The sequence below is a fragment of the Natronoarchaeum philippinense genome (assembly GCF_900215575.1).
Taxonomy (GTDB): Archaea; Halobacteriota; Halobacteria; order Halobacteriales; family Natronoarchaeaceae; genus Natronoarchaeum; species Natronoarchaeum philippinense.
The window spans coordinates 321781-378430 of sequence record NZ_OBEJ01000002.1; the positions used below are offsets into that span (position 1 = coordinate 321781).

At 66.0% G+C, this 56650-nt stretch carries 51 protein-coding genes (2 of these 51 running past the window's edge); 29 read left to right on the forward strand and 22 right to left on the reverse strand.

The window, feature by feature from the left end:
- Window positions 1-780, reverse strand: the 5' portion of a protein-coding gene (locus CRO01_RS08455) for a hypothetical protein (protein WP_097008693.1). The gene continues 282 nt to the left of window position 1, outside the view; 780 of the gene's 1062 nt are visible here — the first part of the coding sequence; its start codon is at window positions 778-780; its stop codon lies beyond the left edge, outside the window.
- 273 nt (window positions 781-1053) lie between these two features.
- On the opposite strand from CRO01_RS08455, the gene CRO01_RS08460 reads away from it, so the two are divergent.
- The 4 genes from CRO01_RS08460 to CRO01_RS08475 all read left to right on the forward strand — a co-directional run bounded on the left by CRO01_RS08460 (window position 1054) and on the right by CRO01_RS08475 (window position 5150).
- Window positions 1054-2637: a hypothetical protein gene (locus tag CRO01_RS08460; protein ID WP_143824942.1), complete on the forward strand. Its 1584-nt coding sequence runs from the start codon at window positions 1054-1056 to the stop codon at window positions 2635-2637.
- Between the two features lie 85 nt (window positions 2638-2722).
- On the forward strand, window positions 2723-2968 hold the full coding sequence (locus CRO01_RS08465) for a glutaredoxin family protein (protein ID WP_097008695.1): 246 nt from the start codon (window positions 2723-2725) through the stop codon (window positions 2966-2968).
- A gap of 66 nt (window positions 2969-3034) precedes the next feature.
- Window positions 3035-4849, forward strand: coding sequence for a MutS-related protein (locus CRO01_RS08470; RefSeq protein WP_097008696.1), 1815 nt, complete (start codon window positions 3035-3037; stop codon window positions 4847-4849).
- Between the two features lie 106 nt (window positions 4850-4955).
- On the forward strand, window positions 4956-5150 hold the full coding sequence (locus tag CRO01_RS08475) for a cold-shock protein (RefSeq protein ID WP_097008697.1): 195 nt from the start codon (window positions 4956-4958) through the stop codon (window positions 5148-5150).
- A gap of 199 nt (window positions 5151-5349) precedes the next feature.
- On the opposite strand, the gene CRO01_RS08480 is transcribed toward CRO01_RS08475, so the two are convergent.
- The 5 genes from CRO01_RS08480 to mutS all read right to left on the reverse strand — a co-directional run bounded on the left by CRO01_RS08480 (window position 5350) and on the right by mutS (window position 13373).
- Complete coding sequence (locus CRO01_RS08480) at window positions 5350-5616, reverse strand: helix-turn-helix transcriptional regulator (protein ID WP_097008698.1); 267 nt, start codon at window positions 5614-5616, stop codon at window positions 5350-5352.
- Between the two features lie 120 nt (window positions 5617-5736).
- The gene (locus CRO01_RS08485; RefSeq protein ID WP_097008699.1) at window positions 5737-6852 is read right to left on the reverse strand and encodes a PGF-CTERM sorting domain-containing protein; all 1116 of its coding nucleotides are present in this window, start codon (window positions 6850-6852) and stop codon (window positions 5737-5739) included.
- Window positions 6853-7069: 217 nt separating this feature from the next.
- The gene (kdgK1, locus tag CRO01_RS08490) at window positions 7070-8023 is read right to left on the reverse strand and encodes a bifunctional 2-dehydro-3-deoxygluconokinase/2-dehydro-3-deoxygalactonokinase (protein WP_097008700.1); all 954 of its coding nucleotides are present in this window, start codon (window positions 8021-8023) and stop codon (window positions 7070-7072) included.
- 151 nt (window positions 8024-8174) lie between these two features.
- On the reverse strand, window positions 8175-10466 hold the full coding sequence (gene mutL, locus CRO01_RS08495; protein ID WP_097008701.1) for a DNA mismatch repair endonuclease MutL: 2292 nt from the start codon (window positions 10464-10466) through the stop codon (window positions 8175-8177).
- A 120-nt stretch (window positions 10467-10586) separates the two neighbouring features.
- Window positions 10587-13373 (reverse strand): DNA mismatch repair protein MutS, encoded by a 2787-nt coding sequence (gene mutS, locus CRO01_RS08500; RefSeq protein ID WP_097008702.1) that lies wholly within the window; start codon window positions 13371-13373, stop codon window positions 10587-10589.
- 235 nt (window positions 13374-13608) lie between these two features.
- Between mutS and CRO01_RS08505 the strand changes: the two genes are divergently transcribed.
- Window positions 13609-16827 carry a methyl-accepting chemotaxis protein gene (locus CRO01_RS08505; RefSeq protein ID WP_097008703.1) on the forward strand — a complete coding sequence of 1073 codons (3219 nt, stop codon included), beginning with the start codon at window positions 13609-13611 and terminating at the stop codon, window positions 16825-16827.
- A gap of 30 nt (window positions 16828-16857) precedes the next feature.
- On the opposite strand, the gene thiD is transcribed toward CRO01_RS08505, so the two are convergent.
- Complete coding sequence (gene thiD / locus CRO01_RS08510) at window positions 16858-18204, reverse strand: bifunctional hydroxymethylpyrimidine kinase/phosphomethylpyrimidine kinase (protein ID WP_097008704.1); 1347 nt, start codon at window positions 18202-18204, stop codon at window positions 16858-16860.
- Window positions 18205-18264: 60 nt separating this feature from the next.
- Window positions 18265-19293, reverse strand: coding sequence for an AIR synthase family protein (locus tag CRO01_RS08515; protein ID WP_097008705.1), 1029 nt, complete (start codon window positions 19291-19293; stop codon window positions 18265-18267).
- Window positions 19294-19445: 152 nt separating this feature from the next.
- Between CRO01_RS08515 and CRO01_RS08520 the strand changes: the two genes are divergently transcribed.
- Window positions 19446-20543 (forward strand): sulfite exporter TauE/SafE family protein, encoded by a 1098-nt coding sequence (locus tag CRO01_RS08520; protein WP_218839164.1) that lies wholly within the window; start codon window positions 19446-19448, stop codon window positions 20541-20543.
- Window positions 20544-20558: 15 nt separating this feature from the next.
- On the opposite strand, the gene CRO01_RS08525 is transcribed toward CRO01_RS08520, so the two are convergent.
- Together CRO01_RS08525 and CRO01_RS08530 are read right to left on the reverse strand one after the other, a co-directional pair.
- Window positions 20559-21191: a DsbA family oxidoreductase gene (locus tag CRO01_RS08525; protein ID WP_097008706.1), complete on the reverse strand. Its 633-nt coding sequence runs from the start codon at window positions 21189-21191 to the stop codon at window positions 20559-20561.
- Window positions 21192-21314: 123 nt separating this feature from the next.
- Window positions 21315-22157 carry a VOC family protein gene (locus tag CRO01_RS08530; protein ID WP_097008707.1) on the reverse strand — a complete coding sequence of 281 codons (843 nt, stop codon included), beginning with the start codon at window positions 22155-22157 and terminating at the stop codon, window positions 21315-21317.
- Between the two features lie 93 nt (window positions 22158-22250).
- Here CRO01_RS08530 and CRO01_RS08535 point away from each other — a divergent pair, with 93 nt between their 5' ends.
- Window positions 22251-22970, forward strand: a complete 720-nt coding sequence (locus CRO01_RS08535) for an NAD(P)-binding oxidoreductase (protein WP_097008708.1) — start codon at window positions 22251-22253, stop codon at window positions 22968-22970.
- A gap of 186 nt (window positions 22971-23156) precedes the next feature.
- On the opposite strand, the gene CRO01_RS08540 is transcribed toward CRO01_RS08535, so the two are convergent.
- On the reverse strand, window positions 23157-23747 hold the full coding sequence (locus CRO01_RS08540) for a 50S ribosomal protein L15e (RefSeq protein WP_097008709.1): 591 nt from the start codon (window positions 23745-23747) through the stop codon (window positions 23157-23159).
- A 319-nt stretch (window positions 23748-24066) separates the two neighbouring features.
- On the opposite strand from CRO01_RS08540, the gene CRO01_RS08545 reads away from it, so the two are divergent.
- Entirely contained in the window at window positions 24067-24258 is a 192-nt protein-coding gene (locus CRO01_RS08545) for a DUF1328 family protein (protein WP_097008710.1), read from the forward strand.
- 116 nt (window positions 24259-24374) lie between these two features.
- Entirely contained in the window at window positions 24375-25214 is an 840-nt protein-coding gene (locus CRO01_RS08550) for a class 1 fructose-bisphosphatase (protein ID WP_097008711.1), read from the forward strand.
- 52 nt (window positions 25215-25266) lie between these two features.
- Here the strand turns inward: CRO01_RS08550 and pfkB are convergent, their stop codons facing one another.
- Both pfkB and glpR read right to left on the reverse strand, forming a co-directional pair.
- On the reverse strand, window positions 25267-26178 hold the full coding sequence (gene pfkB, locus CRO01_RS08555) for a 1-phosphofructokinase (protein WP_097008712.1): 912 nt from the start codon (window positions 26176-26178) through the stop codon (window positions 25267-25269).
- Window positions 26179-26940 (reverse strand): HTH-type transcriptional regulator GlpR, encoded by a 762-nt coding sequence (glpR, locus tag CRO01_RS08560; RefSeq protein WP_097008713.1) that lies wholly within the window; start codon window positions 26938-26940, stop codon window positions 26179-26181.
- Between the two features lie 363 nt (window positions 26941-27303).
- Here glpR and CRO01_RS08565 point away from each other — a divergent pair, with 363 nt between their 5' ends.
- The 6 genes from CRO01_RS08565 (at window position 27304) to CRO01_RS08590 (ending at window position 32374) form a co-directional block, all read left to right on the forward strand.
- Window positions 27304-28452 carry a PTS fructose transporter subunit IIC gene (locus tag CRO01_RS08565; protein ID WP_097008714.1) on the forward strand — a complete coding sequence of 383 codons (1149 nt, stop codon included), beginning with the start codon at window positions 27304-27306 and terminating at the stop codon, window positions 28450-28452.
- Between the two features lie 55 nt (window positions 28453-28507).
- Window positions 28508-28975 (forward strand): PTS sugar transporter subunit IIA, encoded by a 468-nt coding sequence (locus tag CRO01_RS08570; RefSeq protein ID WP_097008715.1) that lies wholly within the window; start codon window positions 28508-28510, stop codon window positions 28973-28975.
- Window positions 28975-29235, forward strand: coding sequence for an HPr family phosphocarrier protein (locus tag CRO01_RS08575; protein ID WP_179747463.1), 261 nt, complete (start codon window positions 28975-28977; stop codon window positions 29233-29235). Before CRO01_RS08570 ends, CRO01_RS08575 begins: the two co-directional genes overlap by 1 nt.
- 1 nt (window position 29236) lies before the next feature.
- Window positions 29237-30925: a phosphoenolpyruvate--protein phosphotransferase gene (gene ptsP, locus CRO01_RS08580; RefSeq protein WP_097008717.1), complete on the forward strand. Its 1689-nt coding sequence runs from the start codon at window positions 29237-29239 to the stop codon at window positions 30923-30925.
- On the forward strand, window positions 30922-31422 hold the full coding sequence (locus tag CRO01_RS08585; RefSeq protein ID WP_097008718.1) for a PTS fructose transporter subunit IIB: 501 nt from the start codon (window positions 30922-30924) through the stop codon (window positions 31420-31422). The genes ptsP and CRO01_RS08585 overlap by 4 nt, the downstream gene beginning before the upstream one ends.
- Window positions 31423-31585: 163 nt before the next feature.
- Window positions 31586-32374, forward strand: coding sequence for a class I fructose-bisphosphate aldolase (locus CRO01_RS08590; protein WP_097008719.1), 789 nt, complete (start codon window positions 31586-31588; stop codon window positions 32372-32374).
- Between the two features lie 9 nt (window positions 32375-32383).
- On the opposite strand, the gene CRO01_RS08595 is transcribed toward CRO01_RS08590, so the two are convergent.
- The 3 genes from CRO01_RS08595 to CRO01_RS08605 form a co-directional block, all read right to left on the reverse strand.
- Window positions 32384-32749 (reverse strand): DUF7344 domain-containing protein, encoded by a 366-nt coding sequence (locus CRO01_RS08595; protein WP_097008720.1) that lies wholly within the window; start codon window positions 32747-32749, stop codon window positions 32384-32386.
- A gap of 255 nt (window positions 32750-33004) precedes the next feature.
- A complete protein-coding gene (locus CRO01_RS08600; RefSeq protein WP_097008721.1) occupies window positions 33005-33916 on the reverse strand; it encodes a serine/threonine-protein kinase RIO2 in 912 nt (303 codons plus the stop codon).
- Window positions 33917-34069: 153 nt separating this feature from the next.
- Complete coding sequence (locus CRO01_RS08605; protein WP_097008722.1) at window positions 34070-35308, reverse strand: RNA-guided endonuclease InsQ/TnpB family protein; 1239 nt, start codon at window positions 35306-35308, stop codon at window positions 34070-34072.
- A gap of 349 nt (window positions 35309-35657) precedes the next feature.
- On the opposite strand from CRO01_RS08605, the gene CRO01_RS08610 reads away from it, so the two are divergent.
- The 4 genes from CRO01_RS08610 to CRO01_RS08625 all read left to right on the forward strand — a co-directional run bounded on the left by CRO01_RS08610 (window position 35658) and on the right by CRO01_RS08625 (window position 41333).
- Window positions 35658-36131: an Lrp/AsnC family transcriptional regulator gene (locus tag CRO01_RS08610; protein ID WP_097008723.1), complete on the forward strand. Its 474-nt coding sequence runs from the start codon at window positions 35658-35660 to the stop codon at window positions 36129-36131.
- Between the two features lie 261 nt (window positions 36132-36392).
- Window positions 36393-37889 carry a proton-conducting transporter transmembrane domain-containing protein gene (locus CRO01_RS08615; RefSeq protein ID WP_097008724.1) on the forward strand — a complete coding sequence of 499 codons (1497 nt, stop codon included), beginning with the start codon at window positions 36393-36395 and terminating at the stop codon, window positions 37887-37889.
- Window positions 37879-40281 (forward strand): DUF2309 domain-containing protein, encoded by a 2403-nt coding sequence (locus CRO01_RS08620; protein ID WP_097008725.1) that lies wholly within the window; start codon window positions 37879-37881, stop codon window positions 40279-40281. The genes CRO01_RS08615 and CRO01_RS08620 overlap by 11 nt, the downstream gene beginning before the upstream one ends.
- Before the next feature lie 236 nt (window positions 40282-40517).
- Window positions 40518-41333, forward strand: coding sequence for a DUF7839 domain-containing protein (locus CRO01_RS08625; protein ID WP_097008726.1), 816 nt, complete (start codon window positions 40518-40520; stop codon window positions 41331-41333).
- A gap of 57 nt (window positions 41334-41390) precedes the next feature.
- Here CRO01_RS08625 and CRO01_RS08630 read toward each other — a convergent pair whose 3' ends face one another.
- The 3 genes from CRO01_RS08630 to CRO01_RS17160 form a co-directional block, all read right to left on the reverse strand.
- Window positions 41391-42356: a formylglycine-generating enzyme family protein gene (locus CRO01_RS08630; protein WP_245838527.1), complete on the reverse strand. Its 966-nt coding sequence runs from the start codon at window positions 42354-42356 to the stop codon at window positions 41391-41393.
- Window positions 42357-42495: 139 nt separating this feature from the next.
- Window positions 42496-43851 carry a sulfatase family protein gene (locus CRO01_RS08635; protein ID WP_097008727.1) on the reverse strand — a complete coding sequence of 452 codons (1356 nt, stop codon included), beginning with the start codon at window positions 43849-43851 and terminating at the stop codon, window positions 42496-42498.
- 1 nt (window position 43852) lies between these two features.
- The gene (locus CRO01_RS17160) at window positions 43853-44224 is read right to left on the reverse strand and encodes a hypothetical protein (protein ID WP_449289589.1); all 372 of its coding nucleotides are present in this window, start codon (window positions 44222-44224) and stop codon (window positions 43853-43855) included.
- Window positions 44225-44604: 380 nt separating this feature from the next.
- Between CRO01_RS17160 and CRO01_RS08645 the strand changes: the two genes are divergently transcribed.
- The 3 genes from CRO01_RS08645 to CRO01_RS08655 all read left to right on the forward strand — a co-directional run bounded on the left by CRO01_RS08645 (window position 44605) and on the right by CRO01_RS08655 (window position 48712).
- Window positions 44605-45471: an ArsR/SmtB family transcription factor gene (locus CRO01_RS08645; protein WP_097009165.1), complete on the forward strand. Its 867-nt coding sequence runs from the start codon at window positions 44605-44607 to the stop codon at window positions 45469-45471.
- Between the two features lie 252 nt (window positions 45472-45723).
- Complete coding sequence (locus CRO01_RS08650; protein WP_097008729.1) at window positions 45724-46146, forward strand: hypothetical protein; 423 nt, start codon at window positions 45724-45726, stop codon at window positions 46144-46146.
- A gap of 217 nt (window positions 46147-46363) precedes the next feature.
- Window positions 46364-48712 carry an alkaline phosphatase PhoX gene (locus CRO01_RS08655; protein ID WP_097008730.1) on the forward strand — a complete coding sequence of 783 codons (2349 nt, stop codon included), beginning with the start codon at window positions 46364-46366 and terminating at the stop codon, window positions 48710-48712.
- 67 nt (window positions 48713-48779) lie between these two features.
- On the opposite strand, the gene CRO01_RS08660 is transcribed toward CRO01_RS08655, so the two are convergent.
- Entirely contained in the window at window positions 48780-49223 is a 444-nt protein-coding gene (locus CRO01_RS08660) for a DUF2391 domain-containing protein (protein WP_097008731.1), read from the reverse strand.
- A gap of 97 nt (window positions 49224-49320) precedes the next feature.
- Between CRO01_RS08660 and CRO01_RS08665 the strand changes: the two genes are divergently transcribed.
- From CRO01_RS08665 to CRO01_RS08685, 5 genes are all read left to right on the forward strand, one after another.
- Complete coding sequence (locus CRO01_RS08665; protein WP_097008732.1) at window positions 49321-50139, forward strand: lipoate--protein ligase family protein; 819 nt, start codon at window positions 49321-49323, stop codon at window positions 50137-50139.
- A 106-nt stretch (window positions 50140-50245) separates the two neighbouring features.
- On the forward strand, window positions 50246-51082 hold the full coding sequence (locus CRO01_RS08670) for a deoxyribonuclease IV (RefSeq protein ID WP_097008733.1): 837 nt from the start codon (window positions 50246-50248) through the stop codon (window positions 51080-51082).
- A gap of 199 nt (window positions 51083-51281) precedes the next feature.
- A complete protein-coding gene (locus CRO01_RS08675; protein ID WP_097008734.1) occupies window positions 51282-52190 on the forward strand; it encodes a hypothetical protein in 909 nt (302 codons plus the stop codon).
- Window positions 52191-52277: 87 nt separating this feature from the next.
- Window positions 52278-53087 carry a class I SAM-dependent methyltransferase gene (locus CRO01_RS08680; RefSeq protein ID WP_097008735.1) on the forward strand — a complete coding sequence of 270 codons (810 nt, stop codon included), beginning with the start codon at window positions 52278-52280 and terminating at the stop codon, window positions 53085-53087.
- 74 nt (window positions 53088-53161) lie between these two features.
- Window positions 53162-54670, forward strand: a complete 1509-nt coding sequence (locus CRO01_RS08685) for a P-loop NTPase (protein ID WP_179747439.1) — start codon at window positions 53162-53164, stop codon at window positions 54668-54670.
- 9 nt (window positions 54671-54679) lie between these two features.
- Here CRO01_RS08685 and CRO01_RS08690 read toward each other — a convergent pair whose 3' ends face one another.
- On the reverse strand, window positions 54680-55324 hold the full coding sequence (locus CRO01_RS08690; protein ID WP_097008737.1) for a DUF7095 family protein: 645 nt from the start codon (window positions 55322-55324) through the stop codon (window positions 54680-54682).
- 131 nt (window positions 55325-55455) lie between these two features.
- Between CRO01_RS08690 and msrB the strand changes: the two genes are divergently transcribed.
- A complete protein-coding gene (gene msrB / locus CRO01_RS08695) occupies window positions 55456-55875 on the forward strand; it encodes a peptide-methionine (R)-S-oxide reductase MsrB (protein WP_097008738.1) in 420 nt (139 codons plus the stop codon).
- A gap of 64 nt (window positions 55876-55939) precedes the next feature.
- Here the strand turns inward: msrB and CRO01_RS08700 are convergent, their stop codons facing one another.
- Complete coding sequence (locus CRO01_RS08700) at window positions 55940-56374, reverse strand: bis(5'-nucleosyl)-tetraphosphatase (protein ID WP_097008739.1); 435 nt, start codon at window positions 56372-56374, stop codon at window positions 55940-55942.
- Between the two features lie 227 nt (window positions 56375-56601).
- Between CRO01_RS08700 and CRO01_RS08705 the strand changes: the two genes are divergently transcribed.
- A protein-coding gene (locus tag CRO01_RS08705; RefSeq protein WP_097008740.1) for an uS10/mL48 family ribosomal protein crosses the window boundary here: on the forward strand, window positions 56602-56650 show its beginning. It continues 281 nt past the right edge of the window; 49 of the gene's 330 nt are visible here — the first part of the coding sequence; its start codon is at window positions 56602-56604; its stop codon lies beyond the right edge, outside the window.

The window sequence follows — 56650 nt, forward strand, 5'->3', positions numbered from 1 at the left end:
CTCGTCGGCGTCGGTCGGGTTGTCGTCTGGTTGCCGACTGCCGGCTGTCGCCGACCGGCTGTCGGCGTCGTCGGCCGCGTCGGCATCCGATGCTGTGCCGACCAGTTCGCTCGGCGAGAGCATCTCTCGCTCGGCGGCGTCGACCCGCCGCTCGACTTTCTCTAGTGCCTCGCTGAAAAACTCCGTGGCGAGGTCGCCCGGCAGCGCCGACCCGCCGTACACATCGTCGACCAATTGTTGGCGGAGCTGTTCGGGCGTCGTTCCCTCGCGGGCCGCCAGCGCCGAGAGGGCGGCGTTCTCGCGCTCGGCGCGCGTTTCGGCGTCGGTCTCGGCCACGTACCGACGAACGACCAGCGGGAGCAAGCGCTGGGTCGCCTCGGTCGAGGACCAGTCGGTCGGGAACACGCTGTCGATCACGTCGACGAGTTCGGCCGACGGCTCGGTGACACCGCTGTCGGCCGCCTGCGTTTCGGCGTCGCCGGCGGCAGTCCGAGCTTCGGCGTCGCTGTCGGCCTGTTCGACCTCGGTAGATGAGGGCTGTCGTTCGACGCCACCGGACGGTGCTGCCTGAGTCGGAGCGACCCCGGCGTCGGCGCTTGCTGTCGACTGCCCGCGCTGGCGCTGCTCGGCGAGGTCACAGACGACGCTCAGACACTCTTGGACCGATGTGGGCTCGTAGCCGCGGTGCTCGCGGAAGATCGCCTCGACGCGGTCGTACAGCGCTCCCGGGAGCCGGGCCTCCACGTACTCGTCCCCTCCCGATGGCTCGTCCCGCTCCATGCTTTCCCGTTCTATATTCCACGCACAAATAAATTCCTGTCCTAATCAATTTACATTCCTAATTTCTGAAGACGTATAGAAAGTGCCGTTGTCTCTCTATTTTGTCATAAAATCGTATAATTGAAATGTCCGGTCGTCGAACACACCTCGTGGAAATCCATTCGTGATGTTACACGTTCGCCGTGCGGGCGGTGATTCACCGTGATCGACTCGTCCGCCCTCCGACGGTATCGCTTGATCGCCCTGACGGAGGTCCGACGGGGAACTCGCGCGATGCTGGAACGAAAGACCCAGCTCGTGTTGCTCGGCTTCGCCGGGCTCATGATGCTGCTTCCGCTGGGACTGTTCACGTTCTTCTCGTTCCAGCTCGGCGTTGACCTCCGGACGGGCGCGGACATTCCGGAGTTTATCGGAGCGCCGCAAGTACGCAGCGCCGTCGCGCTGGCGTGGCTCGCCGTCTCCGCGTTCGTCACCATGCGGACGGTCAACTATCGCGGCGACCCTGACGCCCCCGCCGGCTTGCTCACCACCGTGCCGGTGTTCGACGCCGTCGTCGGCTTCCTGCTCGCTGAGGCTGTCGTCGTCGGTGCGTGGGCCGCGCTGCCGATGCTCGTCTTCGCGGGAAGTCTCGCCGTCGGCGCCCACGCCGCCGCTCCCGTGCTCGCGCTTCCGGTCGTCGGTGCGGTCGTGCTCGCGTGGGCCGTTCCGGTCGGATTTCTCGTCGGCATCGTCGTCCGCCACGCGCTGTTGACGGTCGACCCGATCGCCAGCAACAGGACCGCACTCATCATCGTCGCCATGGTGGCGTACTTCGGGTTGCTGATGACCGACGCCTTCGGCGTGATCGTGTCGGCGATCTTCCCGTTTCTGGCGGCGCTCCCAGTCGGCTGGATCGGGGACCTGCTAGTGCTCGACCTCCCGAGGATCACCGCTGCGCCGGTCCGGATACTCGGCTCGGTTGCGATCACCGCAGTCGTCGTCCCCGTGCTGGTCACCGCGAGCGCACGCGTCGCCGAGGCCCACTGGCTCGCAGACGGCGTGATCGAGGGCGACGACGACTCGGATGCCGACACCGTGGTCGGTGACTCGGCCATCGATCGCATCGCCGACCTGCTACCGGACGGCGTCGGCCGTCCCACCCGGTCGGTCGTTCGGGCGGTCGTCGTCCGGGCTCGCCGGTCGCCAGTCCAGTTGCTGTATCTCATCTATCCGCTGTTCGCCGCGTTCCCGGTTGCACAGGACATCTACACGGCGGGATCGATTCCGGGATACTTGCCTTGGCTGCTGCCCGTCTTCGTGATCTGGGCGGCCGGCGCGGCGTTCACGCTGAACGTGCTCGGCGAGCAAGGCTCGACGATGCCGGTCGTCTTGAGTGCGCCCTCGGGCCCGCGACACGTCCTACTGGGCAACGTCGGCGCCGGCGTCCTCCTCGGGCTGGTTCCTGGGGCCGCCATCGCCGTTATCGTCGGGCTCCTCGGACCGACCGGCGTCCCGCAGGCGGTCGCGCTCGGCGTCCTGACCGCGGTCGGCGTCGTGGGCGCGAACATGATGGCGACGGGAATCGGCGTCGCATTCCCCCGCTTTGGCACGGTGCAGGTGATGAACAACCGCGAGGCGATCGCACCGAGCAAGTCCGCCTTCGCCATCTTCACGCTGCTGGTCCTCCCCTTCGGCCCGATCTGCTGGCTGCTCGTCTCGGCCGGCGGCCCGGGAGCGCTCGTCGACGCGCTCGGCCTCACGACGCCGGCGGTCGCCGTCCGCGCGGTCGCCGCCGCCGTCTTGCTCGCTTGGCTCGCCGTCGCGGCAGGGTCGATGCGGTACGCGCTCGACCGGATCGGAACGTACACTCTCGAATAGGGCCTGCGCGCCGGCGCCCCCGCTCGGTAGGGCGCCGTTCTCCGCCGTCGTGAACGATTAGTAGCTCACGGCCCAACCCAACGCTATGAGCGTCACGCTGTACCAGCTCGATGGCTGTCCGTTCTGCGAGAAAGTCGCCGACCGTCTCGACGAGGTCGGTGCGGAGTACGACACGATCTGGGTCGACGCGATGCACTCCGACCGCAACGAGGTAAAGCGCGTCTCTGGCCAGCGCGGCGTCCCGGTGCTGGTCGACGAGGACCGCGGCGTCACGATGCCCGAATCCGAGAACATCCTCTCGTTCGTCGATCGGACCTACGCCGAGTCGTAGGCCGGGACGCTCGCTGGCCGTTCCGGGACCACAGCACTCATAGCCCGCGGGTGGGACCCACACGCTATGCGACTGGAGGAGTACTGGGGTGTCGGCCCGAAGACGCGGGAGCGACTGACCGACGCGCTCGGCGTCGAAGCCGCCGTCGAGGCGATCGAGGGCGGCGATATCCGCGCTTTGGCGGATGCGGGCCTCTCCCGCGGCCGCGCCACGCGCATCCTGCGGCGAGCCAACGGCGGCGAGGGCATGGACGTGCTGGCGACCGGCGACGCCCGCGACGTGTACCGCGAACTGCTCGATCTGATTCAATCGCACGCCGTCACCCGGCAGGCCGCCGACCGGATTCGCGTGCTGACGCCGCTGCTCGACACCGCGGCGATGAACGAGCGCCTCGACGAGGTCGCGGCGGTCAGAGCCGTCTGGACCGCGCTCGGCGATGGCGACCGCGAGCGCGTGCTCGACGCGTTCGAGCGCTACGACGAGGCCGGCGGCGGCGAACGCCCGGCCGTCGGCGCCGCGCTCGCCCTGCTCGACGCCGGCGTCGTCGCCGAAAACGAACGTCCCGACTCGCCGTTCGCTCCCCTCGCCGAACTGGACCGGGACGCCGTCGCCGAGGCCGCCGACGCGCTGGGCGGACTGGACGACGGCCGCGTCGTCGAGGGCGTCGACGACGAACTCGACGACCTGCGCGAATCGCTCGCCGCGGCCGACCGGCTGGAGGCGAACGCGCTCGACGTCATCGAGCAACTGCGCGACGACGGCGTCCACGACAGCGACGAGTTCCGCGACGCCTTCCTCGAACACGTTCGCTCGGAAGCCGGCGTCACCGTCGACCGCGTCCGGGACGCCATGCCGGGCGACGCCGTCGACGCGACCGACTTCGCCGGGACGACGCTGCGCGCGCTCTCGAACGATCTCCGGGAGTCCGTCTCGACCCGCGAGGAACTGGTCGCCAGCGACCTCCGAGGCACGATCGCCGACGCCCGCGAAGATGTCGACGCCGCCGTCGCCGCGGTCGACGACATCGCGTTCTATCTCTCGCTGGCTCGTTTCGCCGAGGCCAACGACCTCGTCCGACCGAGCTACGTCGAGGGCGACCGGGACGCCGTCGCGGCCGTCGCGGCGCGCAACCTCTCCTTGCTCGCCGGCGAGGAGGATCGCGTCCAGCCCGTCACCTACGCCGTCGGCGAACACGACCTCGGCGAGGTCGATCCGGCCGCGGGGATGGACGGCCGCGAGACGCCGACGCCGCCCGACGAAGATCGTGTGGCGGTCGTCACCGGCGCGAACAGCGGCGGGAAGACGACGCTGTTGGAGACGCTCTGTCAGATCGTCCTGCTGGCCCAGATGGGACTCCCCGTCCCGGCCGAGCGCGCCGAGGTGTCGGTGTTCGACGCCGTCGTCTTCCATCGCCGGCACGCCAGCTTCAACGCCGGCGTCCTCGAATCGACGCTGCGCTCGATCGTGCCACCCGTCTCGGCGGGCGAGCGCACCCTGATGCTCGTCGACGAGTTCGAGGCGATCACCGAGCCGGGCAGCGCTGCAGACCTGCTTCACGGCCTCGTCACGCTGACGGTCGAGCGCGCCGCGCTGGGCGCGTTCGTCACCCACCTCGCCGACGACCTCGAACCCTTGCCCGACACCGCCCGCGTCGACGGCATCTTCGCCGAGGGGCTCTCGCCGGACCTCGATCTACTGGTGGACTACCAGCCCCGCTTTGGCACGGTCGGACGGTCGACGCCGGAGTTCATCGTCTCGCGGCTCGTGGCCGGCGCCGACGACCGTTCGGAGCGGGCCGCCTTCGAGACGCTCGCGGAAGCCGTCGGACAAGACGTAGTCCAGCGGACGCTGGCGGACGCGCGCTGGAGTCCCTCGGACTGAGCAGCGGCGTCTGTCCGAGCGCAACTTCGAGCGCCGTGTCACCGTCTCTCCCGGCAAAATCTGTTACGAAGGCCTTATCCCTGTGGTGTCCGTTCGATAGGTTGCAATGGCGAAAGGCGAAGTTGACTTCTTCAACGACACTGGCGGCTACGGTTTCATCTCGACGGACGACGCGGACGACGACGTGTTCTTCCACATGGAAGACGTTGGCGGCCCGGACCTCGAGGAAGGTACCGAGATCGAATTCGACATCGAACAGGCCCCCAAGGGCCCCCGGGCGACCAACGTCGAGCGCCTCTAAGGCGGTCTGACGCGGTTTACCCTACTACTATTCCAATTTTCGCGGACTGCTACCGACGATTAGCGACGCCGACTGCTGACCAGCGATGCCAATCGACGCGCAGTGTCGGCGCTGTTCGGCACGACGATCACAGTGTTGACAGACGCGTCGCTACGAAACGAACTGTCAGTAGAAACGGGACGGCGTCGAGTCGCGGAGGTTAGATCGCCGCCGCTTCGGCGTCGACCTCGGCCTCGGCGTCGGCGTTCTGCAGCGAGTAGATTTTCTGGCGAGCGTCGGCGAGATAGACGCGCTGGTCGATCAGCCCCTCCTCGTCGAGATCAGATAGCGCGTGCCGGACGGTGCGAGGCGACAGCATCGTCTCCTCTGCCAGCTCTTGTTGTGTCAGTTCTCCGTCGTGTTCCAGCACCTTGTACACGAGTTTGGCGCTCGGCGGACACTCCGACAGAACCTCTCGATCAGTCATGCGCTCTTTTTTATGCGGTGATCCATCAAAAGCCCCCTGCGGTCGTGTTCGGGTTACGCACGAGCGTCGTGGGACGCTGAGAAAGAAATCCGCTATCGTGGTGTCACCGACTCGCTACGTTTACGTCCGGCGCGCGAGGCCGACGGCTCCGAGCAGCGCGACCAGTGCCGGCAGGACGCCGAAGCCGGGCAGGCCGTCCGAACTATCGCTTCCGTCGCCGCCGCTCATCGTCACTTCGCGCTCCGAGAAGTGGTCGATGCCGACCAGCACCGTCGCGGACGCGCTGGTCTCGCTGACGACCATGTAGCGCGGCTCGTTACCGATCGCACCTTCGAGTTCCGAGTAGCTCTCGGCTTTGACGGCCGCGTTGCCGTCGACAGCGACATCCAGATCGTCGACGCTACCGATAGCCTCCTTCGAAACGGTCATCGCCACGATCTTGCCTTGGCTCTGGGCGCGGTCGACCGTCATCGTCACTTCGTTGGAGGCGCTCTGGCTGGCCTCGACGGTGGCCGCCTGATAGGCGACCGCGGAACTGGTGATTTCGCCGCCGCGCTCGGTCACGTACGCCTCGGCGGCCATCGTGCCGTTGGCAACGTACTCCTCGATCTGCTGGTCAGCGTCGCTCTGGGAGTCCGAATGGGTCCGCAAGACGAGCTTGGCGTCCCCGGACAGCGACGCCGCGACGTTGCCCGCGTCGTTGGTCGTCACTTCGCCGTCACCCGCGACGATGACGGACCCCGTGCTCCCGTTTTCGGTTTCGATCACCAGTTGGGAGTCGCTTTGCTGCTCGACGGTCGCGCCGTCGGGCACGTCTATCTGGACGTACTGGGATCCGTCACCCGCGTCGACGACGAGATGGCCGTGCTCGTTGTCGTGGGCGCGGACCGTGGACGATCCGCTGGTTTCGACGGTCACGGTCGCCGACGACTGCGCACCCAGCGATGTCGACGTGCCCTGTAAGCTCGTCACCGCCGAGAGACGAACGTCGGCGTCGACTCCGAGCCGACTCTCGTAGGCGCTCTGGGATTCGACGGAGACGTTCTCGGCGAACAGCTCGCCGTCGACCGCGTAGTCAGTGATCGCAGACCCGTTAGTTTGGAACGATACGTGGGCGCCGGTGTACGCCTCGGCACTCTGCGTGCTCGCGGCGGCGTTCGTCGACGCCGCTGCAGCCGGAAGCGCCGTGGCTGTCACCAACAACAGTGCCATCGTCACTGCGACGGCTCGTTTCATGCCGTCCGGTCCGTGCCCGTGTGTTCCGGATATATTTTCTGGCTTCGTGTGGACTCAGCTAGACGTTCGGGCGGATGTAGCGCTCATAGTTGCTCATCGGTGGCCATCTCTATACAGTGTGAATGACTCTCGACCCCGTCGTACTGGGGGTATCTGAGCGGTCGTGTAGCCAGCGCGACAAACACCAAAATAAACCGTGAGAGACTGTGCGTGGCGCTCAGCGCGACACGTCGTCGAACTCCTCGCCCATCACCGACTCGACCTCGCGCTTGGTGACCGTGGCAACGTCGCCCGAAATCGTGCGCTTGAGCGACGCCGTCGCCGCCGCGTAGTCCATCGCGCGCGGAACGTCGTCGCCCGCCAGTCGTCGGGCGAGGAAGGCGCCGACGAACGCGTCGCCGGTGCCGATCGGATCGAACGTGTCGGCCTCGTAGACGCCCTGCTCGTGGACCGTGTTGTCGTGGCAGGCCAGCGCGCCGTGCTCGCCGTGGGTGACGACCGCGGTCTGGAGATCGAACTTCGAGACGAGGTGGTGGGCCAACTGGCGCGCTTCGCCGTCCCAGTCGAGGATGCGCTCGGCGTCCTTGTGGGCGAAGATCAGCACGTCGACCGCCGGGAACAGCCGCATGAGGGTGTTCCGAGCTTCCGAAGGCGACCAGAGCTTCGATCGGTAGTTCACGTCGAAGGAAGTCGTCGTATCGGCGTCCTTGGCGACTTTCAGTAGCTTCGCCGTCGTCTCGGCGAGCTGGTTCGACAGCGCCGGGGTGATGCCCGTGGTGTGGAACGCGCGGGCGTCCCGGATCTCTTGGACGTTCAACTCCTCGGCGCGGGCCGACTGGACGGCGGCGTCGTCGCGGTCGTAAATGACGTTCGTTCCGCGGGGTTTGCCGCCGTACTCCAGATAGTAGGTGCCCTGCCGCCCCTCGTTCGACCACGACACGTCGACGCCGATGCCGTGCTGGCGCAAGTCGGCGACGACCTTCCGACCGAGCGGCGAGTCCGGGAGCTTCGAGAGCCACGTCGAACTCGCGCCGAGTCGATCGGCGGCGACGGCGACGTTGCTCTCGGCACCCGCCGCGCGAAACTCCACGTCGGTGGCCGTCTCGATGCGCTCGCCTTTCGGCGGCGAGAGCCGCAGCATCGTCTCGCCGAACGTGACCAGATCGCTCATCGAACCCCTCCGTCGGCGTCGCCGAGCGCCCCGCAGACGCCCGAACGCGCGCTGCTCGAAATCATAGTTCGCCAATCGAACGGCGGCGACATAAGTTCCCTCATTTCACGAACTTCGCGCCGAGAGCGCCGCCGTCCTCACCGAGCGCTTGCTATCCCCGCCGACCGCCGTGGCCGGGGTAGTCGCGTTCGAATCGGTCCTCGATCTCCTCGCCGTCGACCTCGATGACGACCGGGCGGCCGTGCGGGCAGGCCCACGGGTTCTCGCAGTCGTCGAGCGCGTCGAGCAGGTCGACGACCGACCCCTCCCGCAGCGACGTGTTACCGGTGATCGAGGGGTAACACGCCAGATCTGCGATGAACTCGTCGGCCAGCGATTCGACGGCGGCTTCGCCCCCGCCGTCGGCGTCGCCCTCGATGAAGGATGTCAGCACGTCTCGCAGGCGCTCGGGCGCCAGCGTCTCGTCGAGGACGGCCGGCACCGTCGAGACGGAGGCTCGCCGGCCGTCGCGCTCGGCGTAAAAGCCCAGTTTCGCCAGCGCTTCGCGGTACTCGTCGAACAGCGCGGCCTCCCCCGCGGTGAGTTCCAACTCGACCGGACTCGCCAGTGCTTGGGCGGTGGTGTCGCCCTCGAACTCGGCTTTCAGGCGCTCGTAGTTGACCCGCTCGTCGGCGGCGTGCTGGTCGATCAGCGCCAGCCCCTCGTCGGTCTCGGCGACGACGTAGGTGTCCTGTAACTGTCCCAGCACGCGGAGCCGCGGGAGGCTGTCGTACCGGCGTTCGTCGTCGACGACATCGCCGCCGAGCGTGCGCTGGTCGTGGGGGCCGGTGAACTTCCCGTCGTCGACGGCGACCGCACCGGAGCCGTTCGATGCCGAGTCGGCACTCGCTGTCTCAGCGTCGCTGCCCGACGATCGGGACTCGGCGTCGAGCGTCGAGTCGTCTGCGTCTGTCCCGTCGAACGCAGACCTCTCCCTTCCGAACGTCGACCGTTCGCTGCTCGATGCCGACACCGAGGCGTCGTCAGAACCGGCGGCCGCTGCGTCGGTTGTCGTGTCGGCGCCCGCTGACGACGGTCCGGTACTCGCCGTCTCGCCGGTCTCGCTGTTCGACGCCGCCGTCGCCGATGCGTCACTGCTGTCCTCGCTTCCGGCGTCGTCGCCCGCTCTAGCATCCGGCGTCGCTGCGGGCGAGTCGGCGGGCTCGGATGTGGGCGTGGCGTCGGTCTGGCTGGTCGCTCCGTCGTCGGTGCTCGCTACGTCGCTCTCATCGTGGCTGTCGCCAGTCGCCGCGTCGGCGTCTGCCTCGGGCGCGATCGAGGTTTCCTCCGGCGCCGAGCGGCCCCGCGGCGCCGACGAGCGCACGAGGCCGTGGTCGAGCAGCGCGTCCTCGACGGCGGCCCGGACCTGCCGTCGCACCCCGGCCTCATCGCCCCATCTGATCTCCATTTTGCGCGGGTGGACGTTCACGTCGACCGTCTCGGCTGGTACCTCCAAAAAGAGCACGACGAAGGGGTACCGGTCGCTGGCGAGCTGGCCGCCGTAGGATTCGAGGACGGCCTCGCGCACCGCGGGCGAGCGGACGTACCGGCCGTTGACGAACGTCGAGACGTACTCGCGGCTCGACCGGGTCGTTTCGGGGTGGCTGACGTAGCCAGAGACCTCGTCGAGGGGGCCCTCGGGGAACTCGCTGCCGACCTCGGGCGCGGCGTCGACGCCGATCATCGACGCGGCGACGTCCTTGCCGTACACCGCGAGCAGCGTCGATTGTAAGTCGCCTTGGCCGGTGGTGGCGAACACCTCGCGGCCGTCGTGTTCTAGGGAGACGGCGACGCCGGGATTGGCCAGCGCGTACTGGGTCACGACCCGGTTGACGTGGGCGAACTCGGTGGCCTCGGTCTTGAGGTACTTCTTCCGCGCGGGCGTGTTGAAAAACAGCTCCTCGACTTCGACCGTCGTGCCCTCGGGACAGCCTGCGGGTTCGACCGATTCGACCTCGCCCCCGACGTAGGTCAGCCGGGTTCCGGCGTCGTCGGCGCCGCGGGGCTTCGTGGTGATCGTCGTGCGAGAGACGGCGCCGATGGTGTTCAACGCCTCGCCCCGGAACCCGAGCGTTCCGACGCCGGCGTCGAGGTCATCGACGTCGTCGATCTTGCTCGTCGTGTGTTCCCGTACCGCCGCCCGAACGTCGGCTTCGCTCATTCCGACGCCGTCGTCGCGCACGCGGATGGACTCGACGCCGCCGCGCTCGACGGCAACCTCGATGCGCTCGGCGTCGGCGTCGAGACTGTTCTCGACCAGTTCTTTCACCGCGGAGGCGGGCCGCTCGACGACCTCGCCGGCCGCGATGCGCTGGACCGTCTGCTCGTCCAGTTTGCTGATCTCCGATGCGGCCTCGACGGGCGCGTCCGCGTCGGCGCCGTCGGCGTCTGACGCGTCGGTCACGGCGCACTCACCTCTCCTGTCGGGCCGGACGACGGCGTTCGATTCATGCTCCACTGTGGGCGGTCGTCCCACTAAAACGCGCGGTTCGGAGCGGATGTGGTCAGGCCGGTCCGCAGTCGGTCACGCCCCGTCGAGTTCGTCCTGCCACTCTTGGACCTTGGCCATCAACTCGACCGGCGGGGTGTCGTTGATGCTGAGGTCGGCCAGCTCGTCGAGCACTTCGGCGGCGCTCTCGTCGAGTTCGGCGTCGCCGTCGTCCGATCCGTCCTTGGACGCCGTTCTCTTGTTTTCGCCGCCGGACGCCGTCCTCCCGCCCTCGACGCCGGATACCGCGTCGTTGGACGCCGATCCGCGGGCTGCCGATTCCGCCCCGCCGTCGGCGCTCGCCGTCGTCATCTGACCGCTTTGCACGTCGAAGACGACCTGTTTCGTCTCGCCGCCGCTCCCGCCGCTACCTCGGATGTCGATCGCCTCGTCGTCGCGCAGCCGGGCGAGCACGTCCTGCGAGCGGTCGACGACCGGATCGGGAACGCCAGCAAGATCCGCCACGTGGATGCCGTACGAGCGGTCGGTCGGCCCGTCGCGCACAGTCCGGAGAAAGGTGACTTCGCCGTCGGTTTCGTCGGCGGCGACGTGGACGTTCGCAACCGTGTCGAAGTGGTCGCCCAGCGCGGTGAGTTCGTGGTAGTGAGTCGCAAACAGCGTCCGGGCGCCGATCTCGTTGACCAGATACTCGGTGGCGGCCCACGCGATCGAGATGCCGTCGTACGTCGCCGTTCCGCGGCCCACCTCGTCCAAGATGACCAGCGACTCGTCGGTCGCCGAGTGGAGGATGTTCGAGAGCTCTTGCATCTCGACCATGAACGTCGAGCGCCCCTGTGCCAACTCGTCGAGCGCGCCCACGCGAGTGTAGATGCCGTCGACTACCCCGACCTGCGCCGACCGGGCCGGCACGAAACTGCCGATCTGGGCGAGCAACACGATCAGCGCGGTCTGGCGCATGTACGTCGATTTCCCGGACATGTTGGGGCCGGTGACGATCAGGAACCGGCGGTCGTCGGTCAGGCTCGCGCCGTTGGGGACGAAGTCGGTCGTCTGCTCGACGACGGGATGGCGTCCCTGCTCGATTTCGACGGGCTCGCCCGGCTCGGCGAGTTCGGGGCGCGTCCAGTCGTTGCCGACGGCGTGGACGGCCAGACTCGCCAGCGCGTCGATCTCGGCGATCGCTCGTCCCACGTCCTGTAAGGTCTCGGCTGCCGCGGCGACGGCGTCGCGCAGTTCGCAGAACAGTTCGTACTCCAAGTCGCCGCGGCGCTCCTCTAGGCGCATGATTTCGCGTTCCTTCTCCTCCAGTTCGTCGGTGACAAACCGCTCGGAGTTTTTGAGCGTCTTGACGTTCTCGTAGTGCTCGGGCACCCCGTCGGCGGCGGACTTGCCGACCTGAATGTAGTAGCCGTCAGTCTTGTTCCGACCGACGCTGACGTGAGCGAGTCCGTACTCCTCGCGCTCGCGTTCGGCGAGCGTGTCGAACCACTCCTCTACCTGTTCGTGGCGCTCGATGATCTCGTCGAGTTCCTCGTCGAACCCCTGCGTGAGCATTCCGCCTTCGCGGACGGTCGAGGGCGGGTCCTCGGCCAGCGCGGCGTCGAGTCGCTCGCGCAGTTCCGCGGCGGCCTCGCGGTCAGGTTGGTCGACAATATCGGTCAGCGGCGAGTCGGCAAGCTGTGGCGCGGCGTCGATCGCGGCTTCCAGTTCGGGCAGCAGGCCGAGCGTATCCCGCGCCGCGAGCAGATCTCTGGCGTCGGCGCTGCCGTGGGTCGACTTGCTCGCCAGCCGTTCGAGATCGTAGGCCTCGCCCAGCGTCTCGCGGAGCTCCTCGCGCGCGAGTGCGGCGGCCGCCAGCGCCTCGACGCTCTCTTGACGCCGTCGGAGTACGTCGCGGGACCGCCGTGGGCGCTGGAGCCACTCCTTGAGCAGGCGCCCGCCCGGACTGGTGACGGTGTGGTCGATCGTGTCGTACAGCGACCCCGAGCGGTCGCCCTGCATCGTCTCGGTCAGTTCGAGGTTGCGCTGGGTCGTCGCGTCGAGTTCGACGTGGTCGGCGTCCCGGTAGCGCTGCAGCCGCGTCATCGACGCCAGCACGCCAGTTCCCGTCTCTTCGACGTAGGCGACGATGGCGCCGGCCGCCCGGATCGCGGCGTCGGCGTCGATCCCGACGCTGTCGACGGTTTCGGCGCCGAACTGCTCGCGGAGTGCGCGGTCGGCCCCGCCGGGCGCGAACGCGTCGGCGTCGAACAGCGTCGGCGTCGCGCCGGTCCGGTCGCGGACGGTGCCGAGTAGATCGTCGTCCTCACGGACCGCCGGCCCGGGAAGCACTTCGACTGGATCGAATCGGTACAGCTCGGTCAGTGTCTTCCCCCGCGGATCGTCGCCGTCGATTTCGGTGACGTAGAACCGTCCCGTCGTCACGTCGGCGAAGGCCAGCCCGTAGGCGTCGGCGCCGCCCCCCGAACGGGAGTCGGCGGTGCTCCCGCTCTCGACGACGGCGGCGACGTACCGGGCGTCGGCGTCGCTCGTCTCCAGCAGCGTCCCCGGCGTGGCGACGCGCTCGATCTCCCGGACGTGCCCGGAGTCGGTCTCGCGCTGATTGGCGACGGCGACGCGATACCCTCGCTCGACCAGCGCCTTGAGATACGGCGTCAGTTCGGCGACCGGAACGCCGGCCATCGGGTACTTGGTTCCCCCGGAGGACTTCTTGGAGGTCTTCAGATCCAACTCCTCCCCGACGAGTTCGGCGTCCTCGTCGAAAAATTCGTAGAAGTCACCGACCTGCATCGCCAGCACGTCCGCGTCGCTCGACCGCTTGAGCGACTTGAACTCCCCCACGATTCCCTCGGCCTCAGTCATACTGGTGCCACGTCGCCGTCCGGATAAAATCCTGCTGGTCGCGGATGAGGGCCGGTAGCCGGCTGCGTCCGATCGCCTTCGTGGTCACCGACGCTCCCGCCGGACCGTGTGGCGCCTTTCCAGCAGCATGGCCCCTGACTGCGTCGTTTCGTATATATGCTATCTTTGTACGATCTACTGTCCAATCATTTACCAATGCATGAATTTATATTGCTTCAGGGATTGCTCACGCGGTATGCTCGATTCTCTCAAACGGCTGGTTCCTAACAGGATCCGCCGGAGCTATGCGGCAAAATTCGCTATCGTTGTGATCGTAATCGGGCTCTCGATCGGTCTCATCGGCGGGGCTGCAACCGCCGTCATTTCGGACGAGATCGAGCAGAGCGTCAGCAGCGATCACGCCACCATCGCCTCGAACGACGCCGACAGCGTCGAGCGGTGGCAAACGGCCAAAGCTAACAACATCAAGATCCTCTCCCGGCAGGATCAGCTTCGCGCCGACACCGGTAACGAAACCGAGATCAGCAATCTCATCGACTATTTAGAACGGTACAGCAGCGAGAACGACGAGACATCGACACACCTCGAAGCGATTCACGTGGTGAATCGGAACTCGGGTGACGTCGTCACCTCGACGAACGTGTCGCTCCGCGGTGAGACGGTCTCCAACGAGAACCACCCGTGGGTTGACGCGACCGCGTTCGACACGCAGGGCGTCCACGTCACGACCGCGTACCCGGGCGGTGACACCTACTTCATCACGCTTGCGACGCCGGTCGACGGCAACGACGACCGCCTCGTCGCGATGTCGTTCAACGCACAGGAAGTCGGGGAGTCGATCCTCTCTGGGGCGTCCCGCCAGCTGAACAACCCGAACGTCGACAGTAGCTTCAGTACGGTCGTCGACAGCGACGGAAACGTCGTCATGCACGACCGCGACGGCGGTTCGCTCGTCGGCGAGCAGTACCCGACCTCGAGCCGGTCCTTCGAGATGGCACAGGACGCGGTCAGTCCCCAGACGATGGTGACCGGCTCGACGGCCGGCATCATCGACGAGCGCCACGTCGTCGGCGCCCAGAAGATCGGCGGCCAAACGTCGAGCATCGGCACCGATTGGTACGTGATGGTGCACACGCCGTCCGACGAGGCGTTCGGCTTCGTCTCGACGGTTCGCCAGTACGGTATCGGTGCGACGCTCGGCGGCGTTCTCCTGATCGGTCTGATCGGGGCCATCCTCGGACGCAACACCGCGGTTGCGATCGATCGGCTCACCTCCAAGACCGAGGAGATGGAGTCGGGCAACCTCGATGTCGACTTCGAGACCAGCCGTATCGACAACATCGGCCGGCTCTACGACGGCTTCGCCAACATGCGCGACGCGCTTCGTGAACAGATACGCGAAGCCCAGCAGGCCCGCGAGGAGGCCGAGCAGGCACGGGCCGAGACCGAACAGATGAACGAGCATCTCGAAACCAAGGCCGACGACTACCAGCAGGTCATGGAAGCGGCCGCCGAGGGCGATATGACCGCTCGGATGGATCCGGAAAGCGACAACGAGTCGATGACCCAGATCGGCCGGACGTTCAACGAGATGCTCGGCGAGATCGAGGCCACCACCGAGCAGCTCAAGAACTTCGCCGCGGAGGTCGCCACCGCAAGCGAGCAGGTGACCGCCTCCAGCGAGGAGGTTCGCTCCGCCAGCGAGCAGGTGACCGAGTCGATCCAAGAGATTTCCGACGGCGCCGAGCGCCAGAACGACTCCCTGCAGTCGGTCAGCCAGGAGATGTCCGGCCTCTCGACGACGATCGAGGAGATCGCCTCCTCGTCGAACGAGGTCGCCGACATCGCCGAACGGACCGCCAACACGGGCCGGGAAGGCCGCGAAGCCGCCCAGCAGGCGATCGAGGGGATGAACTCGATCGAGGCCGAGAGCGAGGAAGCGGTCGAAGAGATCGAGCAACTGCAGGAGGAAGTCGCCCAGATCGACGACCTACTGGAGTTCATTACCGAGGTCGCCGAGCAGACCAACATGCTGGCGCTCAACGCCAACATCGAGGCCTCCCGCTCGGGCGAGTCCGGCGAAGGCTTCGCCGTCGTCGCAGAGGAGGTCAAGGAACTGGCCGCAGACACCAAGGAAGCGGCCGAGGACATCGAAGACCGCCTCGAACAGATCAAGGCCCAGACCGACACCACGGCCGAGGAGGTCCGCAAAACCTCCAACGAGGTCTCCCAGCACACCGACTCGGTGCGCGAGGCCGCCGACGCGCTCGAGGAGATCGCCGGCTACGCACAGGAGACCAACACGGGCGTCCAAGAGATCAGTGCGGCCACCCAGCAACAGGCCGCTTCCACCCAGCAGGTCGTCGCCATGGTCGACGAGGCCGCGACGATCAGCGAGGAGACCACCGCCGAAGCCGAAAACGTCGCCGCCGCCGCCGAGGAGCAGACCACCGCGCTGACGGAGGTCTCGCGCTCGGCATCTGATCTGGCCAATCAGGCGTCCCAGCTCTCCGAGGCGCTCGATCGCTTCGACACCGACGCCGACCGCGAGCCGGGCCAGTCCGAGCTTCCCGACGGGCAGGACAACGCGTTGCCGTCTGCCGAGGAACTGGCCGCCGACTTGGGCGGCGAGCCTGACGACGCCGATACGTCCGAAGAGGGCGCTGAGCCCGATGCCACGCCCGAGGAGGAGGCCAACGAGGCCACGTTCGACGATCCGCTCGGCAACGCCGACTCGCAGACACAGCCGGAGACCGATTCCGTGCAGTCCCGCGAGTCCGACACCGCCCCCGCGAGCGACGACGCCGATCCGGCGACGCTCAACCGCACCGAACCAGTGGACGATAGCAACGAGTCGGTGGCGTCCGACGACGTGGTCGACGCCGGCGCTTCGGTCAGCGATTCCGGAGGCGACCAACCGACCGATACGACTGCACAGGATCACACTGACACGACTGCACAGGAGACAGAAGCGACCGCTCTCGGTGGCTCGACCGACGACGCGGCCGAACCGGACGACGCCGAGGACGCGGCTGACGCCGACAGCGCGGCTGCTCCGATGGGCGCTGCAGACGAGCCAGCCGACGCTGGCGACGACCAGTCCACGAGCCCGTTCGACAGTGATCCGCTCGGTGGCACTGACGCCGCCGAGGACCAAGGCGCACCCGTTGCCGGCGACGACGGCGAACAGGCCGGGAACGACGAGTCGGCCGCCGACGCCGAGGCGCCGGATCCGCTCGGCGATATCGAGTCCGACGACAGCACGGAGTCGATCACGCTCGGTAGCGAGGCTGACGCGGCTGACGACGACGATTCCGTCGACGCGGAAGCCGACGCTGATGCGGCTGAAGCAGACGAGCAGTCCGAGGACAGCGAGGCAGACGACGAGACGAACGATGACGACATGTTCTCGTTCGTCCAGTCGGAGCCCGAGAACCGCGACGACGAGAACTGAGGCGGCCTTCTTTTCCTAGCGGCCGTTTGATCAATCCGTTCGATCGAGTTCGTCCGCGAGCGCCAGCGTGCGCTCGGCCAGTTCGGACGAGCGCTCGGCCAGCACCGTGACCGAGCGCGTCCGTTCTTCGAGAAGCGCCGTCGGCGTCCCGTCGGCGTCGTCGACAGCCGTTTCGACGGCATCGCTCGCGGAGCGGGCGGCCGAGCCGTCGGGCGCGCGGTAGATCGCTCGCTCCCAGTCGAGGTCGTCGACCGCGGCGACCGCACGGGGCGACCTGACAGTGGCGGCGAAGCGAGTCGCGGGGTCGATTTCCCTGACGCCCAGCAGAACCGTCGCCTCGTCGTCAGCGACGCCAAAACGGACGCCTCGGTTCGCTCGGAGTCCTCGCCGCGTCCCGCCGACTCCTCCTTCGACCCCCGCGACCTCGGACGGGCGCTCGGCGTACGGCGTCGCGCCGACGATCTGGAGGCCGCCCTCCTCGGCCAGCGCGTGGGCGCCGGAATCCACGAGTCGGTCGAGCACCTCCTCGATCGCTTCGGCAGTCGCGGCGCGGTCGGCGCGCTCGCTCCGTGCGACGCCGTGATTGACTGCGCCGGGCCCCTCGCCGACATCGTAGTGATAGCGTACCGCTCGTTCCATGAACGAGACGCCCTCGGCGACCGCATCGCGCAGCGACTCGCCGCGTGCCAGACGGGCGGCGACGGCGCTCGACAGCGTACAGCCCGAGCCGTGGGTGGCGTCGGTGTCGATGCGGGGGTGCTCGAAGCGCTCGGCGCTCTCCTCGGTAACGAGGAGGTCGACGACGGCGTCTTCACGAGCGTCGGCGTCGAGATGGCCGCCCTTGACGAGCGCGGCGTCGGCGCCCAGTTCGACGAGCGCCTCGCCGGCAGCGCGGGCGTCAGCGACGGTTTCGAGCGGGCGGCCGGTCAGCACCTCGGCCTCGTCGGCGTTCGGCGTCACGAGCCGGGATCGGGCGATTAGGTCCTCGTAGGCGTCTTCGGCGTCGGCGTCGAGCAGCCGGTCGCCCGAACTGGCGACCATCACCGGATCGACTACGGCGGGTGCGTCGCTGGCGGCGACCTGTTCTGCGACGAGGTCGATCACGGGCGCGGTCGCCAGCATCCCCGTCTTGATCGCGCCCACGTCGAAGTCCTCGACGACGGCGTCGATCTGCGCGTCGATCTGTTCGACCGGCAGGACGTGCGTTCCCTGCACGCCGGTCGTGTTCTGAGCGGTCGCAGCCGTGATCGCGCTCGTGCCGAACACGCCGTGGGCGTCCATCGTCTTCAGATCGGCCTGAATCCCCGCGCCGCCGCCCGAATCGCTCCCGGCGACGGTCAGCGCGACCGGCCGCTCGTCGGGTGCTGGTCGTCTCATACTCGCCAGTATAAGCGGCACGTACAAATCGGTGATGGAGGCCGACGGCGTCGCGGCGAGTCAGGCGTCGTCTTGCAGTTTGCCCATGTGCTCCTCGAAGGCGGCCCAGAACGGGTCGTGACCGGGATGGTCGACGTGCTCGCCGTCGACGGTCAGGCCCGAGCCGTCCGTGACCGTCCCGATTTCGGCGGCGGGGATGCCCTCGTCGTCGAGCGCGGCCAGCACGTCGTCGACGCCGTCCGGCGCCACGGCGGCCAGCAGCGTCCCCTCACTGATCGAGATCCACGGATCGATGCCGAAAAACTCGCAGGCCTCCAGCACCCCGGGCTGGACCGGAACAGCGTCGCGCTCGATCTCGACGCCGACGCCGGCCGCGCGGGCCATCTCGTAGAGGCCGCCGTGGACGCCGCCCTCGGTCGCATCGTGCATCGCGCTGACAGGACCGGCGCGAGCGGCCGTCAGCGCGTCCGTCACGGGACTCATGTCGTAGAACCGGTCTTTGGCGTCCTCGATGACGCCGTCGTCGAGGTCGTCCTGCATCAGCGACTCGAACTGGATCGACAGGAGGCCGGTCGCCTCGATCGCCGGCCCTTTCGTGATGACGATTTTGTCGCCGGGGCGCGCGCCGTCGGGTCGGACAAGATCCGCGGCGTCGCCGACCGCGATCGACGTGCCGCCGCCGATCATCGGGTAGTTACAGCCGGCGTACCGGCCGGTGTGACCCGTGACGATGCTGACGCCCAGCTCGGTCGCCTCGCGGTCGAACGTTTCCCAGAGCGTGGCGAACTGCTCGTCGGTGATCTCGCCGGGCATGTTCAGATCGACGCTGAGATGCGTCGGCGCCAGCCCGGAGACGGCCACGTCGCTCAGCAGGATGTGGACGGCGAACCACGCGGCCCGCTCGAAGCCAAGCGACGGCATCACGAACACCGGATCGGTCGCCATCGCGGCGACCTGCTCGCCCATGTCGACTACCCCGAAGTCCACGCCGTGTTGGGGTCCGAGCGTCACGTCCTCGCGCTCGGCGCCGAGGTTCGGGTAGACGTACTCGTCGAAGAACTCGCGGTCGATTTTTCCGAGGTCGCTCATGCCAAGCGGTATTCCCGCGATGTATTTAGTGATAATGAATCACACACCAGATACAGCGCCGTCGGCCACACAGACGCTATTCGAAAATGATTACATCCACTGAGGAGCGGCGCTTTTTTTAGTGTGCCCCAACTCACGGTCGGTCACTGTCCGTGAACGTCCCATCGACGCCCTCGTTCGACCGGTTCATCGCCGCATTCCTGCGGTATCAGCACGTGTTCGTTTTCGCCGCTCCGGTGCTTTTCGTCGGACTCGTCTACGCCGCGGCTCCGACGCCCGCCGGTGCTGGCGCCGACTACTGGCTAGAGTTCTGGTGGCTGTTCCCGTTTTTCCTGCTGGGAGCGACCATCGTGAACACCGTGGGGATCAGCGGTGCGGCGCTTTTCGTCCCGTTCCTGATCTTCATCTTCCCGCTGTTCGCCGATCCGCTGTCCTCCCAGACGCTGGTGAAAGTCGGCCTGATCAGCGAGTCCTTTGGACTCTCTAGCTCCGCGCTTGCTTTCATCTCCTACGGGCTGGTCGACCGTCGGCTGTCGATCGCGCTCGTCGCCGGGGCGCTGCCGCTGGTCGTCGGCGGCGCGTTCCTGTCGTTTTTCCTTCCCGAACCCGTGTTCCAGCTGCTGCTGGGGCTCGTGCTGGTCATCTCGGCGGTGCTTCTCTTCCGGCTCGATCTGGGCCACGAGGCGCCCGGCGAGGACGCCGACGATAGCCCGGCCGCCGCGGCAGACGGTGGTACCGAGGGCGTGCTCCCGGACGACGCCGACAAGCTCGGCGTCGCGGGCGTCGCCGTCGACGACGGCCAAGTGACACGCGTCGACAAGGACGGCAACGAGTACCGGTACGACCGGTCCGGCTACCTGCGTCGCTTCGGAACCTACGGCTTCGGCGGAATCTTCCAAGGCGTCGCCGGCTTCGGTATCGGCGAGATCGGCATCGTCTCGATGCTTACGTCGTCGATCCCGGTTCGCGTCGCCATCGGCACGAACCACATCGTCGTCGCCACGACGGCGATCATCGCGTCGCTGACCCACGTGTTCGGCGGCGGACTGGTCGGCCACGGCACGATGAACCTCGCGTCGACGCCGTGGAACATGGTCGTGTTCACCGTGCCGGCGACGGTCATCGGCGGCCAGATCGCCCCCTACGTCGCCGCGGCGCTCGACACCAGCACGCTCAAACTGTTCGTGGCGAGCCTGTTCGCGCTCATCTCGACGGCCCTGTTCGTCATCGCCGGGCAGGCGCTGCTCTGACGCCGCGCTCGATTCTCACTCGCCTTCGACCAGACGCCGCAGTTGCTCTGGCGGCACCGCTCCTCTGGCGGCGTGGCCCTCGTAGGCGAACGTCGGGACGCCCGTCACGCCTTGGCGCTGGGCCGTAGTGAACTGTTCTGTGAGCTCCTCGCGCAGTCGATCGTCGTCGAGAGCGTCCTCGATCTCCTCGGGATCGAGATCGGCGTCGGCGGCGATGTCTGTCAGCACGTCGGCGTCGCCGATATCACGGCCCTCCTGCCACAGCGCGGCGTAGATCGCCTCGTCGAACGCCAGCCACCGCTCGTAGGGGTAGTGTTCCTTGACGTAGTAGGATGCTACTTGCGCGTCCAGCGAGTCGATCTCGCGGGATAGCTCGAGTTCCATCTCGGCGTCGTAGCGTTCCTGTAGCCGCCGGACGTTCTCTTTTGCCTGCTCGAAATATTCTTCGTCTTTGCCGTCGTCGACCGAGTGGTCGATTTCGCCGTCGGGCCCGCGCTTGCCCGACCGCAGGTCGAAGGGGCGCCAGTCGATCTCTAACTCCTCCTCACGCTCGTCTTGGTACTGGTCGAGCGACTGCCGCCCGAGATAGCAAAACGGGCAGACGTAGTCGGCGAACACGGTGATCCGTTCGGCTCCTGTCTGGCTCATGTGACGACGTAGCGCTGCCATCCCGAAAAGTGCCCCGCGGTCGTGAGCCGTCGGCGTCCACGCGCGCCGGACGTGATCTCACCGTGCGCTGGGCGTGGTCCCGGCGCGCGCTGGACGTGACCGCTACTCCTCGGCGCGCACACGGACGGTGATCCCGTCGGGTGCTTCGACCCGCACCGCGCCATCGTCTCGTTCGACATCGACGCCGCGCGTTTCGAAGCGCTCTCCGACCGCCGCCAGCGCATCGGCGTCGGGGACGACGACCTCGAACGCCGTCAGTCCACGGTGGTCGCCGACCGGCGTGGACCGCCCGTTCCACGTGTTGATCGCCAGATGGTGGTGGTATCCACCGGCCGACAGGAACGCGGCGCCGTCGTCGAACGCGCCCGACACCTCGAAGCCGAGGTCGTCGACGTAGAACGCCCGCGAAGGCGCCAGCGCCGACGTTTCGAGGTGTACGTGCCCGAGGTCGGTTTCGGCGGGAAGCGCGGTGTCGGCGTCGCCGTCGTCGAGCGCGTCGAACGCCAGCGGTTCGGTGGTCATCACGACCCGTCCGTCCTCGTCGTAGGTCCACTCCTCGCGCGGTCGGTCGCGGTAGATCTCGATGCCGTTGCCCTCCGGGTCGCTCAGGTACAGCGCCTCGCTGGCGTCGTGGTCGGAGGCCCCCGCGAGGCGCCACTCTGATCGAACGCGTGCCAGCGCGTCCGCGAGGGCGCCGCGGTCGGGCACTCGGATCGCTAGATGAAACAGTCCCGCCGCGGTCCGGGGTCGTTCTGTCGCCTCCGGAGCCTCGACCAACTCGACGAGCGCGGTCTCGCCCGCCCGAAGTGTCGCCCGATCCCCCTCTCGATCGACCGTCGGGACGCCGACGACGCGCCGATAGAACTCGACCTGCTCGTCGAGATCGTTCACTCGAAGCGTAACCATCCCCATCCGCGTCTCCGGTGGTAATCCGTCCGCTCCCATAGGTGGCGTTGGTCGTTATCACGCTTGAGCCTGTTCGCCGACCAACCGCTTTCCGGTTCCCACGCTTATGACCTGCGCCGTGGTACGCGGCGTATGTCCGCACCGATCGAGTGCGTACTCGTCGCGGGCGCGAGCGGCGGCACCGGCCGGGAGATTCTCACGCAACTGCGCAACGCGGGGGTCGTCGTGCGCGCGATGACGCGCTCGGCCGACCGAGAACTCGAACTGAAGCGCCGCGGCGCCGACGAGGTGGTCGTCGGCGACCTGCTCGACCCTGCCGACGCGGTTCGAGCGGCCGAAGGCTGTGACGCCGTGCTCTGTGCGGTCGGCACCGGGCCGAGCCCGCGCCACCTGCTGGGGGGCGACCTCGTCGACCGCACCGGGGTGGCGAACCTGCTGACGGCCGCCATCTCCGAGGGCGTCGACCGGTTCGTCTACGAGAGCGCGATCGGCGTCGGGAACTCGGCGCCAGGGATGCCCTTGCCGTTCCGGCTGGGGATCCGCGCGACGCTCCGTGCGAAAGCGGCGTCCGAGAGCGCCCTCCGGGCGTCGGGGCTGGAGTACACGATCCTCAGGCCGGGTCGTTTGACGAACGACCCCGCGACTGGCGACGTGCTCGTCGGGCGGGGCGGCGACACCGTCTCCGGAGCGATCCCGCGGGCCGACGTTGCGCGCCTGATGGTGGCGGCGCTGTTCACGCCCGAGGCCAGCGGCGAGACGTTCGAGGTGGTGAGTCGGGAGGGACTGCGCGGCGACGCCGACGGACTAGTCGACGTGGACTGGCGCGTCCCCGAGGCGGTGACCGAGCCCTGATCGGTCGTCGGTACGACGCCGTGGACGAGTGCCGTATCGGAGTTATAGACGAGCAGCGTGCCGACGCAACGGGCGACATTGGGCTGCTCCCGCAGGCGAGCGTCGTTTCGGCGTCCAGACACACAAGTGCGGCCGAGAGCGCAGCCGCTGGCGGGCTGAAAAATACGGGAGAAGTTGGAGCGGCGTCTACTTGCCGCGGCCGCTGTCGCCGTTGATCGAGGGCTTGGTGTGCTCGGTACCCTTGCCGCGGTTCTGCTGGCCGCGACCGCGCTGACCGGCGCTGGTCTTGCCGCGGAACGCGCGACCCTGATGGGTGTCGTCGCAGATCCAGTTGAGCTCGTCGTCGTTCTCGATCGCGGGGTGGTTCGGGTCCAGAAGGATGACTTCGTGCCACTTCTGGCTGCCGTCCTCGCCAACCCAGTAGCTGTTCAGCACGCGCAGGTTGCGGAACTTCCGGCTGGCGCGCTCCTCGGCGATGCGCTGGAGGTTCTTGCGCCGCGTGATGCGGTTGACGCCTTGGCGCTTGGTGCGTCGGCCGGCCTTGTGTCGGACCTTGCGGGCCGAGCCCTTGCGGACGCTGACGCGTGCGACGACGACGCCCTGCTTTGCCTTGTAGCCCAGTTCGCGGGCCTTGTCCAGACGGGTGGGGCGCTCGACGCGTTCGATGGCGCCTTGGTCGCGCCATTCCTGCTTGCGCTGCCACTGCAGTTCGGCGAGCTTTCCGTCGCCCGGGTTCTTCCAGGCGTCCTTGATGTGCGAGTAGAAGCTTCGTGCCATGGTTGTATCACCACGGGCGTTGCGTGGTTCAGCCGGCAGCCCGGCCACATTCCGTCCTGTCGAAGAGTCGGCAGGTGCCCGCTGGTGCCCGTGTCGTCCAGCGAGTTATCCGATTTTGGCCAGTTCGTCGCTTAAGGGCTTCGAAAGGGCTGCCGATGTCGACGTGCGATCGCAGGTATGCCGAGGCTGTAGCGGATAATCGGACCGTTACAAAGACGACCTTCGAGTGATCTGCCGGTATGTCACTGGCACGTAGCGCCGCCCGGCGGCGGCACGTCGCGTCGAAACTGCGGTGCCAACCGCGAGCGAGTGATCGTCGATGAGCGCGTTCCGCCTGACGCTCGTGCTCCAGCTCACCGGCGAGTTTCTCCAGTGGGCGATCCTGTTTGCCGCGCTGGCGATCGTGGCGGCCGCGCTCGGCGCTCGCGGCGTCGCCGGCGTATCGATGAACCTCGCGCGTGTCTTCGTGTTGCTCTTTGTGGTGCTGGCGATCATCTCGTTGTTGCTCTAATCGCTGCTCGAACGCGCGGAAACGTGCACGTCCACAAACTGTTAGTGATCGCGCGGAGTGGCTTCGGATATGAACGTACGACACCACCGAGCGGGGCGCTCCAGCGCGGAGGGCCGATGAGCACCGTCGACGCCGTTGTCGACGCCGTGGTCGAGATCGCGCCCGATCTGCGGGCCGCGCTGGCGGAGACGCGCGGCACGAAAAGCGGTCGGAACCCCAGCGGCGACCAGCAGTCGGGCGCCGATCGCGCACTCGACGACCTGTTCTACGAGGCGCTGGCGGCGCTCGACGGCGTCGGCGAGTTCGCCAGCGAGGAACGCGACGGCGTCGAGGACGTGGGCGAGGGGTTCAGCGTGGCGATCGATCCGCTGGACGGCTCTTCGAACCTGCGCTCGAACACGACCGTCGGGGCGATTCTGGCCGTCTACGACGCCGACCTGCCCGCGTCGGGCGAGGACTTGCTCGCCGGGATGGTGCTGGTCTTTGGTCCGGCGACGACGCTGACCGTCGCCGCCGACGGCGAGGCGACCGAGCACGTGCTCGACGACGGCGAGATCGTCGACTCGTCGCCGGTGTCGCTCACAGACGCCGAGGACGTTTGGGGGCTCGCGGGCGGCCCCGACGAGTGGTCAGACTCCGTCACCGCCTTTGCCGACGACCTCTACCACCGCGCGAAGCTCCGGTACACCGGCGCGATGGTCGCCGACGTTCAGCACCTGCTCGCTATCGGCGGCATCGTCGGCTATCCCGCCCAGCGCTCCCGTCCCGATGGCGTGCTCCGGCTGCAGTACGAATCGAACCCGGTCGCCTACCTCGTCGAGTGTGCCGGCGGCGCGGCCTCGACCGGCGATCAGCGTATCCTCGATGTCGAGCCGAGCGAGCTCCACGAACGAATCCCGACGTTCTTCGGGACCCAGTCGCTGATCGACGAGTTAGAGGAGCGAATCGGCGAGTGATACTGTCGGATCGGGCAGGCGAGGGACGGCTTCCACGCACAAACCGCACGTGCTAGCTGCCGTATTCGGTTAGCTCGACGCGGTCGGACGCCGCCGCCAACGCGTCGAACGACGGCACGTTCGTCCCCGGCTTGGCGACGACCCGCGAGGCGACGGCGACGCCGCGTCGTAGCGCCGCCCGCTCGTCGTTTCCGTCAACCAGTTCCGAGAGAATGCCGGCCAGCATCGCGTCGCCGGCGCCGACCGTGTCTGCGACCTCGACATCAAGCGCGTCCGCGTGAAGCCGAGCGTCACCCGCGAGCAACGCCCCGTCGGCGCCCAGCGAGGCGACGACGCGTTCGAACCCCTGTTCGTGCAGTTCGTCGGCGGCGGCGAGACAATCCTCGACCGACTCGACCGGTCGGTCCGTGGCGGCGGCGAGTTCCGCACGGTTTGGCTTGCACAGCGCGTACTCGGCGTCGAGTTGCTGGAGCGTCGCGCCGCCCACATCGACGACGGCATCCCACTCGCCCGCCCCGGCCACCCGGTCGATGGCCTCGGGCCCGAGCCCCGGCGGGAGGCTCCCAGCGATCAGGACGATCTCGGGGTCGTGACGCGCGATGGTGTCGATCGAGTCCTCGACGACGGCGCCGTCGACAGCCGGGCCGTCGTGATTGATCTTGAACTCGCCGTCCTCAGAGAGAATGGTCGTGTTCAGTCGGGTGTGGCCCTCGATCTCGACGAGATCGTTCGGAATTCCTTCCGCGTCGAGCTCCGTCCGGATGTACTCACCGAGGAAGTCACCGACCAGACCGGTGGCGACCGTCTCGGTGCCCAGTCCGACGAGATACTGAGAGACGTTGATTCCCTTGCCACCGGCGTCGAACTGCGCCTCGTCGGTGCGCGCGACGGCGCCGGGCGCCGGCATCGCGTCGACCTGAATCGTGTGATCGACCGCCGGGTTGAACGTCACCGTAACGATCATTCACTGCACCTCGACGACGGTGACATCGCTACTCTCGAACTGTTCTTCGAGGTCCGGCGGTACCGCCGTGTCGGTGACGAACACGTCGATGTCGTCGAGCGCGGCGAACCTGATGAAGCTCTGCTCGCCGAACTTCGACCCGTCGGCGACCAGTACGACGCGGTGGGAGTTCTCGATCATCAACTCTTTGACCCGCGCCTCGTCCTCGTTGGGCGTCATCAGCCCGCCGTCGGCGTCGATCGCGTTCGTCCCCAGAAAGAGCACGTCGAACGTCGTCCGCTCCATAAACCGCTCCGCGCTCGGGCCGACTAGCGCCCGCGTCGGACGGCGCAGCGACCCGCCCGTGAGCTTCACCTCGGTGCCGTCGTCGTCCAGCTCCATCGCCTGCAACGGCGAGTTGGTGACGGCCAGCACCGAGTCGTTGGCCGGGAGCTGTTTGGCGACCTGCATGGTCGTCGATCCGGCGTCGAAAAACACCACCTGATTATCGTGGACCTCCTCGACGGCGCGCTCGGCGATGGCGACTTTGCCCTCCAGATTCTGGACTTCCTTCTGCCGGTAGGTCTGTTCTTGCCCGACGGAGGTCGCCGGCACCGCGCCCCCGTGCGAGCGCTCGATCAACTGCTTGTCGGCGAGTTCGTTCAGATCCCGGCGAATCGTCGCCTTCGAGCAGTCCATCTCGTCGGCGAGTTCCTCGACCGAGCAGCCGTCCCGGTCCGAAACCAACTCGACTATCTTTCGCTGGCGTGCTTCCGGTAGCATGAATCGTCCGTTCGTTCGACCGATTGTACGCCAGCAGTATAACTGTTTGTCACTTGTTGCGATTGAATCTGATTGAATATAATTTGTAGTGGCGAAAATCCCCGGAGAATCCGGCGTATAGCTGACTGAGAACGTTGGAAACCGTGATAGAATGCACAATGTTGATCTACATGAGTCTCAGTACCGCGTGAACAGTTCACAAATTTTGCCAGTAGGCCGCGATATACAGCTGCAAACCCCGATGTGATTGACTCGCTCACCAGTTCGTGCACACAGATCCGTTCCGAGACGACAAAACAGTAGAAAACAATCACATCCGAAAATACTTTTGCATATGTAGCAGTACTATGGCACAGAGCGACAATGGCAACCAAAGATGAGGCAGAAAGCAGGCTTCGCTCGCACGTAACGTCGGTCAAAGAGGACCTCATGACGGGGGTCTCGTTCATGATCCCGTTCGTCACGATCGGCGGGATCTTCCTCGCCGTCGGGTTCATGGTGACCGAGATCCCCGGCTTCGCAGGAACGACTGAGACGGTGTTCGACACGCCCGGTTCGGCGGGCTGGTTCCTCGCACAGATCGGCCTGCTCGGGCTCGATATAATGATCCCGATCCTCGGGGCGTACATCGCATACGCGATCGCAGACAAGCCCGGGCTCGCGCCGGGGTTCATTCTCGCGTACACAGTTCAACAGGTACCGATCATCGTCGAAGCAGGCGAGTTGGTCGGCATCGCCTCGGAGGGGGCCAGCGCGGGCTTCCTCGGCGCCATCGTCGCCGGTCTGCTCGCCGGCTACGTCGCCAAGTGGATCAAGGGCTGGAACGTTCCCTCCGCGATCCGCCCGATGATGCCCATTCTCGTGATTCCCGTGTTCACGACTGCGCTGCTCGCGCCGATCATGATCTTCGTGCTCGGCGTGCCGATCGCGCTGGCCGACGCCGCACTGACCGAGACGCTGCAGGGGATGCAGGGATCGAACGCGGTACTACTCGGTCTCGTTCTCGGAGCCATGATGGCCTTCGACATGGGTGGCCCCGTCAACAAGGTCGCGTACGTCTTCGGTACCGTGCTGGTCGCTGACGGCATCTACGGTCCGATGGCCGCCGTGATGATCGCCGGCATGACGCCGCCGCTGGGGCTGGCGCTGGCGAACTTCGTCGCCCCGCACAAGTTCGCGCCCGAGATGAAAGAAAACGCCGTCGCCGCCGTGCCGATGGGGCTCTCCTTTATTACCGAAGGGGCGATTCCCTACGCGGCTGCTGACCCCCTGCGCGTGATTCCGAGCATCATGATCGGTAGCGCCGTCGCCGCCGGCACTGCGATGGGTCTGGGCGTCGGAATGCCCGCACCTCACGGTGGCATCTTCGTCATCTTCGTCGCCGAGAACGTCATCGGCTTCCTCGCGAGCATCGCACTGGGGACGCTGCTGACCGCGGGCATCGTCGCGCTACTCAAACCCGACCACGAGGACGCCGTCGCCGACGAACCGGAAGCAGGCGCCGCGGCCTGAACGGCACAGATCATCTAGCACACCATATTTACCCCACCAATCCCACTATACGCCTATGAGCTCTGACGCAGAACACACACCACTTACGACGGATTTGATCGCCCTAGAGGGCGCACCGGCCGATAAGCGCGGCGTGATCGAGTTCCTGCTCGGTCTGGCGGTCGATGCCGACCGCGTCACCGACCGCGAGCAGGCGCTCGACGACTTGCTCGCCCGCGAAGAGGAAGCGACCACCGGCGTCGGCATGGGGATCGGCATCCCCCACGCGAAAAGCGCGGCGGTCACGGCCCCGACGATCGCGTTCACGCGCGTTCCCGAAGGCATCGACTTCGACGCCATGGACGACGAGCCGGCGACGCTGATCTTCATGTTGCTGGTCCCCGAGGAAGGCGGCGAAGAGCACCTCCAGATGCTCAGTTCGCTGTCGCGGTCGCTGATGCACGAGGAGACCCGCGAGGAACTCCACGACGCCGAGTCGAAAGATCACGTCGAGTCGATCGTACTGGAGGCGGTCGAAGAATGATCGAGCGCACCGTCACGGTCGTCCCCGAGGACGGCCTCCACGCCCGACCCGCCTCGCAGTTCGTCGAGACCGCAAACGAGTACGACAGCGAGATCACCGCCGCCCCCGCCGGCGGCGACCCGGTCAACGCCGCGAGTATGCTCGCGGTGACCGGGCTGGGCGTGGCATCCGGCGAGGACGTCGTTCTCACCGCCGAGGGCCCCGACGAGGAGGAGGCCATCGCGGCGCTCGAAGATGTCCTGACGACCCCGGAGGAGTGAGATGAGCCAGACACTCGACGGCGTCGGCGCGACGCCGCTGTCGGGGCTCGGGACCGCGCTGTGGTACCGACCGGACGAGTTCCCGGATCCCGAAGACGTAGAGGCCGCCGATCCGGAGACCGAACACGAGCGCTTCGAGGAGGCCCGCGCGACCGCACGCGAAGAACTCGGAGCCGAGCGCGAGCGCACCGCCGAGCGCGTCGGCGAAGAGGAAGCCGCCGTGTTCGACGCGCACCTGCAGTTCCTCGACGACCCGCAGATCGTAGAGGGCGTCGAGGACGCGATCGACGACGGCGCGGCCGCAGAGGCCGGCGTCGCCCGCGCCTTCGGCGACGCCATCGAGCAGTTCGAGGGGATGGAGGGGATGATGGCCGAGCGCGCCGACGACATGCGCGACATCCGCGATCGGCTGCTCCGGATTCTCTCGGGCGGCGAGCGCGTCGACCTCGCGGAACTCCCCGAGGGAACCGTGTTGCTCGCCGAGCGACTGACCCCGAGCGACACGGCCCAGCTCGACCCCGAGCGCGTCGCCGGCTTCGCCACGATGACCGGCGGGCGCACCTCCCACGCCGCCATCTTCGCGCGCTCGCTCGGCATCCCGGCGGTCGTCGGCGCCGGCGACGCCCTTGCAGATATCGAGGAGGACGCCGACGTGGCTGTCGACGCTGAAAACGACGCCGTGATCCTCGACCCCGACGAGGCGACCCGCGAGCGCGTCAGTGCCGAGCGCGAGGTCGACGTGAAAGAGGAGCGCGTCGAGACGATCGACGGCCGCGAGATCGAGGTCGCCGCGAACCTCGGTACCACCGCCGAGATCGACGGCGCGAGCGCGCAGGGGGCTGACGGCGTCGGCCTCTATCGCACCGAGTTCCTCTTTCTCGATCGGGAGTCCCCGCCGGACGAGGACGAACAGGTCGACGCCTACGTCGAGGCACTGGACGCCTTCCCGGAAGGGCGGGTCGTCGTCCGTACCTTAGACGTTGGCGGCGACAAGCCCGTTCCCTACCTCGATCTTCCCGAGGAGGAGAACCCATTCTTGGGCAATCGCGGCATCCGACGGTCGCTGGCCGACGACGGGGACCTGTTCGAGACGCAACTGCGCGCGCTGCTTCGGGCCGCCGCCGAGGGCGCGGGCGAGCTGTCGGTGATGTTCCCGCTCGTGGCGACCGTCGAGGAACTCGACGAGGCGCTCGAACTGGTCGAGTCGGTCGCTGCCGATCTCGACGAGGACGGCATCGACCACGCGACGCCGGAACTCGGCGTGATGGTCGAGACCCCTGCCGCGGCGCTGATGGCCGACGAGTTCGCCGCGCGCGTGGACTTCCTCAGCATCGGGACGAACGACCTCGCCCAGTACGTCATGGCGTCTTCCCGCGAGAACGACGCCGTCTCTCATCTGCACGACCCGCGCCATCCGCCCGTGCTGCGCGCGATCGACCGATCCGTCGAGGCGGCCCACGACAACGACGCGTGGATCGGGATGTGCGGCGAGATGGCCGGTAACCCCGAACTCACGAAACTGCTCGTCGGCCTCGGCCTCGACGAGTTGAGCATGAGCGCCGTGACGATCCCGGACGTGAAAGCCGGCGTCGAAGCGATCGACACTGCCGACGCCCGCGACCTCGCCGACCGGGCGCTCGCGGCAAGCACTAAAGAGGACGTGGTCCGAATACTTAGCCAAGAATCATGAAATTCGTCGCAGTCACAGCCTGTCCGACCGGCATCGCACACAGCCAGATGGCCGCAGAGAATCTGGAAACCACCGCCGAAGAGCGCGGCCACGACATCCACGTCGAGGTACAGGGCGCGATGGGCACCGAAAACGAAATCCCCGACGACACACTCGCGGCGGCTGACGCCGTGATCATCGCCGCCGACACCTCGGTTCCGACCGATCGGTTCGACGGAAAGATCGTCGTCGACGGTCCCGTCAAGGACGCCGTCAACGACGCCGGCGGGATGATCGACGAGGCCGTCGAGCGCGCAGGTGGCGACGCCGACGCCTCCTCGGCGGACGAGGCGGCACAAGAGGCAGAAGCGCAAAGCGCTTCGAGCCCTCCTTCGCAAGCTCACGATGCCGCCGATGCTGACGAGGCCGCCGACGCTTCGGCCACCGACTCCAGTAGCCAATCGTCGACGAGTTCCGACGGCGGCCTCCTCGCGCGACTCAAGAAACTGTTCTCCTGACCGTCGCTGCACCATTTCGCCGCTGTCGCACCGTACTTGCCGCTCACGCACGTTTTTGACCGCCGTCGCGGCCGAACGATATCGTAAATATTGTCCTATATCGGTACAAAACAATCACGTTCGGTAGTATTTAGGAATCAGCAATCATTAGTTGTGATTGTCCATGACCGAACATCGCAACGCTTCGATCGCCCGCGACGGTAAGTCGATCATCCTCGCCCACGACCACGGCCTCGAACACGGCCCCGCCGCGTTCGAGGGCGTCGAGGACCGCCTCGATCCCGAGACCGTCTTCGAGATGGCGACCCACGATGCCGTCACCGCGCTGGCCGTCCAGAAGGGGCTGGCCGAGCAGTACTACCCCTCTTACGACGATCAGGTGAACCTGCTGGCCAAGTGCAACGGCTCCAGCAGCCTCTGGATGGGCGAGCCGTACTCGCCCCAGACGTGGTCGGTCGAGTACGCCGCCGAGTTGGGCGCTGACGCCATCGGCTACACCGTCTACCCCGGCACCAACACGGAACCTCAGATGTTCGAGGACTTCCAAGAAGTACAGGAGGCGGCCCGTGAGGAAGGACTACCCGTGGCGATGTGGTCGTACCCCCGCGGACAGGCGATCAAGGAACACCGCAAGCCCGAGACGATCGCTTACGCCACGCGGATCGGCCTCGAACTCGGCGCCGATCTGGTCAAGGTGAAATACCCCCGCAGCGGCGATGCGATGGCCCACGCCGTCGATGCCGCCGGCGCGGCCGACGTGGTTCTCAGCGGCGGCTCGAAGACCAGCGACTACGAGTTCCTTTCCACTGTGGAGACGGCGATGGACGCCGGCGCGAGCGGCCTCGCCGTCGGCCGCAACGTCTGGCAGCGCGACGACCCCGAAGGCATTCTCGACGCGCTCGAGCAGGTCGTCTTCGAAGAACGGTCGGCCGAAGACGCTCTCGATCAGTAGCGCCTGTTCTCAATCGAGATGAACGGGCTCGCCGCCCGTGGCATCCACGTCGGGGGATAGCAAACTGCACTGTTCGACGCTCTGGGCGACGACATCGGCCGCTCTGGTTCGCTCTGTCGCTTCGACGACGCCCCCCTCGGCATCGTACTCGACGAGCCCGGCGTCCGCTAGCTTCGGGAGGTGCCTGTGGTGAAGCTCTGGCACGAGTCGATCGGCTGGCCCTCCACGTGTGTCACCCTGTTCGGCGACGGCGTCCGCGAGCTCGTCAAGTGTCGCGGTCGTCCGGTCACAGAGCACCTCGATGACGGCCCGACGGGCCGATTCGGCGAGACACTCGAAGACGGCGTCGGTGGCGTAGTTCTCACGCGAGCGCATAGCTCACCTCCCTCTCGATCGACACTCGACCGGGGACCGGACTGACGCTGGCGGCTGAACGGGCTCTCGACTGGTTGATCGAGCAGAACATATTCGGATGCTCTTGTGCCGCTGTCATATGCTTTCCGGACAGTACAACTAGACGTTTCGTGGGTCGCTCCTGATCCAATTTCATATAGCAATAACTAGTTTACAATCACGTAGCAGCACCTCCGCTTCGGCAGCGTAGAGCAGAAAAATACGTCTTCCAGCGGGCTACCGCTCGATGAACTTCTCGACGGTCTCGTAGCTCCCCTCGGCGATGGCACTGGCCAACGCCTCGATATCGGCGTCGCCCACGTGCTGGGGGTACTTGCGGCGGAAGTACCCGACGACGTTCTCGATGTCGCGTTCGAGAAATTCGTCGGCGTTCTCGTGGTCGGTCGGCACGGATTGGGGCCAATCGAAGATCGTGATCCCCGACTCGGCGACGAACACGTTGTACTCGCTCATGTCCGCGTGGACCCGACCCTCCGCGTAGGCGTCGCGCAGTTCTCGGAGGATCAGTCCCAGAACGGGGCGGACCTGCTCGTCTTCTAATTTCGTCTGGGATAGTTCGACGCCGTCGATCTTCTCCATGACGATGGCGTGACGGTTCTGGTCGACCGGTCGCGGCACCGACACCTGTGGATACAGCGCTTCGAGCGCCTCGTACTCACGTTCGGCGGCCTTGCGCGCGGTGTAGAGCCACGAGACGTGCTCGCGATCGGAGGTGTAATCGCGCTCTTTCATCACTTCCCGGAAATTGGTGTACCCCTCGCGGTGGTACTTCAGCGCCATCGGCTCGTAAGACTGGACCTCGTACACGTCGCTTTCCTTGCCCACGCCCAGCGACGCCCCGAAGCCGGAGATCGTGTCTCGCTCGGCGAAACTGTGCAGCGCCAGCGCGTCGTACCCCTCGAATTTGAGAGTGTAGCCCTCGTACTGGATCGTCTTGCGTTCGATCAACTCCCGGTCGAGACAGCGATCGATCCGGTACTCGACGTCCTCGGTCGTCAGCCGGGAGAACTTGGGAATCTTCTCCTTTGCGACCCACTCCGAGAAGCGCATCCCCTGCTCGATGCCCGAAAGGAGGTGATAATCCTCGGGTTCGAGCTCGGGCAACACCCCGGCGACGTTCTGTACCATGTCCGTGACGTAGCGCTCCCGTGGTAAAAGCCCCGCGCGTGCGGACGACTACGTGCTACTGGCCGGTGCCCGATCCGGCGGGAGTGCTGCTAGTAGGGGGTAGAGTAAGCTACCACGGCCTGAAGTCCGTGGTATTCAGCGTGGACTCCCGTTCTAACCCGACAAAGGGGTAGGCGAATACTCGCCGTTCACATTCAATGTCCCGCTGTTCAAGCGCACGCCTACGGGTGCGCCTCCACGCCCAGACTTTTGCTGGTCGCGGAGATACTTCAAGCCGATATTCTTCGAGGCGTTGTAATCCGCGTGAACATCGTACCCGCACTTCAGACAACCGAACTCGTCCTGTCCGTTGTTGTGTGGCCGATTATTCTCGTGTGTGAACCCACACTTCGAGCAACGCTGACTCGTGTACTCCGGATTAATCTGCTTCACCACAAGCCCCACGGATTCAGCTTTGTACGTGACGTACTCGTACAGACGGTGGAACGCCCACTTGTGAACTGATTTCGCGCTCGGTAGGCGTTCGCGGATGCCTTTGAGTTGCTCGAACACGATGTGCGTACAGTCGTTTTCGAGGGCTTCCTCTACGAGTTCGTTCGAGATTGTGTGAAGCATCTGTTCAAAGCGTTCAGTCTGTTTACGACCGACTCGCTGAACGTCCTCGTGTGCCCACCGTGTTCCAGTCTGTTGGAGGTCGCCCCGGCGGTTCTCGTATTCTCGGTGCCAGTGGTTGAGTTCGCCACCGCTCCAGAACCGTCCGGTTGAGGTGGTTGCGATATTTGTGATGCCGAGGTCAACACCAAGGACGGAGACGTGCTTGGCATCGCCTTGTTCGGCATCATCGTTCTCCACGGCGGGCTTTGTCCGCACATGAAGGTAAAAACAACCCTCAACTGTATCATAGTGGAGTGTCGCTCCCTTAACCGCATAGTCGTCGTTGAGTAGGTACGCCGAGTGCGGCGTGTCACGCTGTTCGTTAGGGAGGACGAACTCTGCGGTCACTCGCCCGTCGATGGTGGCGAGTGTGGCGTGATCATCGTTGACCGTGATGGTTCTTGCGTCGTAGCTGGCGAACCGTGACGTGAAGTGAGGCTTCGAGGCTTTTTTACCTTCCTTCCAGCGTTCGACAACACCCTTTACGGCTTCTGCGGCTCTGTTTCGTGCGGCTTGCACGAGGTTGGCCGGGAGTGGTGAGTGGTCTCGAACGTCATAGTACGTTTGGTCGTGGAGTTTCTGTTTGCTGGTGATTTTCCAGTCTGGACCCCACGCTACGTCTACGACGTAGTTGGCGGCATCAAGGAAGTGGTCGGTTGTCTGGTGGAGGAGGTCAGCGGCACTCTTGTCCACATTGAGCTTGATGGGGACAGTTCGAGTGCTTGAGTCTTCCACCATCTGTACTTCATATGTAGATGCCTGTATTTATAATAGTGTGGATTGACGTGGGGGAGTCAACCTGCTATCGAACGCGGTTTGTGTCAGCGTTGTCAGCTTCCTCCCGCGCCTGAAGACGCGGGTTTCCGCCTTGCATTCATTATGAAGTCTATATAGTGCATTTCGATATATCGAATCGGGGCTGGCGTTGCGACCGGTTCTCCCGATGCAGAGGATCGATGCCATTGGAGTTTTCGCCACGCGTTGGGCTTGTGAGTGAGATTTACTACCTATGCAGAACAAACGGGAATTCAGCGGAATACCCGGGTAACGTACAAAAGTAAAGTGGCTTTGTCGCAGACACACTGGTATGACTGACAAAGAGCTCGACGACGTGGACAAGGCGATCCTGTATGCGCTGCAGGAAGACGCTCGGAATATGTCGTCCGGAGATATCGCGGAGCGGACCGGCACCTCAGACAGTACCGTCCGCAAGCGCATCCAGCGTCTCGAATCCGACAGCGTCGTCAAAGGATACAGCGCGCACGTAGATTATCAGAAGTCGGGCTATCCGCTCCGGATGTTGCTCTACTGTACCGCCACGATACCCGAGCGTGGCGACCACATCCCCGAGATTCTGGAGATCGACGGCGTCGTCTCGGTCCAAGAGTTGGTTACCGGCGAGCAGAACCTCCTCGTTACTGCTGTCGGCGAGTCGGACAACGACATCACATCCGTCGCACAGGAACTTCTCGATATGGGACTGACAGTCGCCGACGAAGTGCTCGTTCGGACCCACGAGACGACGCCGTTCGGCAAGTTCAACGGCGAGAACAGTAGCTGATCGACGACGCACACCGATATCGGACGCAGTCGCGCGGCGGACGGTCACACGCGCAATCGAATAATTATAGTGGAGTGCATCTGTCGAGTCACTCCGTTCACCCAGTGTACGAAACATAATGTTCTATCAGGCACCAGTCTGTGAACGGTTCGGTAAAATAGGAGGATTTAATACTGGTTCTGTTCTTGCAATGACGTAGCGACGACCAGAAGCGGCTCGCGATGGAGATACCGATTGCCGTGATGGGTCACAAACCGAACGATGTCAGGACAGAACTCAGCAACGACGATTGGATCGCTCCCGGATACGGCGGCGGACTCACCACTTGCGCCCGTCGCACTCACGTGGCTCGTGTGGTCGCTGTTCGCCGCGAGTATTGCCGCGCTTACCGTCCGAGTCCAGACCGGGGGCGAATGGGAGATCTCCGGCGTGATCGCTATCGATGGACTAACCGTTCTGATGTGGTTTGTCGTCACCTTCTTCAGCGGCATCGTCCACAGTTACTCGCGCCGCTATATGGCAGGAAGCACGCATAAAACGGCGTTTTTCGTCACTGTATTCAGTTTCACGGTGGTCGTGATGGGACTGGTTGCGGCCGATCATATCGCTCTGTTCGGGTTCCTGTGGCTGGCGATGGGGCTGCTGATGGCGAAGCTCATCGGCATCATCAGCGGCTGGGACCAAGCGCAGGCGGCCGCGTCGGTCGCCCGCAGGTACTTCCTCGCCAGCAGCGCGCTCCTCGGGGTTGCGTTGACGGCACTGTGGTGGACGACCGGCGCGTCGACGGTCTCCGGAATTGCCGCAGCAGCCGATACACTCGGCGGCCCCGCGTGGCTGGTCGCCGCCAGCGCGCTCGTGCTCGCAGCGATGATTCAGTCCGCACTCGTCCCGTTCCATAACTGGCTGCTGTCCTCGATGACGGCACCGACGCCGGCGTCGGCGCTGATGCACGCCGGATTCGTCAATGCGGGGGGAATTCTCCTGACCCGCTTTGCCCCGGTCATCACCGTCGATTCCGCGCTCATGCTCGCGGTGGTCGCCGTCGGAGGGGCCAGCGCCGTCGGCGGGAAGCTCCTGAAGTCGGTCCAGACAGACATCAAGGGCAAGCTCGGCTGTTCGACGGTCGGCCAGATGGGCTTTATGATCATGCAGGCCGGGCTCGGATTCTTCGGGGCCGCGATCACCCACCTCGTTCTGCACGGCTTCTACAAGGCCTACCAGTTCCTGAGTTCGGGCGGACAGGTCGAACACACCAGTCCGAGTGCGACGACTGAGCACACAGTCGGGCGGATGGCGAGCGTCGGCGGCGCAGTAGTGACGCTGTTGACCGGGCTGGTTGGTGGCGGGCTGTTCGCGGTGCTGACCGGGAAGGGGGCGCACGTGGACGCCGGCCTCTTGCTGACGTTCTTCGTGGTGTTTACTACGCTCCACGCAGCCCGCAGCGCGGTCCAGCACAGCTCGCTTCCGATGATGGCTCGCTACGGGGCAGTCCCGTTGGTCTTCTTCCCGGCCATCACCGTCTACGCGGTGGTTTACGAGGCGATCTCCGGTGTGCTATCCGGACTCCCGATGGTCACGACGCCGACCGAGCTGACGCTGCTCCACGGCATCATCGCCGTCATCTTCGTCGGCATCTACATCGGTATCGAGACCGGCATCCACGAACACAGCCAGCGTCTCTACGTGGCACTGCTGAACGCAAGCCAACCGTCGTCCGACACCGTCCTGACTTCCACGGAGGACTACAATGAGTACTGAACCCGCCATCGACGACAGCATCGAAGACGCAGCGACGAGCGTCGGTTCCCTCTGGCCCATCCACTCGTTCGTGACGTCCAATCCCCTCTCGGGGTTCGAGGACCAGCCGTTCGACGAAGCGGTCGAGCAGGCGACCGACCTACTGGGTGGCCGTGGCTACCCGAGCCCCGAAACGTTCCGCAAAGCACTGAACCGCGGCCAGATAGACCCGGAAATTCTCGAAGCGGAGCTCGCTACGGCTGGCTACGAGGACGATACCGAGGTGTTGCTCGACCGCATGTCCGACGCGGTCGACACCGAGGAGGATGCCGACACCGTCGAAGACCACGTCGACCAAGTGCTGACGAAGTGGTTGTCGGCCTTCCTCGAGGAGGGAAGTGCCCACTGGTCGATGCCGAACCGCGAAGCCGGGTTCTACACCGCCTTCCGTGGGGTCGTCGACTACGACAGTGAAATCCCCGACGAGGGGGCCGTCGCTGACCTGCCCGAGACGCCGGCCGCAGCCATCGAGACGGTGCTGGAGCCGTACCCGAGGAGCCAGTGGGAGTCAATTTTCGAGGAGCAACTCGCTGCCCTCCCGGGCTGGACGGGTTTCATCAAGCAACGCGTCGACGACGGAGGGGAGTGGCAGTCGACGTACCCGATCTCGCTCGAAGGCTATCTCGCAGCGCGTCTGGCGCTGCTGGATGCCGTCGGCGCCGACATCGAGCCCGCGAACGACGACGCCAGCGCGAACCCGGCCGACGAGCTCGCCCAAGCGTTCCTGCGTGCGTGGGAGGCGACCTACCGCGATGAACTCGCCGGAACCGTCGCCGAAGAGAGCCAGTCGATGGCCGGCGACGATACGTCCGGCCGCGCGGACGCTCAATTAGTCTTCTGTATCGACACCCGTTCGGAGATCATCCGCCGTCACATCGAGGCGACGGGCGACTACGAGACCCACGGGTACGCTGGCTTCTTCGGCATCCCGATGGAGTACCAAGGCTACGAAGCCGACGTGTCGGTCGATGCCTGCCCACCGATCGTCGAACCGCAGCACCACGTCACCGACTTTCCGACCGACGACGATACGCAGGCGAGCCACGATCGCTGGTCGGGCATCCGCGAAGCCGCCGACGAGATCATCGAGACGCTAGAGGCCAACGCCGCCACGGCCTACGGCTTCGTCGAGACCACCGGGAGCGCCTACGGCCTCACACTTGCGGCCCGCACGCTCGTCCCCGGGCGCGTTCACGATCTGTTCGACGCCGCCGACGAGTCGGTGCCCGACGACCACGAGTTCTGCGAGCCGCTCGTCGACCACCAGCACACGTACGCTGGCGACCTGCCGGTGGGGATGACCACCGAGGAGAAAGTCGAGTACGCCGCCACCGCCTTCGAGCTGATGGGGTGGGAGGAGTTCAGTCGCCTCGTCGTCTTCACGGGCCACGCCAGCGAGACGACCAACAATCCATACGACGCGAGTCTGGACTGCGGTGCCTGTGCCGGCAACCCCGGTGGCCCGAGTGCCCGCGTCCTCGCGAAGATCTGTAACGACGACGCTGTGACGGCCGAACTCCGCGAACGCGGCCACGACATCCCCGAAGACACCGTCTTCCTCGCTGGACAACACAACACGACGACCGACGAGATCGAACTGTACGACGGCGACGTTCCCGAGAGCCACGCCGACGATCTCGACCAGTTACGCGCGGACCTCGCCACGGCACGCGAGAACGCTGCCGCCGAGCGCGCCGAGGCGATGGGTGCCGACAGTTCGGCCGCAGTCAGCGAGACGGAGCGCCGCGCCTCCGACTGGGCAGAGACGCGTCCCGAGTGGGGACTGGCCGGCAACGCCGGCTTCGTCATCGGTCCTCGCGAGCTGACGAGCGGCGTCGACCTCGATGGCCGCGCGTTCTTGCACTCGTACGACTGGTCGACCGATCCCGACGCCGACGCGCTCGAAGCGATCTTCACGGGGCCGATGGTCGTCACCCAGTGGATCAATATGCAGTACTACTTTTCGACGGTCGACAACGGCGTCTACGGTAGCGGGTCGAAGGTGACCCACAATCCCGTCGGTAACGTCGGCGTCTACCAAGGCAACGGCGGCGACTTGATGACCGGTCTCCCGCTGCAGTCGCTGATGGCTGCCGACGACGAACCACATCACCAGCCGCTCCGCCTCTCGACGGTCGTCCACGCGCCGGTCGAGCGCGTCACCGAGGTTTTGGCCGACCACGAGGAACTGACCGAACTGCTGGACAACGGCTGGCTCTCGCTGACGGTCGTCGACCCGACGCAGGACCACCGCGCGTTCCACTACGAGGAAGAACTGGAGTGGATACCGATGTCTGAGCGGGACGAAGCCCCCCAAGAGAAACCGGTCGCCCCCGCTGTCGCGGACGAGTGAACTCGGTGTAGTCGCGACGATCCCACAACTGTCGTTTCGATCCGACCCGGTGGAACAGGTGTTTTGGCGTGCCCGACGTAGGTGGGTTCCGACAGTGCAACTGGTTCGGTATCGTTCGGAAAGTAAGACTGTCTAACTGAACCTTGGATTGTATATCTGCGAAGGACCCCGACGACAGTGCAATCTGCCCCGTACTATGCCAAACATACTTGCCGTGGGACGCCCGAGAACCGTTCATGTCCGGAGAGCAGTCTGACGCCAGCGGCTCGGGCGTCCTCGAAAGCAAGCGCAACGCGACCAGATACCAGATTCTGGTCCAGATCGCCGAGCGCCAACCGGCCGTCAGCCAGCGCGAGATCGCAGATGCCATCGGCATCACCTCGCAGGCAGTGAGCGACTACCTCCAGAATCTGATCGAGCAAGGTCACGTCGACAAGGGCGGCCGCGGTCGGTACGAGGTGACCAAGGAGGGCGTCGACTGGCTCATCTCCCAGACCGACGACCTGCGCGAGTTCGTCCAGCACGTCTCCGAAGAGGTCATCGGGGAAGTCGAGGTCGAGACGGCCATCGCAACCACCGATATCAGCGAGGGAGAAACCGTCTCGCTGACGATGCGCGACGGCGTCCTCCGCGCGATGTCCGGCGGCGCAGGCAGTGCAACTGCAGTTGCGGTGACGGGCGCGGCGGCCGGCCGCGATGTCGGCGTGACGAACTTCGAGGGCGTCGTCGACTACGACCTTGGTATGGTCACCGCGGTCTCGATTCCGCGGGTGCGCGACGGGGGAAGCACGGCGGTCGACGCCGAGCGAATCGCGGAACTGGCGACGTCCCACGACCTGATCGCGGCGGCGGGGACGGAGGCGCTCGCGGCCGCCGATGCCGCCGGCGTCGACCCCGACATCCGCTTTGGCACCGCTCCCGCCGTCCAGGAGGCGGCGACCAAGGGGCTGGACGTCCTGTTGCTCGCCGCGACCGCGGTTCTGTCGGCTCACACTGACAAGCTTCGCGACCAGAAAATCGGGTACGAAGTCGTCGACGCCAACCGGACGTGATCGGCGGGTCGATCCGTCAGATCGTCGGCATCTCACCCGAAACGGCAGCGAAGGCGGTTACGGGTCGAGTGCGAGGCGGAAGCCGGTGTGTCCCGTCGAACTGTCCGGCGTGTTCTTACTACGGGCGGCCACGCGGTAGCGATTGCAGTACGAACGGTGACAGAGGTAGGAACCGCCTCGAATAACGCGTTCGCCACCCTCCGCCGGTCCCGTCGGGTTCGATCGCGAATTCTGGCAGGGATCGGAACGGAACCGGTCGCTACACCACTCCCAGACGTTCCCGACCGCGTTGTAGAGTCCGAAGCCGTTGGGCGGATATTCGTCGACGGGCGCGGTGCCGTAGTACCCGTCCTCCTCCGAGTTGTGGCGGGGGAAGTCGCCCTGCCATATGTTACTCCGGTGTTCGCCGTCGGGGCGCAGATCGTCTCCCCACGGATACGTCGCACCCCGTAGCCCGCCACGGGCCGCTTTCTCCCACTCTGCCTCGGTCGGAAGCCGTTTGCCGGCCCAGTTGGCGTAGGCCTGTGCGTCGTTCCACGAAACGTGCGTCACCGGATGTTCAAGGCGCTCTATCACGGTCGAGCCGGGACCTTCCGGCCGGAACCAGTTTGCGCCCCGCACGGCGAACCACCACGGCGCCGCCTCGACGGAGTCGACGACGTGCTGCCGGTCGTCCGAACCGACGAACTCCTCGAAGACGAACGACCACCCGTAGCGTTCCGCGTCGGTCGTGTAGTCGGTCTCGCGGACGAACTCGAGAAATTCGGCGTTCGTGACGGCGTGGCTGCTGACGTAGAACTCGTCGACGTCGACCGTTCGGGCCGGGCCTTCGCCGTCCGCCTCGTAACCGACGTCGCTGTCGGTTCCCATTCGGAACTCGCCGCCCGGAATCTTCACCATCCGGGCCGTATCGCCTGTCTCAGAGTTCTCGGAGTCCCCAGCCGAGTTCTCCGATCCCCGGTCGATCCCCCGTCCAGCACCGGAACGCGACGCGGCACAGCACTCGTGGTCGTTCTCGTCCACGGTCACACCACCCCTTCGAGGTGTTCTCTTGCCGGCATTCCGACCGTCTCTACCGCGCGTCCGTACGCGTTTACCGAATACATAGTGATCATATAATATATTTTATATCCGCAGCTCGAATCACGCTCGTGGGATCTCGTCACTCTGACCTCACGCGATCGATCGCGTCCGGCGGATTGAACCCCGGAATCTGTGGAACCATCGGATACTGTGGATTCGCGCCGAACGCGTCGTCGTGTTCGACGCACCACTCGAACAGGCGTTCGCGGTGTTCCGCGAGCACGTCGCCGTACTCGGCGTTCTCCGAGAGGTCAACCATCTCTCCCGGATCGTTCCGGAGATCGAACAGTTGTTCGCGCTGACGCCCGCGTTCGTAGACGATGTACTTGTACCGATCCGTTCGGACCACCCGGCCGCCGAGTTGAATGTTCGTCTGTACGACTACCTGGTCTCTCCATTCGGTATCCTGACCGGCGGCGAGCGGCCTGACGCTCTTCCCGTCGAGATCGTCCGGCGGCGTGATATCCGCGTAGTCACACAGCGTCGGCAGGACGTCTAGCCCGTTCGAGACGAGGTGGTCGTCGGTCTCTCCTTCGAGCGTCTCGCCGGGGTAGCTGACGATGAACGGAACCCGGACGCTCTCTTCGTACCCCCAACACTTCTGCTCGAGTTGGTGGGCGCCGTTCAGTTCCCCGTGGTCCGAGGTGAACACGATCACCGTGTTCTCGGTGAGTCCCCGTTCGTCGAGCGCGTCCAGAAGTTCCCCGATTTCGGCGTCGACCTTCTCGACCAGTCGGAAGTAGGCGTGGCGATAGTGGCGCCACTCCTCCGCCGTCGCGTCGACCATGTTTCCGGAGAGTCCGCTGGGGCGCGAGGCCTCCATCAACGTTCTGATCTCCGACGGTTCGAACGGCGGGATGCCGTAGTTCTTCGGGAGATCCGGACACTCCTCGGTCGGGACCGATTCGACGTTGCCCCACGGAAGGTTCTCGTTGCGAGCGACTTCGCAGATGTTGTGCGGGTTGTCGAACGACGCGACGAGGAAGAACGGGTCGTCCCGGTCGCGATCGAGGAAGTCGATGCAGTTGTCCGCGAGCGTGAGGTCGTTCATCCCCTGAAGGGTCTCGAAGCCGTGCTCGTCCGGGAGCGTCATCTCCGGAACGTGCCACTTTCCGCCGTAGGCGCAGTCGTAGCCGGCGTCGTCGAACAGGCGTCCCAGTTCCTCGTCTCGATACCGCTCGTCGATCTCGGAATTGTTGTCGGACGCGCCGACTTCGTGCGGCATGCGACCGGAGAACAGGCTCGCTCGCGACGGATTGCACAGCGGCTGCGTACAGTACGTGTCGGTGAAGCGCACGCCGCGATCGGCCAGCCGGTCCATCGCCGGCGTCTCGACGTAGTCGCTGCCCGCGCAACTCATCGCGTCCGCTGATTGCTGGTCGGTGAGGACGAACAGTACGTTGGGTCCGGTGGTTTGATCGGTATTCGTAGTCATGTCAGTAGATAGTACTCGTCTTGTTTCGGGCCGCGGGGGTTTTGTCGCGTGTGTACGATCGAACCGCGGGTATTGAGCGCTCACGGCGTGCTCTCGGGGCCGTCAGCTCGTTCGGTTTACCGTCGATATCGACACGGACTCTCTTTCCGGACCGTTCCGATTCGTATGCGGCCTCGGTAAGTGCGGTCACGGCAAGGGCGTCCCGGGCGGTGGCTGGCGGAGGGTTTCCGTTCACGATCGAATCGACGATCGATGTCGTTCGATCGTCCCAGTCGGAGAGGACGGCGTCGAGTGGCTCGTCGGCCGACAATTCGTCGTGGGTCTCGTAGCGGCTTTCTTCGGGTACTTCGAGCGTCTCTCCGGCTTCGTCCATGTTCTGGGCACTGATGTCGGCGACTGCTTCGACGGACTCCGATTCGATGTCGCGCAGTTGGTGACCGAACAGAGTGCCGAAGTCTCCGGTTCCGATGATGCCTGTGCTGATCTGCTGCGACATGGGTGTACGATTGAAGATGGAATAGGAAAATAAGTGTAATCAGAACGAATATTCTGTTATCGGATTGTTCGGTTATACCGGTCCAGAGGAGTCACCCTCCACTGTCGGTTGAGTCGACCAAGAACCGGCCTTTCAGCGCCCCTCTATCGGCCGAATTTAGCACGGTGGACAACAACAACAAGAGCGCCGACGATCAAACGACTCAAGAAATCTTCGGCGGCGACAGATTCACCACGGGGACGTGCTATCGTAGGCGCATGGGCGAGCAGACCATCGAGGTGGATCAGGAACGGGCCGCAAGCGCGTTCGGAGCGCTGGCCGACCCGAGTCGTATCGGAATCCTCCTCGCGCTCTGGCAGTCCGGTCCGCTCGCGTTCGCAGATCTCCACAGAGAGACGGCGATAGAAGATAGCGGTCGCTTCAACTACCATTTGGACAGACTCGTCGACCAGTTCGTCATCAAAACGGAGGACACCTATCGGCTCACGCCGGTCGGTGCGAAGGTAGCCGACATCCTGTTGGACGCCCGATTCGGTCCGACCCCACCGCCGATAGACGAACCCACGGACGCCGACTGTCCTGACTGCGGCGAACGCATCCACGCCCGCTACGAGAACGGAGATATCAGGCTCCAGTGTTCGGCCTGTGACTTGCTCGTCCACTACGGTTACTTCCCGCCGCGCGGCCGAACAACCCGCGACGCCGACGGGTTCCTCGACGCGTACTCACAGCGTCTCTGGAGGGATTTCTCGCTCGCTCACCGCGGCGTCTGTCCGCACTGCAGCGGCCGGATGCGCAATCGAATCGACGAGGACCCCGACTGGTATCCCGACTACGCCGCCAAGAGCATCTGCCGAGACTGCGGTGTCTCCGTCGGTTCCACGCTGGGGCTCCGACTGCTTGGAGATCCTGACGTGGTCGCCTTTCTCGCCGATCACGACGTTCACGCCGACGACAACAGGTTCTGGACGCTGGAGTTCTGCCTCGATGACTCCGATGTACGTGTGGTTTCGGACCCGGTTCGCCGGTACGTGATACCGATCAGTACCGACTCGGAGACGCTCGAAGTCATCGTGGACGAAACCGCGTCGGTCGTCGAGACGGCGCGATGGTCGCACCGGTAACCGCCGCGGCCCCTAGGACAGGAATGGCGACGGAGGACGAAGACGAGTGAACAACCGATCGACGAAACGCGTGTATTGGCAACCGACGACAGCGTCGTGGTGGTAGGAGGAGAGTACTTTCTGCCCTCTCGACGCCAAGCGAACGGGATCCGCTCGTCCTGTACGAGCGACTACTGATTTCCAACCACCTCTATTGATTAGTACGTCGACAAATTACTCACCCTCAATAGGTCGCCCCCCGGAGACTGCTCTATGTCCCGCAGCGAGCGCTCGACCGGCGCCGAGTCGGAGACCGTCGTCGAACAGTACGTGCTGGATGTCCGGATCGTGGAGCGTCCTGACGCCGACGACGCAGCGCGGTACGGGTTCGAGGCGCCCCGGCACACGGAGGTTACCTTCGAGAACCCCGACACCGCACGACTGTACGCGGACGTCTACTTCGACGTGAACGGGTTCCGCGAGGAGGGGACCGGCGAGCACGGCGTCCCGCCCGCGATCTTCCAAGGCGGCAAGGACACGCTCGCGGCGTACCTGCTGACACGGCCCGGCATCGACATCAACTGGGTCGCTTCGTTTTTCGGCGTCGACCGGGCCAAAGCAGAGCGCTACGTCTCTTGGGTCAGCGAGCGGGCGGCGTCGATCCGGGACCGGGCCCGAGAGCGTGATCTGGAGTAGGCGGCGTCCTCGGAAGCTAGCTTTTGGCAAGCGCTGGCGCCATGCGCTGTTCTTGCGTCGGTTCAGGAACTCCTAGCCGCGCCGATCCCTCGCGGGGTCGAGCGGTACGAACAGATACAGTCCGCCACTGACCGCCACGGACCTGTTGCTCGCTAATGTATTCGTACTTATGAATATTATAAAATGATTTTATAGGGTCAGTCGACGGCCAACGTGGATGGTTAAACTCAACCGCCGTAACCTGATGGCCACCTCGGTCGCCGCAGCACTCGGTGCGTCCACCGCAGGACTCGCAAGCGCCAGCGAGGACGACGACACGCCCGATGCCCCTTGGAGCGACGGTGAACTCAAGCGGTTCGCCCACGTCGCGTTCGGTGCGGAGTTCACGGGCCCCTTCGTCACCGACACCAACGAGCTGTTCTTCTCGAATCAACACCCCAGCCGCGACAATCCCGAGCCCTTCGCCAAGGCCGGCGTCGGCGTCGTCGAGGGGTTCCAGTTCGAGATGGACGGCACCAGCGACGACTTCGACGAGCTGTCCAAGCCCCAGACCGACGCGGAGCAGGCGGCAGTCCGAGTCGCCGACGGGGAGTACAACCAACTCGCACAGGAGGGCGACCAGATCAACGGCGGTGCCGAGAAGTTCGGCCACCCCCAGACGCCCGACGGGACCGATATCGCCGAGTTCGCAGGGAGCCGGTACGGAGACTTCGGTTACAACCCCGACATGAACCAGTTCGTCCCGACGAACGACGCCGGGACGGAGGGGTACCTGTTCACCAACATCGAAACCAGTCCCGGCAGCATCACGCGGATGCCGATCAGTCGATCGGACGACGGGACGTGGAGCGCCGACCTAGAGAACACGACCAATCTGGTCAATCACGAGGCGTTCCGAGACATCGGCGGTACCCGGATCAACTGCTACGGCGACCTGAGTCCGTGGACGACGCCGATGTCCGCCGAGGAGAACTACGCCCATCCGCGACTCGCTCCTTCGGCGACCACCAGTGAGGTCGTCGAGTCCGGCGGCGTCGGCCGGCGCGGCGGCGCCGAGTTCTGGAACCGGCCGAACCCGTCGGCCGCCCAAGATGCCATCGACGAAATCTTCGGCGACGATTCGTGGTACCTGCAGGGCGTCTGGGCGCTCACCGGCGTCGAGCTGCTCGCGTACTACCTCGGCGCCGATCCGGTCGATCAGAACGGCGATAGCAACGATATGACGCCGATCGGCGAGGGGTATCCCAACCCGTATCGCTACGGCTACATCGTCGAAATCCGCGACCCGGCCGACGATCCCGCGCCGGTCAAACACTGGTGTATGGGGCGGGCGGCGTTCGAGGCGCCCGACTTTCAGGAGGACGAACGGACCGTCTACCTCACCTCCGACGGCGAGAACAAGGGCCTCTACAAGTTCGTCGCCGACGAACAGTTCACGAGCTACGACGATCCGATGAACGTGGCCGGCACGCTGTACGTCGCCGAGGTCACAAATCAGGCAGCAGCGGACGGACGCCCCCCGGCGGCGGTCGATCTGGAGATCGAGTGGCTGGAACTGGGCCACGCCAGCAACGCCGAAGTCGAGTCGTGGATCGCCAGCTACGACGGGATCACGCAGATCGATTACCTCGAAACCCACGCCGAGACCGACTGGCAGTCGGACCTCGACGCCGCACTGCGGGAAGCCGACGAGGCCGTCGCCCGCGACGGCAACCGCGACTACGTCACCGACGAGGAGATCACCGAGTGGGCCAGCCAGTACGAGCAGCACGGCCCCGGCGGCGTCGACGAGGAACTCCGGAAAGTGCCGTACCTCGAAACCCGCGCCGCGGCCAAGGAGATCGGCGCCACCGTCGAGTTTCGCAAGGCCGAGGGCGTCGACAGCGTCGAAGGCGCCCAGCCCGGCGATTACGTCTATCTCGGTATCTCGGAACTCAACGCCGGGATGAGCGACGACGCCGGCGACATCCGGCTCCAGCGAGTCGACGGCGGCGTCGTCTATCGCGCCGAACTCGATTCGGAGTACGACATCTCGACGCTGGAACCGGTCGTCGTCGGCGCCGACGCCTCCGATCCGAAGCCGGTGATCGACGACGCGCCGATCAACATCGACAACGTGCTCGTGCTGGCCGACGGGCGCGTCCTGCTGTGCGAGGACGCCGCCCAGTACAACCGGACCTACCCGAACGACGGCGTCTGGGTGTTCGACCCCGCGACCGACGGCCTCTCGAACGGCGGCGACGACACCGGGACGGACGACGGATCGGACGACGACAGTTCCGGCGGGGACAACTCCGGCGACGGCAGTGGAGACGACAGCTCCGATGGTAGTTCGGACGACGGCTCCGGCGACAGTTCGGACGGCGACGCCGACAGCGGGTCCGGCGATAGTTCAGGTGATAATACCGACGACAGTTCCGGAGACGAGTCCGACGACGAATCGGACGACAGCGGCCTACCCGGCTTCGGTGTCGGCGTCGGACTCGCGGGCGCTGCCGGTGGTGCACTCGCGGCCCGGAACCGCGATGGCAACGACGCCGACGTTAGCGACGACGGCGACGACTGACCGATCGGCCGTCGCACACGCTCTTTTCGCCTTCGAGGCTTGCGTGAGGAGTCCAAGCCCCCATCACTCAGAATACGCTGTCGGCGGTCGCGGCGCCGACGACCGAGAACACCGAGCCGACGGCGACGGCCTTGAACGAGACCCAAATGGCCTCTGTCATGCTGCCGTTCGGATACGCAGCGACGAACGTGTCGGGCGCGTCGAGGATCATCGCCAGCAGCGCGACCGAGCCAAAGGCGACCAGCATCAGCGAGACGAACCGGATGGGGACGCCCGCGACCTCGATCTCGCTGTCGGGATCGCGGCCGGTATCGGCCTGATACAGTGCGGCGTAGCCGATGCTGGCCGTCAGTGCGATGACCAGTAGCGTCTGGAGACCGTCCATGTTGCTCGCGAGACTCCAGACCTCCTCGGTGACGACGAAGGGGCCTGCCAGCAGGATGCCGCCGACGGACTGCTGGGCGGCGTCGGCGAGCCGAAACTCCGGATGACGGAGGCGACCGAGTTTCATTTGCACCGACGAACGGCCCGCCGTCTGATAAACTCGCCGGGCGCCGTGCCCGATCGACGCCGCAACCGACTTGGCACCCGCAAGCGTATCCCGAGCCATGACCGCGCTGGCCGACCGCGAGTGGCGCCTCATCCCCGAGCGCGCCGACGACGGCCCGACGACGATGGCGCTAGAGGAGGTCGCCGCCGAGACGGCTGTCGAGGACGGCGTCCGGACGGTTCGGGTGTACTCGTGGGAGCCCTCGACGCTCTCGCTGGGCTACCGGCAGGATCCCGACACGGTCGACTGGGCGTACTGCGAGCGCCGGGACATCGGCGTCACGCGCCGCCAGACCGGCGGCGGCGGCATCTATCACGACCGACACGCGGACATCTCCTACAGCATCGTCGCGCCGGCTGACGAACTGCCGGGCGATCTGATGGATAGCTACGATCTGCTCTGCGAACCCGTTCTCGACGCCTTCGAGCGCTTGGGCGTCCCGGCAGCCTTCGCCGACGAGGAACTGCCCGCCGTCCACCAACCCTGTTGCTACCTACGTTCGATCCACCCCGCTCACGACATTCTGGCAGACGGCCGCAAGATCAGCGGGAACGCCCAGTATCGCCAGCGTGACGCCGTGATCCAGCACGGATCGCTCTCGTTCGACCTCGCCACCGAGGACCACCTCGGCGTCTTTTCTGATCCACAGACGACGCCCGCGGAGTTCCGCGAGCGCGTCACCGCGATCAGCGAGCACGCCGACGTGACGCGCGAGGACGCCGTCGACGCCCTCGAAACTGCGCTGGCGGAGTGGGCCGACGCCGACGAGGGCGCGTGGCGCGAGGACGAACTCGATCGCGCAGGGGAACTCGCCGCCGAGAAGTACGGAACCGACGACTGGACGCGCCGACGGACCGTTCCAGACGCAGTCGAGTAGTCGAACGCGCCGTCCCGATGCCGCCCCGACGCGACGTACCACGCCTGTTGCCGTGGCAACGCGGCGTTCCGAAGTCTCTTTGCCGGTCGGATTCCTCGGCAGCGACATGAGCGATCTCCGAGTCGGTGCGCACGTATCGGTCGCCGGCGGCGTCGACAACGCCGTCGAGCGCGAACTCGACGTCGGCGGGAACTGCGGGCAGATCTTCACGACCTCGCCGCAGGTCTGGCAACAGCCCGACATCGAGGACGACGAGGCCGAGCAGTTCCGCGAGGGCACGGTCGAAACGCTCGACGGCCCGTGGGTGATCCACTCGTCGTACCTCGTCAACCTCTGTACGCCCAAAGACGACCTGCGCGAGAAATCGATCGATAGCATGCAGGCCGAGGTCGACGCCGCCGATCGGCTCGGCATCGAGTACGTCAACGTCCATCTGGGCGCTCACACCGGTGCCGGCGTCGAGCAAGGGCTGGACAACGCCGCGAGCGCGCTCGACGAACTCGACGTGCCCGACGGCGTGACCGTGCTCGTCGAGAGCGACGCCGGCAGCGGCACCAAGCTCGGCGGCGACTTCGAGCACCTCGCGGCCGTGATCGACCGCGCCGACCTCGACATCGACGTTTGTGTCGACACGGCCCACGCGTTCGCGGCGGGCTACGACCTCTCGACGGCCGACGGCGTCGACGATGCCGTCGCCGAGTTCGACGAGGTCGTCGGTCTCGATCACCTGGAGTGCATCCACCTCAACGACTCCAAACACGAGTGTGGCACCAACAAAGACGAGCACGCCCACATCGGCGAGGGCCTGATCGGCGAGGAGGGGATGGAGCGGATCATCAACCACGACGACCTTGCTGACGTTCCGCTTGTACTGGAGACGCCAAACGAGGACGGCAAGGGCTTCGAGTGGAACATCGACCGCGTCCGGGAACTTCGGAACTGAACCGGTCGGAATCGCACCGCGATTCCCGCTAGGCCGCGCGGCGGCGTCGCGCCGCCGAACGATCCGAACGCAGGCCGAGCCAACCGGCCGGCATCTGTGATAGAAGTGCAAGCATATCCGATTCACCGTCGGATAACGGCCACGTACCGCCCATTTTGGCCCTGCATATTGATAGGTCCCGGTTCGTAACCTCGACAGTATGTCGGGCGACGACGGACGGTTCGTCGGACGGCGGGAAGTGCTCGCGGCGCTCGGCGCCGCGGCGCTGGCTCCGACCGCCGACGAGGTGCTGGGACTCTCCGGAGCGTCGGCGCCCAGCCCCGAGCACGCGCCGATGACCACGGGCGAGGCCGACGCGACGCTTCGCGTGCGGACGTATCCGCGACTCGCCAGCGCCGCGGATCGTTGGAGCGGTTGGTCGCTGGCGACGCTCGCAGCCCACGGCGCCGTCGGCGACGCGCTCGACGCCGTTGCGACCTACGCGCAGTCCGAGCGCGACGGGCTCTCGGCCGTCGACTGGAAACTGGAGGCCGGCGCCGGCGTCTCGCTCCCGCCCGGTCTGGACGCCCCGACGTTGATCGAGCGGTTCGCCGAGACGGTCCGCGAGCGCGACCCCGACGCCGAGCACGCCTGCCATCTCTTGTTGTGGTCCGAGCCGCTCAACTTCCGGATCGGCTACGGGTACACCCGCTCGGACGTCGCCGCCGCCGCTGAGGGGGCGTACACGATCGCCAACGTCGGCGCGACCGAGCGCTGGGACGGCCGTGCGGTCACGAAGAACATGGCGATCCACGAGACGCTCCACGCGTTTCTCACCGGCGAGGACGCCGAAGCGGTGATCGGTCACAGCTGTGAACACAACCTCGGCGCGGTCCGGCACGTCGGCGACGGGATCGCCGAAGTGACGCCGATGGCGACGGCCTACGCTGGCCGATCGACGCCGATGGACGAGACCACGTGGTCCGGGCGGGGCTGTCGTGATCCGGACGCGTTCTACAGACACGACGGCGTCGACGGCGTCGACGAGTGGCGTCACACCACCGAGCTCAGTGAGGGGACCCTCGATGCCGCCGCGCGGTACGTCGAACACCAACTTACTGGGGACTGAACCGACCGGCGTCACAGCACACTACGTCACCGGCCACGGCGACGCCGAACCGGCCCGCTTAACTGCCGCCCGACGCCACTGACAGGCGTGCGCGAGTTCTCGGCAGACTACCTCAGCGAAACCCGGGAGGGGATGTGGGACGACTCCCGAGAGGCGCTGGCACCGCTCGATCTCGACCGCTGGGACTCGGTGCTCGACGTTGGCTGTGGAACCGGCGAACTCTCGGCGGTGCTGTCCGAGGAGACCGGCGGCGAGGTGGTCGGCGTCGACGCCGATCCGTCGCTGCTCGACGTGGCCGGCGAGCGCGTCCCGACGGCGGCCGGCGACGCGACGCGGCTTCCGTTCGCCGATGATTCGTTCGATCTGGTGGTCTGTCAGGCCCTGCTGATCAACCTGCCCGATCCCGCCGCCGCAGTCCGGGAGTTCGCCCGCGTCGCCCGCCACCGCGTCGCGGCGGTCGAACCGGACAACGGCGCCGTCACCGTCGAATCCAGCGTCGACGCCGAATCCGGACTGGCCGACCGAGCGCGGCGGGCCTACCTCGACGGCGTCGGCACCGACGTGACTCTGGGCGGCGCCGGCACCCGCGCGGCGTTCGAGGACGCCGGAATCGAGGACTCGACGACGCGCCGGTACGACCACGTACAGTCCGTCGAGCCGCCCTACTCCGAGCGCGACATCGACGCCGCCAAGCGCAAGGCCACGGGCGAGGGGCTGGCCGACGATCTCCCGACGATGCTGGCTGGGGATCTCACCGAGGCAGAGTACGACGACCTTCGGAGCCGGTGGCGCGAGATGGGCCGCGAGGTCGTCGGGCAGATGGCCGACGGCGAGTACCGCCGCCGCGAGACGGTTCCCTTTTTCGTCACTGTTGGGTCGGTCGAGCAATCGGGCTGACGGCCACCCGCCGCGCGGCGGCGGTGTGCCTGCCGCACCACACTTTATTATCGGCCGCCGAGATGCCAACAGCGATGACCGGAACCGTCTACGCGATTCTCGGGGGGAAAGACGACGTGGGGGCGACCGCGACGGCCGTCGCGCTGGGAACCTCGCTGGCCGAGCAAGCTCGTCGCGTCGCCGTGATCGACGCCGACTTTGCAGGTGACGGCGTCGGTGCGACGCTCGGCCTCGGTGACGCCGACGCGACGCTGGGGGACGTGGTCGGCGGCGACGCCGACCTCGACGACGCGCTGGTCGAGACGGCCCACGGCCTGCAGGTGCTGCCCGGTGACGACGCCGTGCCGCACCCGACCGACGTTCGCTCGCACGCGCTCGTCCGGGCGGCTGACCGCGTCCGCGAGCGCTTCGATATCGTGCTGGTCGATTTGGGTACCACCGCGGGCACCGCCGCCGCGTTCGCACTCGAACGGGTCGACGGCGTGGTGCTCACCACCACTCCCGCGAACGACGCCATCGCCGCGGTCGCCGACGCCGCGACGGTCGCGCGCTATCACGGCGCCGACGTGCTCGGGACGGCGTTCACGAAGGTCCCCGACGGCACCGAGATCGACCACCGAGCGGCGGCCGACGCGCTCGACTCGGACGTGCTCGCGCTCGTGCCAGAGGACGGCGCCGTGCGCGAGAGCGCCGACGCTGGCACCTCCTTGCTCCGTCACGATCCCGATAGTCCGGCGGCGATGGTGTACTGGCAGCTTGCGGAGCGACTCGCCGCCGGCGACTTCGACGGCGAGCCGGTCGCCTACGAGCAACCGGGCGCATCCGACGCGACGGACCCCGGCGTGGCCGACGAGACTGGCGCCAACGGCTCCGATTCGACCGCCCGGCAGGACGCCGCGGCGGAATCGGCGTCCGAGAGCGCCGAGCAAACTGTCGGTAGTGGGACTGACGAGAGTCCGGATTCGGAGCCAAGCGAGACGCCGGTCGACGAGGAGTCCCCCGCCACGGCGGCCGCGGCAGACGAGGACGCCGGCGAGGAGCCGGTCGCTGCTGTGGCGCCGGACGGCGTCGCCGAAGAAGAGCCTACGACGGGTGACGACGACGGCGACGAGACGCCAGATGACGCCGATGGTGACGACGCCGGCGACGACACAGCGCCCGACGGTATCGACTCCGACGGAACAGCTGACGACGCCACGGCGGCGACGGCCGAAGCAGACAACACGACAGCAAACGAGTTCTCGTGGGACGACGGGTCGGCGTCGAGCAGCGACGACGGCGACGGATCCCCAGCCGAGAGCAACCTACAGGGGAGCGAGGAGGGCGCTGAGGCTGCCGATTCCGAGCACGTAGACGACGGTCGGCGTCCTGACGGGACCGATCAAGAAAACGAACACACCGGTGATAACGACCCGACGCAGGCCGAGGACGCCGCCGAGGAACAGACCGACGACGATGAGATGGAAGCCGCGTTCAAGGCGACGATGGACAAGGTGCGCGAGCAGCGCGAGGAGGAGTCGGACGACAAAGAGGACACCGACGACGAGGACGACAGCGGCGGCATGTTCGGCATCGGCGGCTGACCCGCCGGCTCAGACTACGTCGCCGCGAACCGTCGCCCCCTCTTGCTCGGCGCGCCACTCGTGGAGGGTCTGGGCGGCGTCTTCGGCGTCGTCCTCGTCCAAGCCGAGCATCTCCAGCGATTCCGAGAGCGTCGGGAACGGCAGTTCGCTCTCGCGGAGCTTTCGCATCGCCTCGTCGCTTCGGGTCCCCTCGGCCCAGAGGCAGGCCGCCCGCGGATCGAGCAGCTTCTCCCAGTCTTCCCGTGCTTTGGCGCCTTCGAGACGGCGGGTGACGTTGTCGTCGAAACTGGCGTTACAGACCTCCAGATGGATCGGCTCGCCGTCGTCGAGCAGGTGGGCCGCGAGGCACTTCTCGGGGGCGGCGTGGCCGTTGGCGTTGGCCCGGAGGTGCTCGGGGTGCTCTTCGGCCCACTCGGCGCGGACGCTCTTGCCGACGCCCTCGATCCCGTGGGAGTCGACGAACTCCTCGGAGCGGTCGGCATCGCCCCCAAAGAGGACATCTTTGGCGAGGTACACGTCCAGCCGGTCGATCGGATCGAGGCCGAGCGCCACGTCGCCGTACACCCAGACCTCCCGGACTGGCACCGGCATCTGCTCGTTCTCGACGGCGTCGACGATCTCGGCGGCGCGGTCTAACGCCTCGCTCCTGTCCATGCGCGCCGATAACCGTCGCGGCGCAAAAACGGGTTCGGTCGCGGCGACGCCGCTGGCCGGCAGTCTGTCGCGGCGCCGAGCACCGTGCCGGCGCCGACACGCCTTTCCTCGCGGGTGCCTAACTCCCGACCATGTCTCAGGAATCCGCCGACGACCTGCCCGAGAGCGACGAGGAGTGGCGCGAGCGCCTCGACGACGAGGAGTACCGCATCCTGCGCGAAGCCGGCACCGAGCCGAAATTCAGCGGCGATCTGCTCGATGTCAAAGACGACGGCTCCTTCGAGTGTGCCGGCTGTGGCCAGACGCTGTTCGACTCCGATACCAAATTCAACTCCAACAGCGGGTGGCCGAGTTTCTACGATGTCGCCGACGAGGACAGCGTCGAGACGCGCCACGACGACAGCCACGGGATGAGTCGGACGGAAGTGATCTGCTCGCGCTGTGGCGGTCACCTCGGTCACGTCTTTTCGGACGGTCCCGAGCCGACCGGCCAGCGCTACTGCATCAACTCCGCCGCGCTGGAGTTCGACCCCGAAGAGAGCGATAGCTAACGGCGTCGCGCCGCCGGCCGTTCCGACGGACGCCGACGCGTCGCAGCCGATCAGCGAGCGGCGATCACTCCTCGTCTTCTTCGCGCTCGTCTAAGAACACGTGTGCGTCCTCGAGAATCTCGCGAGGGCCGTCCTGCGTGATCGTGTTGATCGCTTGCTCGTAGTCTCGCCACTGGAGGTCCCGGTGTTCGTGGGACAACTCCGCGCTGGCCTCGAACGATTTGGCCACGAACAGGTGGACCGTCTTGTGGATCGTCTTACCATTCGCCTCGAATACGTAGTCGTAGTCCTTGCGGAAGCCGTCGAGCAGTCGGAAATCGGAGATTCCCGCCTCCTCGGTGACCTCTCGGATGGCCGTCTGCTGGAGTTCCTCGTCACCCTCCACGCCGCCTTTGGGGAACTCCCAGTCCCCGGGGCGGCTCTTGAGGAGGAGGTACTCCCGGCGGCCGCGCGTATCCCGAAAGAGGATCGCGCCCGCGCTCGTCGCTTCAACCGTCATTAGCCGTACGTAATCGGCCATGCGTTAAGTGAATATCGGACGCGGGACCGCTCGCGGGGCGATTCGGTGCGGTCGACGACACCGCGACACACGGGAGTCGGTGGGGTCACCCCATCCCCGTTTCGTCCGGTCGGACGGAACAATCACTCACCGTGATAACGGGTCACAGGCGTCTCGCGGCCGATAGGCGGGATTTTTAGTCCCGGAGCGTCGAAGAGTAGGCTACTATGACCTTCGTCACGAAACTCCGACTCCAGAGCGGGGACCGGGCCGTGC

What these genes read in the sequence shown, in the direction of transcription:
- CRO01_RS08460 (WP_143824942.1), top strand. Translation starts at nt 1,054, where the DNA reads ATGCTGGAACGAAAGACCCAGCTCGTGTTGCTCGGCTTCGCCGGGCTC.
- CRO01_RS08465 (WP_097008695.1), top strand. Translation starts at nt 2,723, where the DNA reads ATGAGCGTCACGCTGTACCAGCTCGATGGCTGTCCGTTCTGCGAGAAA.
- CRO01_RS08470 (WP_097008696.1), top strand. Translation starts at nt 3,035, where the DNA reads ATGCGACTGGAGGAGTACTGGGGTGTCGGCCCGAAGACGCGGGAGCGA.
- CRO01_RS08475 (WP_097008697.1), top strand. Translation starts at nt 4,956, where the DNA reads ATGGCGAAAGGCGAAGTTGACTTCTTCAACGACACTGGCGGCTACGGT.
- CRO01_RS08480 (WP_097008698.1), bottom strand. Translation starts at nt 5,616, where the DNA reads ATGACTGATCGAGAGGTTCTGTCGGAGTGTCCGCCGAGCGCCAAACTC.
- CRO01_RS08485 (WP_097008699.1), bottom strand. Translation starts at nt 6,852, where the DNA reads ATGAAACGAGCCGTCGCAGTGACGATGGCACTGTTGTTGGTGACAGCC.
- kdgK1 (WP_097008700.1), bottom strand. Translation starts at nt 8,023, where the DNA reads ATGAGCGATCTGGTCACGTTCGGCGAGACGATGCTGCGGCTCTCGCCG.
- mutS (WP_097008702.1), bottom strand. Translation starts at nt 13,373, where the DNA reads ATGACTGAGGCCGAGGGAATCGTGGGGGAGTTCAAGTCGCTCAAGCGG.
- CRO01_RS08505 (WP_097008703.1), top strand. Translation starts at nt 13,609, where the DNA reads ATGCTCGATTCTCTCAAACGGCTGGTTCCTAACAGGATCCGCCGGAGC.
- thiD (WP_097008704.1), bottom strand. Translation starts at nt 18,204, where the DNA reads ATGAGACGACCAGCACCCGACGAGCGGCCGGTCGCGCTGACCGTCGCC.
- CRO01_RS08515 (WP_097008705.1), bottom strand. Translation starts at nt 19,293, where the DNA reads ATGAGCGACCTCGGAAAAATCGACCGCGAGTTCTTCGACGAGTACGTC.
- CRO01_RS08525 (WP_097008706.1), bottom strand. Translation starts at nt 21,191, where the DNA reads ATGAGCCAGACAGGAGCCGAACGGATCACCGTGTTCGCCGACTACGTC.
- CRO01_RS08530 (WP_097008707.1), bottom strand. Translation starts at nt 22,157, where the DNA reads ATGGGAGCGGACGGATTACCACCGGAGACGCGGATGGGGATGGTTACG.
- CRO01_RS08535 (WP_097008708.1), top strand. Translation starts at nt 22,251, where the DNA reads ATGTCCGCACCGATCGAGTGCGTACTCGTCGCGGGCGCGAGCGGCGGC.
- CRO01_RS08540 (WP_097008709.1), bottom strand. Translation starts at nt 23,747, where the DNA reads ATGGCACGAAGCTTCTACTCGCACATCAAGGACGCCTGGAAGAACCCG.
- CRO01_RS08545 (WP_097008710.1), top strand. Translation starts at nt 24,067, where the DNA reads ATGAGCGCGTTCCGCCTGACGCTCGTGCTCCAGCTCACCGGCGAGTTT.
- CRO01_RS08550 (WP_097008711.1), top strand. Translation starts at nt 24,375, where the DNA reads ATGAGCACCGTCGACGCCGTTGTCGACGCCGTGGTCGAGATCGCGCCC.
- pfkB (WP_097008712.1), bottom strand. Translation starts at nt 26,178, where the DNA reads ATGATCGTTACGGTGACGTTCAACCCGGCGGTCGATCACACGATTCAG.
- glpR (WP_097008713.1), bottom strand. Translation starts at nt 26,940, where the DNA reads ATGCTACCGGAAGCACGCCAGCGAAAGATAGTCGAGTTGGTTTCGGAC.
- CRO01_RS08565 (WP_097008714.1), top strand. Translation starts at nt 27,304, where the DNA reads ATGGCAACCAAAGATGAGGCAGAAAGCAGGCTTCGCTCGCACGTAACG.
- CRO01_RS08570 (WP_097008715.1), top strand. Translation starts at nt 28,508, where the DNA reads ATGAGCTCTGACGCAGAACACACACCACTTACGACGGATTTGATCGCC.
- ptsP (WP_097008717.1), top strand. Translation starts at nt 29,237, where the DNA reads ATGAGCCAGACACTCGACGGCGTCGGCGCGACGCCGCTGTCGGGGCTC.
- CRO01_RS08585 (WP_097008718.1), top strand. Translation starts at nt 30,922, where the DNA reads ATGAAATTCGTCGCAGTCACAGCCTGTCCGACCGGCATCGCACACAGC.
- CRO01_RS08590 (WP_097008719.1), top strand. Translation starts at nt 31,586, where the DNA reads ATGACCGAACATCGCAACGCTTCGATCGCCCGCGACGGTAAGTCGATC.
- CRO01_RS08595 (WP_097008720.1), bottom strand. Translation starts at nt 32,749, where the DNA reads ATGCGCTCGCGTGAGAACTACGCCACCGACGCCGTCTTCGAGTGTCTC.
- CRO01_RS08600 (WP_097008721.1), bottom strand. Translation starts at nt 33,916, where the DNA reads ATGGTACAGAACGTCGCCGGGGTGTTGCCCGAGCTCGAACCCGAGGAT.
- CRO01_RS08605 (WP_097008722.1), bottom strand. Translation starts at nt 35,308, where the DNA reads ATGGTGGAAGACTCAAGCACTCGAACTGTCCCCATCAAGCTCAATGTG.
- CRO01_RS08610 (WP_097008723.1), top strand. Translation starts at nt 35,658, where the DNA reads ATGACTGACAAAGAGCTCGACGACGTGGACAAGGCGATCCTGTATGCG.
- CRO01_RS08615 (WP_097008724.1), top strand. Translation starts at nt 36,393, where the DNA reads ATGTCAGGACAGAACTCAGCAACGACGATTGGATCGCTCCCGGATACG.
- CRO01_RS08620 (WP_097008725.1), top strand. Translation starts at nt 37,879, where the DNA reads ATGAGTACTGAACCCGCCATCGACGACAGCATCGAAGACGCAGCGACG.
- CRO01_RS08625 (WP_097008726.1), top strand. Translation starts at nt 40,518, where the DNA reads ATGTCCGGAGAGCAGTCTGACGCCAGCGGCTCGGGCGTCCTCGAAAGC.
- CRO01_RS08635 (WP_097008727.1), bottom strand. Translation starts at nt 43,851, where the DNA reads ATGACTACGAATACCGATCAAACCACCGGACCCAACGTACTGTTCGTC.
- CRO01_RS17160 (WP_449289589.1), bottom strand. Translation starts at nt 44,224, where the DNA reads ATGGACGAAGCCGGAGAGACGCTCGAAGTACCCGAAGAAAGCCGCTAC.
- CRO01_RS08645 (WP_097009165.1), top strand. Translation starts at nt 44,605, where the DNA reads ATGGGCGAGCAGACCATCGAGGTGGATCAGGAACGGGCCGCAAGCGCG.
- CRO01_RS08650 (WP_097008729.1), top strand. Translation starts at nt 45,724, where the DNA reads ATGTCCCGCAGCGAGCGCTCGACCGGCGCCGAGTCGGAGACCGTCGTC.
- CRO01_RS08655 (WP_097008730.1), top strand. Translation starts at nt 46,364, where the DNA reads ATGGTTAAACTCAACCGCCGTAACCTGATGGCCACCTCGGTCGCCGCA.
- CRO01_RS08660 (WP_097008731.1), bottom strand. Translation starts at nt 49,223, where the DNA reads ATGAAACTCGGTCGCCTCCGTCATCCGGAGTTTCGGCTCGCCGACGCC.
- CRO01_RS08665 (WP_097008732.1), top strand. Translation starts at nt 49,321, where the DNA reads ATGACCGCGCTGGCCGACCGCGAGTGGCGCCTCATCCCCGAGCGCGCC.
- CRO01_RS08670 (WP_097008733.1), top strand. Translation starts at nt 50,246, where the DNA reads ATGAGCGATCTCCGAGTCGGTGCGCACGTATCGGTCGCCGGCGGCGTC.
- CRO01_RS08675 (WP_097008734.1), top strand. Translation starts at nt 51,282, where the DNA reads ATGTCGGGCGACGACGGACGGTTCGTCGGACGGCGGGAAGTGCTCGCG.
- CRO01_RS08685 (WP_179747439.1), top strand. Translation starts at nt 53,162, where the DNA reads ATGACCGGAACCGTCTACGCGATTCTCGGGGGGAAAGACGACGTGGGG.
- CRO01_RS08690 (WP_097008737.1), bottom strand. Translation starts at nt 55,324, where the DNA reads ATGGACAGGAGCGAGGCGTTAGACCGCGCCGCCGAGATCGTCGACGCC.
- msrB (WP_097008738.1), top strand. Translation starts at nt 55,456, where the DNA reads ATGTCTCAGGAATCCGCCGACGACCTGCCCGAGAGCGACGAGGAGTGG.
- CRO01_RS08700 (WP_097008739.1), bottom strand. Translation starts at nt 56,374, where the DNA reads ATGACGGTTGAAGCGACGAGCGCGGGCGCGATCCTCTTTCGGGATACG.